Below are 57,671 nucleotides of genomic sequence, written 5' to 3'. Positions count from 1 at the left end.
ATTGGCCGGGAATGCCCAGGATCCGCAGGCTCTCCATGCCGAAGCCCGCGCCGTCTTCGGTGGCTACGCGGCTGAGGCGGGAGCCGACGAAGTCCGCGTCCACAAGCAGGACCGAAGCCCCTTCGTTCATGTAGAGCTGGGCGAGGTTGGCAGCGATCGTGGTCTTGCCTTCGCCGGGACCGACCGAGGTCACGCCGATGACCGCAGTCGCATTGGCGGGGAAGGCGGGATCGACGGAGGTCTTCACCCCGCGCAAGGCCTCGGAGAACCGCGAATAGGGCATGTCCAAAACCGATCGCAGCGGCAGCATTGTGGAGGCGATCGGGGGCTGATGCGGACGTGGGCTGCTTCTGAACATCGGTACGTGGCCGAGCGATGTAATGCCGAGCTCGGCGCGGAGGCGCTCGCTGGAGCTGACGCGTCGGTCGAGGCCATCACGCAGCACCGATAGCATAAGGCCGGTCGCCAGTCCGAACATCAAGGAAAACGGCATGATCGTCGAAGGCTTGGGCCAGGTCTTGCCCAACGGTGCAGTCGCCGCCGTCACGATACGGGCCTTGCCGAGGGGAAAAGACTGTTTTTGCATCGCGCCGATGAGCTGCTGAAGAATACCCTCGTACATATTACGATAGGTCGTGGCGCGGCTTTCCATCTCGGAGAGTTCGACTCGGGCGACGTTCTTGCCGGCACCCGCTGCGGTCAGATTGGCAAGCTCGCTTTCCAGCAGCTTTTCCCGGGTCTTGGCGATCTCGACATTCGACTTGTAGAACTGTTCGATGCGCAGGAATTCGTTGCGAAGTGCGGCGTCCAGCCGCGCGATATCCGCCTCGGCGGCGACAATGGCGGGGTTTCCGCTATCGTATCGGGTCTTGAGATTATCGAGCTTGGCTGTCGCCAGGCGCATTTCTTCGTTGAGCTTCTGGATCTGCGGGTTGTCGAGGCTGTCGTTGACGCTGGCGACCATCGTGTCTCTCGACATGAGTTGTTGCAGCGTCATCAGCTTGGCGGACTCAGCCGCAGTCGCGGCGCGCGCAGCCAGCATCTGGCTGCTGATTTCGGAAAGCTGCTGCTGATCGAGTGTCGACGTGGTGCCGACCGTGGTGATGTCGTTCTTGGCCCGGAACTCTTCCACGGTCATTGCGGCTGCGCGCGCCTGCGCGCCGACTTCGATCAGGCGGCTTTCCAGCCACTTGGCGCCGCTCCTTGCAGCATCGGATCGCTCGTTCATGCCTGTCCGGATATAGGCGCCGGCAATGGCATTGGCTGTCTTTGCCGCCTTTTGCGGACTGGTGGAGGAATAACCGATCTCGAGGACGTAGGACTGACCGACGCGCCGGACGGTGACGCGCGAGAGGAAGGCGGCCATGGTGCGCCGCATCAGGTATTCGTCGTCAGCCGCATTGTCTTCGGTATTTTTGGCACCTGACGAGAAAAGCGCGCCGATCATGCCTCGGATCGAGACGCCACCGCCGACGATTTCCGGATCGTTGGTCAGATCTAGCTGCTCGATGACGGCGCGGGCAATCGCCTCGGATTTGACAATTTCGACTTCGCTGGCGATCTCGGCCGCTTCGATGATGATCGTTCCGGTCGAGGCATCCTGGGAGGCGATGCGGCCCTGCTCGGGGTCGATCACCAGACGGACGGTCGCGGTAAAGGTCGGTGCCGTATTGAAAATGTAGAAGGCGCCGAGCGCCAGCCCGATCACGCCACAGATCGCGATGCGAACGAGGTGTCGCCGCAGGAAGTCGGAAACATCGCGGAAGGATATGCTCTCCTGGCCGACCGAACGCTTGGCCTCGAAGTTCTCATCCAGCACGATTTTTGAGATGTCATGCACGACCATTGGTGTTCCCCACGAAATACTCTGTGCCTCAGTCGATCTGCTGCTGTTATTGGGACTGTTCGATGCCCACCGATGTCAGAAGCTTGTTGTCCAGCGCTGCCGTCAGCGCCGAGCGAACGTCGAGCAGGTCGCCCGGATCCAGCAATGTGGCGTCCGTGACTTTGATGGCCGTGCCGTTCCCACCGCCGTGGGTTATCCAGTACTCCAGCGGCTCCAGGTCCATCGCTTTCCTATCGGCGAAACGAGAGAGGGAAGCACCGTTGATCTGCAGCAGTTGCAGCGTCGTGCTGCGCTTGAGCTTTAGATCCTCGATCGCGGCTTCTGTCATCTGCAGATCGCGGCCGGCTTCGGTTCGGCGCTGACCCTGCAAGGTTACTGCGTCGCGCTCCGTCTCGCTGAGTTTCTGTTTGGCGCGCATTGCGGCCACCTGAAGGTCGAGCTTGTCGCTTTGCAGCTCGGCGACGATCCGCTCGAGCGAAGTCTGACGCGATTTCGTCACAGTCTGGTCGTTCACCAGCTTGGATATGCCTTTGAGCTCGTCCTGCGCGATCTCGATCTGGCGCTGTTGGACGGCCGTCTTTTCGTCAAGCACGTCGATTTCGTTCTTCAGCAGAGTGCCAAGCTCGGCAAGGGAATCGAGTTGGCGGCGCATGGCTTCGACCCGGGCGTCGAAGAGCGTGCTCTCGTCGCGCACGATCTGCTGGATGGCGGCGCCATCGGCGACCTTGAGCGCTTGGGGAAACTCGATCTTGGCACCGTCCGTGAACTCTGCCCTCAGCCGGGCCCGACGGGCGGCGAGTTGCATCATCTCGAGTTCCATCCGGTTCAATTCGCCGGTGTAGCGGATCTGCTCCATGTCGGAGTAGCCGCCGGCAGGGTTGGTACGGCGTTCGCGTCCGCCCGCCATCGCCACCGCCTGCATCACCGTCATGCCCGGTCGGAATTCCAGCTCGCTCGGTCGGTCGACCAGACCCGTAACGTAGATCATGGGGTAGCGGACGACTTCGACGGATGTCTCCGGCGCCTTGCTGAGGCCGGTGCGCTCCTTCAGGAGGTCGGCGATCTTGGCTGCCAGTTCCGCGGGTGTTTGATCCCCGGCCTTGACTTCGCCGACCAGCGGAACCGAGATCGTACCGGCAGGGGAGACGACATACTCGCCGTTGAGCGCGGTCCATTCCTTGTACTCGCCCGTCGAGGCGACCCATTCGACGATTGCGACCTTGATCCTCGTCTGCGGCTGCAGACGGAACACCGGCTCGGCCTGAGCCTGATGGAGGGGAGCAAGAGTGCTCAGGCTGATTGCCAGGCACAGGGTCGAGACACGGCCAAGGGACGACAGGCGATGTAAGATACGGTGATCGGCATGGGGCATGGGGCCTCGCAGATGTTCCTGCGCGCAACGGTGCCGGACAGGTCAGCTTGGCGTGGCGCGTCGGATTGATTGTCGGCCCAAAACGTTCGAGGTAAATTCCCTGCGGTCTAATCGCGGCTAATCCCTTTAGGGGAGCGACTCTAAACCGGCGGCACCATCGGATAGGATAGCCTCGGCCGATGTCTAAACCCCGCACGGCCACCGCTGGTCGCTAAACCTTTCGAGTAGGGCGATCGTTCCTTCGGATGCACCGTCGGACCGATCTTGGCGCTGTGCACGCGAGCCCCGTCTGCCCCATGCTGCGACAGGATCGTTGCAATGGGGGAGCGCCATGCGCGTCGCAATCGTTCATTATTGGCTGGTATCGATGCGGGGCGGGGAGAAGGTGATCGAGTCGCTTTGCGATCTTTATCCCGAGGCTGACATCTTCACTCTGGTCTATGATCAGGGCCGCGTGTCCGACACGATCAAGAAGCACAAGGTCACCTCATCGTTCCTGCAGCGCATTCCCGGCGCCATCGGGCACTATCAATCATTGCTGCCCCTGATGCCCTTCGCGCTGGAGAGCCTCGATCTCAGCGGCTACGACCTGATCATTTCAAGCGAATCCGGGCCGGCGAAGGGGATCATCCCGCCGCCGCATGCGGCCCACATCTGCTATTGCCATTCGCCCATGCGCTACCTCTGGGATCACTATCATGCCTATCGGTCGAGCGCGGGCCTGCTGTCGCGGATGATGATGCCGGTGCTGGCGCCGATGTTGCGGACCTGGGACGTCAATACCAGCATGCGGGTGGACCGCTTCGTCGCCAATTCCCATCACGTGGCGGCGCGCATCAGCAAATACTATCGCCGTCCGGCCACGGTGATTTACCCGCCTGTCAGCACGGAGGACTTCGCGCCCTCGATGCAGATCGAGGACTTTTATCTCTGCGCGGGCCAGATCGTTCCCTACAAGCGGATCGATCTGGCCGTCGAGGCCTTCACGAAGATGGGCAAGAACCTCGTCGTGATCGGCGACGGCAAGGAGCAGGATATAGCCAGGTTGAAGCGCATGGCCGGTCCCACCGTCACCTTCCTGGGGCGCGCGCCCTTTGCCGTGCTGAAGGAAAAGCTCGCACGCTGCCGCGCCCTGGTTTTTCCCGGAGAAGAGGATTTTGGCATCGTGCCGGTGGAGGCTATGGCGAGCGGCCGCCCGGTCATTGCCTTTGGCGCCGGGGGTGCGCTTGAGACCGTCGTGCCCAATCTGACGGGGCTGCTTTTCGAACAGCAGAGCGTCGATGCGCTGATCAAGGCGATCTACGCCTTCGAGGCGCGGGAAGATGCGTTTCGGCCTGATGTCATCAGGGCGCACACGGGACAGTTCAGTGTCCGGAAGTTCAAGGCCGGCATGCAGGCGGTCATCGATGACGAGCTTCGCCAGCGCCGAGCGTTGCCGTTCGGTGACGGAAAGCTGGCGATCGGTGGATTCCAGATGCGCGAGGCCGAAGGCGCGACGCCGTTGCATTGAGCACGCGGCGCAACGGACTGGTTGCGAGCCTGCGAAAACGCGGGTTGTCGTTTTGGAAAAGGGATTTGCCGGCGCGCCGCTTTGGCCTGCTGCCGGCCGGAAGAGGTAGGCATGCGTTTCCTTGTTCGTCGGCTGGAGGCTTTCAATCGGGATGAGTTGCCCGCGTGGCGCGGCGCTCGACCGACGTCGTTGCAGGTTCTCCTGTTCGTGCCGCGCCTCGTCGAATTCCTGGTGATGTATACCGTCGGTTTATGCGCGCTCGCGGCAATCCTCTTGCTGATGGCGATTGGGTGGTTGACGGGACTCGACCGTAAGACAAGCTGACGCGCAGGCGGACGAAGCGGAGAGGCCGCGCGGCCGTTTCTTCTCAGGATCTTTCTCCCCTATGAGGCTTTTGCACCACACGTCTACGTTGGCGCAGCTGCGGTTCGGCAGGTGTCCATCGGCGATTGGTGTTCCCATGATTAGGTGTTCTCTGGGAGCAACAGTCCGCCGCAAACTTGCATGCGGGGCGTCGTGTCCGGCGCGGTGCCTTCGAAATGTCCGATCCGCGTTCAACGGTGGCGTTTCTGTTGCTCGATTCGTTTCCCAGAAGACCGAGTGCTGTTGATCAATAACGACCCGAAAAGGAGCGAACATATGAAACTGAGCCTTGCGATGACGCTTGCCGCCGCCTCCCTGGCCTTTGCCGGTGCGTGGGCTGTCAATGCTGCCGACCTGCCGACCTACAAGGAAACCTACCGGGAGCCGGACGCGCGCGATGGCGTGAAGATCGGTTACCTCGATTGCAACATTGCCGGCGGTGCCGGCTATGTCCTGGGTTCGGCCAAGGAAGTCGAGTGCGTCTTCCGTTCGACTGTTGGCGCCGAGGCTTCCGACCACTATGCCGGCGCGATCCGCAAGCTCGGCGTGGATGTTGGCTTCACCACCCGCAGCCGGTTGATTTGGGCAGTGTTCGCGCCGACTGCCGGCTACCACAAGGGCTCGCTGAGCGGCATCTACCAGGGTGCGACAGCCGAGGCGACGCTTGGTGCTGGCGTTGGAGCGAACATTCTTGTCGGCGGTACGGCCGGCGCCATTCATCTGCAGACGGTCAGCGTGACGGGTCAGCTCGGTCTCAATGTCGCCGCCACCGGCACATCGATGACGCTCACCTCGGTGAACTGATTTTTGATCGGCGCGCGGCTCTGCTGCGCGCCGATGCTTCTCCTGTCTTCTTCGACGTCTTAACTTTCCGGATCGCCACGCTGCCGCAGTCGAAGGTGACGGCTGGGCAATCCTGTCGCGCGACCACGCTTAAGCGTCATTCCCGCAAGGCTGAATTCATCTCCTGCACGTTCCGTCTAGCGCCGGTCTTCCAGCGCTTGCAGCGAGCTGCCTTCAACGGAATTTCAGGGGCCAAACTCCGAGCGGGTTTTTCTCTCAACCCGCCATGAAATAGAAATGCATTTCTTATAATGCATATTGTCTATGTGTTTTATAGATTAATGGCGACCGACAGTGGCGCCGAGACAATCTGGAACACTTGGCATGTCCTATCTTCTCAGCCTTCTCGACAAGAGCCCGATCGATCCCGGGAGTCCCGCGACTGACGCGCTGCAGGCGACGGCCAGGCTGGCGGCGAAAGCAGAGGAGTGGGGCTATCACCGCTTCTGGCTGGCCGAGCATCACAACATGGCGGGCCTCGCAAGCTCGGCGCCCGAAACGCTGATTGCCTATCTGCTGGCAAGGACGTCCAAGATCCGCGTCGGCTCTGGTGGCGTCATGTTGCAGCATTACAGCGCTTACAAGGTCGCCGAAACGTTCAATCTGCTGGCGTCGCTTGCGCCGGGACGGGTCGATCTCGGCGTCGGCAAGGCGCCGGGTGGCTTCCCCCTCGCGACACGGGCGCTGCAGATCGGAACCGATCCCGAGCGCAAGCCGGGTTTCGCCGAGCAACTGAGCGATCTCAACCGCTATCTCGCGCCTGGCAAGACGGAAGAGGGGGCGCTGTTGGCAACGCCTTTGCCGGCGCATGCGCCGGAGCGGTTCCTGCTCGGCGCCAGCGTCGAGAGCGCCGAACTCGCTGCAGCGAAAGGCTGGCAACTTGTCTTTGCCGCGCATCTCAACGGCGACCCGGAAAACCTTGAGCGAACGGTTGCGGCATATGAGCGCGCAACGGGCGGCGGTCGGCCCATTTTGGCGGTCGCGGCGCTGGCGGCGGAAAGCGAAGAGCATGCCCGCGAGCGCGTCGCCGGCCTTCGCATCTTCAAGGTTTTTCTTGGCAACGGCCAGAGCGTCAATGTCGGCAGCGAGGAGCAGGCGGCCGAATTCGCGCGCCAGGCCGGCGTCAGCGACTACCGGGTCGAGGAAAAGAGCCCCAGCGTGCTGCACGGAACACCGCGTCAGGTCCGCCAGGAACTGGATGCGCTCCATCGGCGCTACGGCGTCAAGGAATTCGTGATCGACACACCGGCCCTTCCTGCGGCCGAACGCTTCGCATCGATCGAACTCATCGCAAGAGAGCGGCTTTCGCTCGTCGCCTGAACATCCGCAAGAGGATCTCGTCCATGACCAGGAAGCCCATCACCAGAAAGAACATCACCTTCGGTATCATGCTGCAGGGCCCCGGCGGCCACATGAATGCCTGGAAGCATCCGAGCGGCCCCGCAGACGCCAGCGTCAATTTCGACTTCTTCGTCGACACAGCGCGCAAGGCTGAGGCCGCCGGCATCGCCTTTGCCTTCGTTGCCGATGGTCTCTACATCAACGAACAGTCGATCCCGCATTTCCTCAATCGCTTCGAGCCGCTGACCATTCTGTCGGCGCTTGCCGCGTCGACCTCGAAGATTGGGCTGGTCGGCACGGTTTCGACCTCCTACAGCGACCCTTTCACCATCGCCCGCCAATTCGCCTCGCTCGACCTCATCAGCGGCGGACGTGCGGGCTGGAACGCGGTGACGTCGCCGCTGGAGGGCTCCGGCCGCAACTACGGTCGCGAGCATCCGGAACATGAACTGCGCTACGAGATCGCCGACGAATATCTGGATGCGGCCAAAGGCCTCTGGGATTCATGGGATGACGATGCCTTTGTCCGTGACCGCCAGGCCGGCGTCTATGTCGACAAGGCCAAGATGCGCCGGTTGAACCACAAGGGCCGTTTCTTCCGCATCGAAGGACCGCTCAACATCAGCCGCTCGCGCCAGGGGCAGCCGGTGGTCTTCCAGGCAGGAGCCTCCGATTCAGGCATTCGTCTCGCCGGCAAACACGCCGATGCCGTCTTCACCAATGGCGGCCCGGTCGAAGACGCTCAAACCTTCTACAAGCAGATCAAGCAGAGCGCGATCGCGCAGGGGCGAAGGGCGGCCGATGTCGGCCTCTTCCCCGGCATCGCCCCGATCGTCGGCGCGACCGCCGAGGAGGCCGAAGCCAAGTACCAGGCGATCCGGGCGCTGGTCACGGTCGAGGAGGCGCTGCTTTACCTCGGCCGGTTCTTCGATCACCACGATTTCAGCGTCTATCCTCTCGACGAGCCTTTCCCCGATATCGGCGATATCGGCAAGAACAGCTTTCGCGCGACCACAGACCGGATCAAGAAGACGGCGCGCGAGACCGGCCAGACATTGCGCGAGATCGCGCTTGATGTCGCAACGCCGCGAACCGCCTTCATCGGCACCGCCGAGCACATCGCCGACGAGATCATCCGTTGGGTCGATGGCGACGCTGCAGACGGTTTCATCCTCGGCTTCCCCGTCATTGCCGAAGGCCTGCAGGATTTTGTCGCCCACGTGCTGCCGCTCCTCGAGCAGCGCGGCTATTTCGACCCGCATCTGAAGGGCGAGACGCTGCGCGACCATCTCGGGCTGTCTTACCGCGAGAGCCGCTATGCGGCGCCGGCAGCCGAGATCGAGCAGGGAAGGGCCGTTGGCGCTTGAGGCGTCGGGGAACCGCCCATGAACATGATCGTCAAGGACACACCGGCGGGGGACGCGGTCGAGCGAGGCATTGGCGCCTATCTCGATGAGATCGTTGCGCTGCGCCACGATCTCCACCGGCATCCCGAGCTTGCGTTTCACGAACGCCGCACCAGCGAAATCGTCGCCTCCCGGCTTTCCGCCTGGGGCTACGAGGTGGCGACCGGAATTGCCGGGACGGGCGTCGTCGCCACCTTGAGCCGGGGCAGAGGCGCGCGCAGCATCGGCATTCGCGCCGACATGGATGCCTTGCCGATCGAGGAGGCGACGGGCCTTGCCCATGCCAGCGTCAATCCCGGCGTCATGCATGCCTGCGGCCACGATGGCCACACGGCTATCCTGCTGGCCGCCGCCCGCTATCTGGCGGAAGCCGGTCGTTTCGACGGCACCTTGCGGCTGATCTTCCAGCCTGCCGAAGAGATCGGTGCCGGCGCACGCAAGATGCTGTCCGAAGGGCTGTTTAAGCGCTTTCCCGTCGACGCCGTGTTCGGCCTGCACAATTGGCCGGGCGTGCCGGCCGGGCAATTAGGCTTCGTCGCCGGCCCGGCCATGGCTTCGGTCGACCAGTGCAATATCAAGATCGTCGGCAAGGGCGGCCATGGGGCGGAACCGCAGCTCACCGTCGATCCGGTGCTGGCAACCGCGTCGCTGATCACGGCCCTGCAAAGCGTGGTTTCGCGCAATGTCGATCCGCAGGAAATGGCGGTCGTCACCGTCGGCTCGATCCATGGCGGTTCGGCTTCCAACGTCATCCCTGAAAGCGTGTCCCTGAAACTGACCCTGCGGGCCTTCAACGAGACCACCCGCGGGCTGCTGGGCGAGCGCGTTCCGGCACTGGCGCGTGCACAGGCCGAAAGCTTCGGCGCGGTTGCGGAGGTGGATTACCGCCGCGGGTTCCCGGCACTGATCAATCACCGTGCCGAGACGGAGCTTGCCCACGATGTGGCCGTTGAGACCTTCGGCCCTGGCCAGGTCGTCAGCGACTTCAAACCGCGCACGGCAAGCGAGGACTTCGCCTTCATGCTCGAGGAGAAGGCCGGCAGCTATCTCTTCGTCGGTAATGGCGACAGCGCGCCGCTCCATAGCGCCAACTACGACTTCAACGACGCAATCATCGCGCCTGCCGCCCGCTACTGGGTGCGGCTGGTCGAAACCTTCCTCGCATGATGACGACAACGGGATTGGCGAAACCCATGAGCGATACGTTTCTCTACACCACCCCCCTCGACCCGCGTGCCAAGCCGCTGATCGACGAACTGATCATCGAATATGACAGCCGCTACGGCACCTATTTCAGTGACGAAGGTGCCGCGGCAGAGCTCCACCGCTATCCGCCGGAGGCTTTCGCGCCGCCGCATGGCAATTTCGTGCTGCTGATCCGCAACGGTGAGACGATCGGCGGCGGTGCCTTCAAGCACCATGACGACCGCACCGCCGAGTTCAAACGCATCTGGACGCGCTCCGACCTGCGCCGCCAGGGACTGGCGCGCAAGGTGCTGCTTGAACTCGAAGCGCAGGCTGCGCGCCAAGGCTATTCGCGGATCTATCTGACGACCGGTTTCCGGCAGCCGGAGGCCGTCGGCCTCTATCTCGTCAACGGCTACACCGCGCTGTTCGACGTCGAAGCCGATCCGGAGATCTACAAGACGCTGCCGTTCGAGAAGGACATCACCCATCTCGTCGCGTCGCTCGCCCTTCTCGGAGAGCCGCATCCATCGCATCTGCAGCCGGCCAGCCACTCCTAACGCCATCGTCCGACGGGCGCACCAACCACTCCAGAGAGGATGCATCATGGCCATTCTGACCGATTATGCCGGCGTTGCCGATGCGGGACGAACGAGCGAACCCAATCCGGGCTATGCGCATTACCGCATTGTCCCGGCCCGCCACCCGGCGCGCGCACTGGGCACATTGTTCGCCGCGCTCGTCATTGCCGGCGTGCTTTATTCGGTGCTGACCAATCCACGCTGGGGGTGGCCGGTCTTTGCCGAGTGGTTCTTTGCCGAGCCGGTGCTCGCAGGCCTCGGGCGGACATTGCTGCTGACGGCGCTCGCCACGGTTTCCGGCTCGCTCTTGGGAACGGCGCTGGCGCTCGCCCGGGTTTCGAAGTCGCCGCTGCTCGGCGGCTTGTCCTTCGGCTACATCTGGCTGCTGCGGTCCATTCCGCTGATCGTGCTGCTGCTCGTTCTCAACAATCTCGGCTATCTCTACGAGACGATCTCGGTCGGCATTCCCTTCACCGGCACCACATTCTTCAACTACCCGACCACCCAGCTACTGACACCGTTTGCGGCAGCCTTCCTGGGGCTCACGCTCAATCAGTCAGCCTTCTTTGCCGAGATCGTGCGCGGCGGCATTCTCTCCGTCGACCACGGGCAACACGAGGCCGCTGCCGCACTTGGCCTTCCGCGGCACCGCCAGGCATTCCGGATCGTGCTGCCGCAGGCGATGCGCTCGATCCTGCCGACCGGCTTCAACGAGATCATCGGTCTCGCCAAGAGCACGTCCATGGTCTACGTGCTGGCGCTGCCCGAACTGTTCTACACCGTTCAGGTCATCTATCGCCGCAATCTCGAAGTCATTCCGCTCCTGATGGTTGCGACCGTCTGGTATCTGGTGATCATGACGGGGCTGTCGATCGCCCAGCATTATATCGAGCGGCATTTTTCCAAGGGTGCCGTCCGCAATCCGGTGCCGCTGCCGTTCCAGGCGTTCTTCTCGCGGTTTCGACGTCCACTGGCCGAGGTTGCTAGCAACGGCGCGATCGCCCGCAAGGCCGGCTTTCATGACGCAACGGCGTTCCGCGCCGGCGGTGCCGTCCGCATCCACGGCATCTCCAAAAGTTTCGGTCCGCTGAAAGTGCTGGATGATGTCGAGCTGAGCTTGCCCGCCGGCAGCGTCACGGCGATCCTCGGGCCGTCCGGCTCTGGCAAGTCGACCCTGCTGCGCGCCATCAATCATCTGGAGCGGGTCGATGACGGCTTCATCTCGATCGACGGCGATCTCGTCGGCTACAGCCAGAAGGGCAACACGCTCTATGAACTGAAGGAGAAGGATATCTTGAAGCGCCGCGCCGACATCGGCATGGTGTTCCAGAATTTCAATCTCTTCCCGCACCTGACGGTCCTGGAAAATCTTGTCGAAGCGCCGATACAGGTTCGCGGTCTGAAGCGCGACGATGCCGTCCGGCTGGCGCAGGATCTGCTGGCGCGGGTGGGCTTGAGCGACAAGATCAACGCCTATCCCCGACAGCTTTCGGGTGGCCAGCAACAGCGTGTGGCGATTGCGCGGGCTCTCGCCCTCAGGCCGAAGGTCCTACTCTTCGACGAGCCGACCTCGGCACTTGATCCGGAACTGGTTGGCGAAGTGCTCGATGTCATCAAGGAACTGGCGCGCACCGGCACGACGCTGGTGATCGTCACCCACGAGGTCGGTTTTGCCCGCGAGGTCGCCGACACCGTCGTCTTCATGGAAGCCGGACGCATCCTGGAGGCTGGACCACCGTCACGCATCTTCACCGCCGCGGAACATCCGCGCACCCGCGAATTCCTCGCCAAGGTTCTCTGAAAATTCCAGGCGTGCATGGGCACGCTGGATCAGGCCGACGCAATCTGCAACCTAAAGGTGAAATGGAGACCAAGTACATGGCATTCTTCGACAGAGCAAAGCTGCTTTTGGCAGGGGCGGTCGCCGTCGCGACGCTCGGTACAGCCTCGGTTCAGGCGCAGGAGAAGTTCGATCTCAGCCCCGATAGGTCCAACCGTGTGCACGCCGAGCGAAACGAAGCAGCCATCAAGGCCATTGCGCCCGACTTCAAGTTCGTAAACCCCGGCAAGTTCACCGTTGCCGTCAACCCGTGGGATCCACCGATCGCGACCTACGCCTCGGACTCGAAGACCGTTGTTGGCGCCGATCCCGATCTTGCCTCGTTGGTGGCCGATTCCCTCGGTCTTGAACTGGATCTCGTGGCCGTCGCCTGGGCGGATTGGCCGCTCGGCGTCGCTTCGGGCAAATATGACGCGGTGATCAGCAATGTGAGCGTGACCGAGGAGCGCAAGGAGAAGTTCGATTTCTCGACCTACCGGCGCGACGTGCTCGGCTTCTTCGTCAAGTCCGATAGCCCGATCACCTCGATCAAGGAACCGAAGGACGTGGCGGGCCTGAAGGTGATCACCGGCGCCGGCACCAACCAGGAAAAGATCATTCTGGAATGGGACAGGCAGAATGTCGCCGCCGGGCTGAAGCCGATCGAGGTGCAGTATTATGACGATCGCGCGGCGAGCGATCTGGCGCTGCAATCCGGGCGTGCCGATGTGGAATTCAATCCCAATGCGACGCGCGCCTATGCCGCTTCGATCCGCAATGACACCAAGGTCGTCGGTATCGCCAGCGGCGGCTGGCCGCTGACGGCCGAGATCGCGGTGACGACGCGCAAGGGCGGTGGGCTTGCCGACGCAATTACCCTTGCCGTCAACGACCTGATCAAGAACGGCAAATACGGTGAAGTGCTGAAGCGCTGGAGCCTGACCGACGAGGCCGTGGACGCATCGCAGACCAATCCTCCGGGCCTGCCGAAGAGCGGTTCCTGACCATAACCGGTTGCGGGCCGGAATGTGCAAGTGCCGCCGGCCCGCTCCCTCAACATCCCCTCCGGAGACGACAAATATGTTCGGTTTGGCCGCACTACGCCCCTCGTTCATCGCCGCATTTGCGACGGCACTCTTCCATCTCGGCCCGTCTGCGGCCGCCGACGGCTTCGACTTCAGCCCGGAACAACCGGGGCGCATTCGTGCCGAACGAAACGATGCGGCCATCGCGGCAATTTCGCCGGGCTTCAAGTTCGTAACGCCGGGCAAATTCACCGTTGCCGTCAGCCCCGGCGGGCCGCCGCTTGCGACCTATGCGACCGACGCAAGAACGGTGATCGGCGCGGATCCGGATTACGCACTGGCGGTCGCCGACAGTTTCGGGCTGACCCTGGAGCTTGTACCGATCGCCTGGATCGATTGGCCGCTCGGCCTGACGTCGGGCAAATACGACGCGGTGATTTCGAATGTCGGCGTCACCGAGCAACGCAAGGAGAAGTTCGATTTTTCGAGCTACCGTCAGGGATTGCACGGCTTCTTCGTGAGGGCTGACAGCGCGGTCACCTCGATCAAGGAGCCGAAGGACGCCGCCGGCCTCAGGATCATCGTTGGTGCAGGCACCAGCCAGGAGCGCATTCTTCTCAAATGGAACGACGAGAATGTCGTAGCCGGACTGAAGCCACTCGAGCTGCAATACTATGACGATGAGGCGACGAGCCTTGTAGCACTGGCTTCGGGTCGCGCCGACGTGATCGTCCAGCCACACGCGCAGCTTGTTTTCATCGCGGCCCGAGACAAGAACATCAAGCGCGTGGGAACTCTGAGCGCCGGCTGGCCGGAGCGTTCCGACGTGGCGATCACCACGCGCAAGGGCAGCGGCCTTGCCGATGCGCTAACCGCTGCCACCAATGGCCTCATCGAAAATGGCGCCTATGCCAAAATTCTCGACCGCTGGCACCTGGCGGAAGAGGCGCTGCCGAAGTCGGAAACCAATCCTCCCGGTCTGCCGAAATCCTGAGGGTGCGCAACGATGACGAAGCACAAGATCTCGATCGATCACATCGGCTTTCTGACGCCGGGAAACTATGCGAGCGACGATCCATTGGCGGGCCTGGAGCAGACGCTCCGCCTGCTCGAATATGGTGAGACACTCGGTTTCGCCAGCGCCTGGGTGAGACAGCGCCATCTGGAACCCGGCATCTCGTCGGCAGCCGCCTTTCTGGCGGCGGCCACCCAGAGAACGGATCGCATTCAGCTCGGCACGGCGGTGATCCCGATCGGTTATGAGAATCCCTATCGGCTGGCCGAAGACCTTTCGACCGTTGACGTCCTGTCGCGTGGCCGCCTGAACGTTGGCTTGAGTGCGGGACGCCCGCCGCATGTGGATCTCATCGGACCACTCGCCTTCGATGGGGACTGGTCTGCCTACGATTTCTCGCATCAGCGGGTTCTGCGTTTTGCGCAAAATCTGCGCGGGGAATTTCTCGGCGACGACTACACCGTCATCAAGACACCGTTCGGCCCGCAGCGCCCGCGGTTGCAACCCCATGCCAAGGGACTGGCCGACAGGCTCTGGTACGGCGGGGGCTCACTGCGTTCGGCCCGTTGGGCTGGCGAGAACGGCTTCAATCTGCTGATCGGAAACGTCACGACAGGCGAGGAGACGGACGACTTCTTCGAGGCACAGGCACGTCAACTCGAAACCTATCGACAGGCTGGCGGAGCAGAAAGGCGCGTCGCGCTCGGCCGCGTCATCGTTCCGCTCGACGGCGCGGACGCCAGCACCCGCCGCCGGTATCTCGACTATGCCGCCGGCCGCCACGAGCGCACGCTGACGCCGCAAGGCGAGCGGCGAACGCTGTTTGCCCGCGATCTCGTCGGCACGTCCGAGCAGATCCTTGAACGATTGCTTGCTGACCCGATCCTCCCACATGTCCGCGAACTCAGGCTCGAATTGCCCTACGAGTTCGAGCACGACGAGTACCGTCAGATCCTCGATGATGTCGTAGCTCGCATCACACCGGAGCTTGAATGGTCTCGGACGCCACCCGGCGCCCGGGCAAACGAGGGCGCTGCCCGAGCACAGTCTTCGGACCCCGCTGCCGCCTAGGACGCGGCCCACAAGCTCAGACAACAACGATACAAGGACATGTCTCACGTGACCAAAAGCGTCGACTTCTTCTTCTCGATCGGCTCGCCCTGGTCTTTCATCGGGCTTGAAGCCTTTGCCGTGCTCGCGCGCCAGAACGGCGTTGAGATAAAGCCTTACCTGGCGACCGTGGTTGAGGAGAATGGCGGCATCTTCTCGCGCAACCGGCCAGAGGCGCGACGCGCGTACGGCACGCGCGACCTGAAACGCTGGAGCCGTGCCCGGGGCAAGAACCTTCTTCTCGACGGCCGCCCCTGCGTCGCGGTTGGTGATTGCCGCCTATCTCGACGGCAAGGACTGGCTCGCCTTGACGGAGGCTCTGCAGGAGGCCTTCTGGGTCCGTGCCGAGGACATCGGCCAGCCAAACGTGCGCGAGGCCGTGGCGGTCCGCGCCGGTTTTGATGGCGGTGCCTTGCTTGCACGGGAAGATGCCGGAGATGTTGCCGGGAAATGGGCCTCCGATCGGGATCATGCGGTCAAGAACGGCGTCTTCGGGTTCCCGACGTTTGTTTATGACGGCGAGATCTATTGGGGCCAGGACAACCTGCCGTTTCTGGAACAGCACCTGAAAGGCGAGAGGCCGTAGGCTTGGCGGGGGCGGAGATCGAGCGCTCGCGCGACGCCGCCGGATCACTTTTCCAACCCTCGCCCGATCTTTGGGCCTGGGTTCCTTTAATCTACTGTTTAAGTCGATAATTTTCAGGGTGCTTGAAGCCGAGCAGTCGAACGAAACCTTTCCGTGGTTCGCGCATTTCTAAACAGCTTTTGACGAGGTGTGCCATGAGTGTCCTGCGGCAATATGAACGCCTGAGCGCGATCCGAGATGTCCTGCAAGGCAAGCTTGAGCTTTACGAAGCGAGGGATTGTTTCGGCATCGATGATTTCGAAGACGGAACGACGAACGAACTTCGAGACCGCATCGCAGAGCTTTCGGACGAAATCACCAATCTCAAGCGTCGACGTGAACGCTACGAAAGCTGGTGAAAACGACTCTGCGGCTGAAGGCGACAGACAACAACGCCACTACACGGGAAAACCATGACCATCGAAATCAATTCGCGTATCGCCGGCCACCCGATCAACCCGCTGTTCCTCGAGCGCTGGTCGCCACGCGCCTATGCTGGAGCAGATATCTCCGAAGCCGAACTGTTCGGCATTCTGGAGGCGGCGCGCTGGGCGCCCTCGGCCTATAACGCGCAACCCTGGCATTTCATCTATGCCCGCAGAGGCACCGAGCATTGGGACAAGCTGTTCGGCATCCTCAACGCGTTCAACCAGAGCTGGGCCAAGGACGCTTCGGCGCTGATCTTCGTGCTGTCGAAAACATCGCTGCTGCCACCGGGCGCCAGCGAGGAAGTGCCCTCTTACACGCATTCATTCGACACCGGCGCCGCCTGGGGTGCGCTCGCGCTGCAGGCCGCCTATTCAGGCTGGCAGGCACACGGAATGGCCGGCCTCGACTATGACAGGGCGCGGACCGACCTTGGCGTCCCGTCCGATTACCGCGTTGAAGCCGCCGTCGCCATCGGCAGGATCGGCGACAAGGCGCAACTGCCCGAAGGGCTGCGGGAGCGCGAAGTGCCGAGCCCACGGAAATCCCTTTCGGAGATCTCGTCCGAAGGCCACTTCGAGCGGTCTTAACACGCGGACACCAGTGACCACGCCGAGGGCTAACCTTGCCCTCGGCGAATGCATTCGGCAGGTCGCGAGTGCCGTCTTAATCTCAAAGCGGCTCCTCGACAGCGGTATCATGACTGGGGGCATCGCGCAGGTTCACGCCGGAAAACAGCTCCGAACCAAAGGCCCGTTGTGCGACGATCGACGGAAACGTCACGTCCCGCACGTCGAAGGACGGCATCAGGTTCATCATCGGCAGGATGCGCTCGAACACCGCACCGCCGAGCGGGGCCGCATTCCAGCCGGAGGTACGAAAGCCATAGGTTTCCGGCAGCCCCTTGGGTTCGTCCAGAATGGTCAGGAGCAGATAACGCGGATTGTCGGCCGGCACGACGCCCATGAAGGACGTGAGATTGAGATCCTTGGCATAGCGCCCGCCGACCACCTTTTCTGCCGTGCCGGTTTTGCCGCCGATGAAATAGCCTTTGACCTCGGCCTTTCGTGCCGACCCGCTCCTGGCATTGAGGCGGAGCAGAAAGCGCATGGCTTCGCCGGTTTCGGGCTTGATGAGGTCGGTGGCAAGCAGCCGGTCCTCGACGGCTGAGCCCTTGATCAAGGTAGGCCTGATCAGGCGCCCGCCGTTGACGAGCGCGGCAACCGCAATGCTTGCCTGCAGCGGCGTCACCGCAATGCCGTGGCCGTAGGACGCGGTTGCCGTGTCGATCTGCCCCCAGGAGCGCGGTAGTTGCGGGTGGGCGCTTTCCGGCAGCTCGGTCGTCAGTCGCGACATCTGGCCGAAACGGGAGAGAAAGGCGCGGAAGTTTTCAGGACCCAGCGCGATTGCCATCTTCGCCATCGAGATGTTGGAGGAATAGATGAAGGCTTCCGGCAGGCTGAGCGGCCGGTATTTGCCGAGATAATCGCGGATGCGAAACCGGCCGAAGGCCAGCGGCTTGCTGGCATCGATGACCGAGCGGATGGTGAACTGCCCGGAATCGAGCGCCATCGCGGTCGTAAGCGCCTTGAAGGTGGAGCCCATCTCGAAGGTGGCGGCGGCAATACGGTTGATACGGTCCGGCTTCAGCGCATCGGCGGGGTTATTGGGGTCGAAATCCGGGGCGGAGGCAAGTGCCAGCACTTCTCCATTGGTGATATCGAGCACCAGCCCGGCGCCGGCCTTTGCCCCGAACTTCTCGATCGCCTTGGCAAGCTCGATCTGCAGCGCGTGCTGGATCCGGATATCGAGCGTCAGCGTGACAGGCTGCAGGTTCTGGTGGGAGAGATCCATGCCCGTCTGTCGCAGGACGTCCAACCCCTGGCTTTCGATCCATTTTTCGATGCCGGCGATACCAATATTGTCGATATCGACGGTGCCGAGGACGTGGGCCGCGAGCGAGCCGTTGGGGTAGACGCGCCGCTTTTCCCGCTGGAAGCCGACCGCAGGAATGCCGGCATCCCAGAGTGCCTGCTCCTGCGCTGGCGTCACCTGGCGCTTGATCCAGGCGAAGGGCGTCTTGCTGTTCAGGCGCTGGTGCAGTTCGCGGGCATCGAGATCGGGGAAGATGGCTGTCAGCTTCTCCACCGCCTCGTCGACGTCGCCGATGAAGCGGGGCTCGGCATAGACGCCGGAACTCGGCACGTCGATCGCCAGCAGATTGCCGTTCCGATCCAGGATCGAAGGGCGGCCGACCGAGGGGCGCTTCGGGACATAGCCGGTGGTCTCGATTTCGGCCGTGCCCAGCTGGATCAATCGCGCGAGCATCGTCAGGAACACGACGACAAAGACGGCGATCAGAAAGAGGATGCGCTTGCGGCGATCCGCGCGCGATGAAACGCGTTGAACCATTTCAGTAGAGCCCGCCGGTATTGCTGAGCAGCTTCTGCCGCAGTTGAGGTGTCAGGCCCTTGTCCGCCTCGCCGGCCGGCAACTCGGCCATCTCGTTATCGTCGATGACGGTACAATTGCCCTCGCAGGGACCGGTCCCCGGCTTGAAGGCCTCGACGATGGCGCCTGGTGCGCCGTCCTCAGCCACCCGGCCCGTCTTTTTATCGACCGTCTGGAAAACCATGCCGGGCGGCGGGTGAAACTCGGCCGCGGGCTTTCCCTGAAGCGCGACCTTCATGAAGTCGATGAAGATCGGTGCCGCCAACCCGCCGCCGGTTTCGCCGTAACCCATCGGTTTTGGCGTGTCGTAACCGAGAAAAACGCCCGTGACGATGTTGGGGGTGAAGCCCACGAACCAGACGTCCTTCTCATCGTTGGTCGTTCCGGTCTTGCCGGCGATCGGGACGCCGAGTGTTGCGACATTTCTGGCGGTGCCTCGTTCCACCACGCCGCGCATCATCGCGGTGATCTGGAATGCGGTCATCGGGTCGAGCACATAATCCCGGTTGTCGGCAAGCACCGGCTCTTCCTGGTTTTCCCAGGCGAGCGCGTTGCAGTCCGCACACTGGCGGCTGTCCTGTCGGTAGATCGTCCGGCCGTATCGATCCTGGACGCGGTCGATCATCGACGGGGTGATGGCCTTGCCGCCGTTGGCGATGACGGCATAGGCGGAAACGAGCCGGAGCAGGGTCGTTTCACCGGCGCCGAGCGCCATCGGCAGGTAAGTGCGAAGCTCGTCGTAGATGCCGAAGCGCTTGCCGTAGTCGGCAACAAGATCCATGCCCAGATGGCGGGCAAGGCGGACCGTCATCAGATTGCGGCTGTTTTCAAGCCCCGTGCGCAGGGTCGAGGGGCCGCTGAAGCGTCCGTCGTAGTTCTTCGGCCGCCATGTCTTGCCGGTACCATCAGGAATGGCGATCGGCGCGTCCATGACAAGCGTGGTCGGCGCATATCCGGTATCGAGGGCTGCGGCGTAGACGAACGGCTTGAACGACGAGCCGGGCTGCCGGTAGGCTTGGGTCGCGCGGTTGAACTCGGATTGCGCGTAGGAAAAGCCGCCGGCGACCGCAAGCACCCGTCCGGTGTTCGGGTCCATCGAGACCAGCGCTCCCTGCACCTGGGGCGGCTGGCGCAGGACATGGCCGGCCTCCAACTTCTCAACATAGACGACATCGCCCGGTGACAGCATGCCGTCGAGGGAAGAGCCGCAACGGCGCTTGCCTTCGGTGAGCCGGCACAAAGCCCAGGCTGTGTCGTTGCGGTCGATCGTGACCGTGGGTGCGTCGGCTGTCGAGGCACCGGTCACGACCGGCCTGAGACCGAGTTCGGCTGTATCCTTGGCTGCAGAGAGGACGACGGCGAGCTGCCATTCCGGCACGTCCGCGAGCGGCTGGCGCTTGGCGAGCGCTTGGCGCCATCCACCAAGGGAGGGCAGGCGGGTGAGCGGGCCTCTATATCCCTTCGCCTGATCGTAGGCGACGAGGCCCTTTCGCAACGCCTGCATGGCCGCCTGTTGCAGCCGCGGATCGAGCGTCGTGCGCACCGAAAGCCCGGCGGTATAGAGCGCTAACTCGCCATAGCGGGTGCCGAGCTGGCGGCGCACATCCTCGGTGAAATAGTCCGTCTTGTCGGCGGATGTCTCCTGTCGTTTCGGCTTGGTGCCGAGCGGCGAGGCGGTCGCTGCCGCCGCAACGTCGGTATCGATGACGCCGTTGCGGCGCATCTGTTCGATGACCCAGTCGCGCCGGGCGACGGCCCGGTCCGGATGCCGGTACGGGTCATAATTGTTCGGAGCCTTCGGCAGAGCGGCGAGGTAGGCGGCTTCGGCCACCGTCAACTGACCGACCGGCTTGTCGAAATAGGTGAGGGCCGCCTGTGCGACGCCATAGGCGCCGAGACCCAGATAGATGTCGTTGAGATAGAGTTCGAGAATCCGGTCCTTAGAATAGGTCTGATCGATGCGGATCGACAGGATCGCTTCGCGCAGCTTGCGCTCCACCGTGCGGTCTGACGACAAAAGGAAGTTCTTGGCGATCTGCTGCGTGATCGTCGAGCCGCCGATCATCCGTCGACCCGAGCCGTAATTGGCAAGGTTCGACCAGAGCGCAGTGGCAAGGCTCGTCAGGTCGATGCCGGGATGAAGGTAGAAGTTCTTGTCCTCGGCCGAAAGGAATGCCTGCTTGAGCCGGGCAGGCATGGCGCCGATCGGCAGGAACAGCCGGCGTTCCCGCGCATATTGCGCGATCATGGCGCCGTCACCGGCGTAAAGCCGGGTGGTGACCGCCGGCTCCCAGTTTGCCAACGCCCGATGATCCGGCAGGTCTCGTGTCAGGGCCGCAGCACAGAATGCCAGTGCGACGCCGAGAAGCGTGGCGAGGTTGATCAGGGTCGCGAGCAGGTTTGCGATGAGCTTCATAATGGATGTCGGGGACTTTCGAGGTTCGAACGACACGGCTTCGCCATCCGATCCCGATGGGAGCGGCTGACATGCATGGTCTGTTGCGTGAAGGCGATGCGCGGTAGCGGAGCAGGCTCAGGCGCCTGATGTTTCGTCTATGCAGCCAGGGGCAATCTGTCGCCTCCGTTTCGCCACCAAAGGCTGTGACCACCGCAGCCGCGGCTCGCGGCTGCGGTGGTCACAGATATGGCGGTGCGAAATTTGTGGGGCACGTGCCTATGGGCGTTCAGTCGAGACGACACATGGTTGGATCCTCCACGGAGACGTATGTTTGAGGAGCCAGATCCTCTATGCGTTGGCGGACACGCCCCGACGAAACGGGGTGCCGACGTGAGTTCACCGTAAAGCGGTTGTACTGCCGCGGCAAACCACGTTTATTTGCAGGACCCATTAGCTGAATTAGGGCATCCATGGTCAGACCATATCTCCCTCTCAATGCGCTTCGTGCCTTCGAGGCATCCGCACGACATCTGAGCTTTACCCGCGCGGCGATCGAACTGTGCGTGACGCAGGCTGCTGTCAGCCACCAGGTCAAGTTGCTGGAGAGCCGGCTGACCGTGACGCTGTTCAAGCGCCTGCCGCGCGGCCTGATGATCACCGCCGAGGGCGAGGCGTTGCTGCCGGTGCTGCAGGATTCCTTTGATCGCATGGCCGATATGCTCGAGCGGTTCGAGGGCGGCCATCTCAGGGAGGTCTTGATGATCGGTGCCGTCGGCACCTTTGCTGTCGGCTGGCTGTTGCCCCGCCTTGCGGATTTTCAGGAAAAATACCCCTTCATCGATGTCCGGCTGTCGACGAACAACAACCGTGTCGACATGGCTGCTGAAGGGCTCGACTACGCCGTTCGCTTCGGCAGCGGCTCCTGGCACAACATCGAGGCGACGCGGCTGTTCGAGGCGCCGCTTTCGGTCCTGTGCGTTCCTGAGATTGCCGATACGCTGCGCCGTCCCGCCGATCTTCTGAGCCAGACGCTGCTCAGGTCCTACCGGGCGGATGAATGGGTCAACTGGTTCGCCGCCGCCGGCATCACCTATCCGGCGCCGCTTCTCAAGGGCGTCGTCTTCGATTCGTCGCTCGCCATGATGGAGGCGGCCGCCCAGGGCATCGGCGTTGCTCTGGCCCCTCCGTTGATGTTTTCCCGGCTACTGTCAAACGGCACGGTACGCCAGCCGTTCGACGTCTATACCTCGATGGGGAGCTACTGGCTGACGCGGTTGAAGTCGCGCGCGCCGACGCTGGCGATGTCTGCCTTCCACGATTGGCTGATGGCGGCGAAGGAAGACAGCTCTGCTCAATTGCATGAGCCGGAGGCGAGCAACTCGGCATAGGCTGCACTGCGTCGGCGAGGGACAGTGTCGCCAGCGGTCGGCGCACGACTATTCTCCGTAGCTGACGATCCATTCCGGCGGCTCTCTTTCCAGGCTGCCGTCGATACGCACGCTCCTGTCCTTCGCCCAGCGATAGCCCCACATCGGGCCGTATTTCGTCGTATAGGAGAGCGGCCGTCGATAGGCGGCATCGGCCTGCGCCTTTTCGAGCGTAATGAAGCCGGGGCCGCTTTCTTCGAACAGCGACAGGATCCCCTTGATGGCGTCCGCATTCAGCCGGTTGACATGCAGCAACATGATGGCCGGCGGTTCGTAGCCAAGCACCTGCTCGTTGAGATCGGCGTAGTAGGCGATCTGTTGCTGGGTGTGCATCAGATAGGCCGTCCTGATGCGGTGGGCGGCTTCCGTGTCATTCTCGGCAAGGGCGCGCTCATAGGCGCGATCGAAGACATCGTTCGAGGTGTCGATGGTGGAGGCGGCAATCGTATAACCAAGCTTCGCCGCAAGGGCCGCAATCGCCTTCTGTTTTTCCGGCGTATCGACGGTGTGGTTATAGGGGAAGCGCAGGAAACGCAGATCCTTGCCTGCGGCCTTGAGTGTTCGCCTCGTCGTCTTCTCGCCATCAACGATCTCGCGCTTGATGCCGGCGATGTCGAGCGTATTGGTGTCCGCGTGCGAAAAGGTATGATTGCCGAGCGTCAGTCGCGGTCCGGTCCAATCCTTCAGGATGTCCTTTGCAACCGGTCCGACGGCGCGCGCCTTGCTTTCCACGACAAAGCCGATTGCCGGTGCCTTGTGATCCCCAAGGGCGGCAAGAATGCGGGCGTTCGCATCCTGGATGCTTTGGGCTGAAGGCTGATCCGCTCCGTCGTCGCCGGCATTGGCGTGGGGCAGGTCGTCGAATGTGATGGCGACGGATTTCTCCCGGGTGACGCCGCCGGTTTCAGCATGAGCGTCGATCAGGAAGAAAACGAGCGCAATCCAAGGCGTGAAAGCAAGCGGTATGCAGCGCCTGATTGTGCCGGCCGTTCGTGCGCATATCCCTGCCAAGTTCTGCCGCGTGCTGCAGGCGCAGTGAAGTCCGGTTTCCTTCACCATCGTCCCTCTTCTGCGAATGGAAATGAGAACGACCCTCGTACGCAAGGGTTGCTGGAGCATTGCATGGGCGAGATTTTCTCGCCGCTGTCATGTCGCGCGGAAGACCGTGGTCTCCGTTGATGCCGGGTAGATTGCCTGCCGCTCGAAATGCAAATTATTCTAATGACTGCTGCAAATTATCGTCGTTTGCCGACGGTGTCACAGCTGCTTAGGCAAGACGCATCCGAGGTTCGTGAAGCGTCAATTCGAGATGCGGAGGCTGGTATGAGAAAGTTGATACGGTGCGCCCTGGCGACGGCGATCACGACGGTATGCCTGGCGAGTGCGGCGATAGCCGACAATGCCGATTGGTCGCAGCCGACGAAGCCATTTCGCGTCGTCGGTAATATCTATTACGTCGGCACCAAGGGGCTGGCGGCCTATCTCATCACATCAGGCAAACAGGCCATTCTGCTCGACGGAACGCTGAAGAGCACCGCATTCCTAGTCGAGAGCAATATCACGGCGCTCGGCTTCAAGCTCTCCGATATCAAGATCATCGTCACCAGCCATGCGCATTTCGATCATGTCGCCGGCGTTGCGCAAATCAAGCGCGACAGCGGCGCCAAGCTCTATGCGATCGCCGCGGATCGTTGGGCGCTGGAAAACGGCCTGCACGACGGCGAGACCACCTATAAGCGCGGGACGTTTCCGGCGGTCAAGGTCGACCATGTGCTTGCCGACGGCGAAGTCGTGGCACTTGGAGACGTCAGCCTGAAGGCGACGCTGACGCCCGGCCACACGCCCGGCTGCACCACCTGGTCAACATCGGTGACCGAGGCCGGACGCGCGCTCAAGGTGGTCTTTCCCTGCAGCGTCACCGTCGCCGGCAACAAGCTCTTCGGCAACAGGCGCTATCCCGGCATCGTTGCCGACTTCGAGACGAGTTTCGATCGGCTGGCGGCTATGAAGGCGGATGTGGTGCTGCCGGCTCATCCGGAATTTGCCGATGTTCTCGGCCGGGCCGCGCGGCGGGACGCAGGCGAGAAAGTTGCTTTCATCGATCCGGATCTGCTCAGCCAGATCGTCGAAAAATCCCGCGCCGCCTTCAAGAAGGAGCTTGCAAGGCAGAAGGCGAGACAATGAGAGAGACGGGCCGCACTTTGCGTGGCCCGTTGCCTTTGGCGGCTCAGTCCGAAACGAGGCCGTCAAACACTTCGAGCATGGCCTCGCTGATGGCTTTGCCGAGGGTTGCGGCTGCGGCACTTAAGGCAGTGTCGTCCATGTCGCGCGCCGCCATGGCGAAAGACGCGCCTTCGGTCACGACGATTTCCTGCGCGCGCTGGATTGCCCAAAGGGCAAATTCGCTGCGGTCTGCGATTTCGACGGTTTCCATGGCAGGCTCCTGATCTGTTCGAGTGAAGCCTTATAACCATATCGACCGCACAGGGGACCGTCCGCGTGATCCTTTGATGTGGAATCCCAGAAATAATCGCGCCGCGGCGCGATTTTTCACGTCAGGACCGCTTGGTGGCGCCTTTTCCGAAAGCAACGGCGGGGGACTTCCGTTGCGGTTTAAAGATGAGTATTGAAGGAAGGAATAAAGTCCGGAAGACAGGCCGTCCCGAAGACGGACAAAGCGATAATGACGTTTCAGCCGCGGATGCAGAACAAGATTGCCGGTTTCAAGATCCTGGGCGAGTTGCACCGCCGGGAGTGGAACGGGATCATTGCCGATGTGTGGGATGTCGAGTGCGACCCGCGTGCCGGCGGCTACTACGTCTCGAATGATCCGCGGATGTTCATCGTTCTCGATGCGCAGGGCGGAAGCAGCTGCAACGTCAAGCTCTCTTCACAGGGAAACGGCACGGTCCAGAATTACCGGGAACAGGCGATCTCCTACATCCCGGCCGGCATGGAGATCTGGGCGGATGTGGTCGATGTCAAATATATCCGTCATCTCGATCTGCACTTCAACATCGACATCCTCAGCCGCCGGCTGATGGAGGATCTCGACGCTGACCGGTGCGACGTGCCACGGCTGATGTTCCACGACGAGCGGTTTCTCCAGCTCGCCCGGCTGATCGCCTCGGAATGCCTCAATCCTGAGCCTCTCCACGATCTCTATGGCGACGGCCTGACGCTTGCGCTGTTCATCGATCTGATGAAGCTCAACCGTGCAAGCACGCGCAAGCGCAGCCAGCTCGCGTCCTGGCAGCTGCGTCGGGCGGTGGAGTACATCGAGGAAAACAGCGTTCGCAACATCCGGCTTGAGGAACTGGCGAGCCTGGCCGGGCTTTCGCAGTCCCATTTCAGCCACGCCTTCAAGGCATCGACGGGCGTGGCGCCGCATCAATGGCAGACGAACGCCCGGATAGAGCGGGCAAAGCATCTGCTATTGAAGAATGAAGCGTCCCTGACCGCGATCGCTGCCGAAACCGGCTTCTCGGACCAGGCACATTTCACCCGCGTCTTCCGCAAGGCGGTCGGAACGACACCGGCGCTTTGGAAAAGAAGCCGTCTCGTCTGAGCAAATGCCTTCGGCTTTGAACAGTTGCCCGCACATATTTGCCCAAGAGTGTTCAACTTTCGGGGATCGAAACAAGCCTCGCCCTAATAGTTGATATAAATGCTCATCTTATCAGCAGTCAGGAAGCCGGGCCGGACGCTGTGGGGATGGCGGGTCCGGCACGCAGGGGCGACGATACGATGCAGCGTCATGGTGAAAGTGTGCGTTTGAGAGAACTGCTTGCGAGCGGCGTCGCCGGTTTCGCGTTGCTGGTGTCGACGGCGGCTGTCGCCCAGGATGGCAGCGCCACGAAACTCGAAAAGATCGAAGTGCAGGCGCAGGGCGCGCGCGACGAGGCCACGGGGCCCGTTGACGGTTACGTCGCCAAGGCCACGACGACGGGCTCCAAGTCAGCCACGCCAATCACTGAAATCCCGCAATCCGTCTCCGTCATCGGTCGCGATGAACTCGACGATCGCGGCGTGGTCAACAAGGTCGACGAGGCCTTGCGCTACACGCCTGGTGTCACCGCCGAACCTTTCGGCACCGACGCGGATACGGACTGGTTTTATATCCGCGGCTTCGATGCGACGCAGACCGGCGTGTTCCTCGACGGTCTGACGCTCTTCAGCTTTGGTTTTGGCGGTTTCCAGATCGATCCCTTCATGCTTGAGCGGGTCGAGGTGCTGAAGGGCCCCGCTTCGGTGCTCTACGGCGGCGCCAACCCCGGCGGCATCATCAACCTGATCAGCAAGCGGCCGCTCGATGAACCGCTCTATTACACGGAGATCGGCATCAACAGCGAAGGCAATGCCTTCACCGGCTTCGACATCAACGACAAGCTGACCGACGATGGCACTATCCGATACCGCGTCACCGGCAAGGTTGCGGGCGGGGACACCTACACCGACTTCTCAAACGATCTGCGCGGCGTCATCATTCCGCAGATCACCTACGCCCCGGACGATGCGACGAGCCTGACGGTTTACGGCGTTCTGCAGGGCCTCGACCAGGTGCATGTCGGCAACGGCTTTCTGCCCTATGTCGGCACGGTCGTCGATGCGCCCTTCGGCAAGATCGATCGCGACGCCTTTTATGGCGAACCGGATCTGGACACGGGCACCTATGTCCAGCAGATGATCGGCTACGAGGCCAGGCATGAGCTTGAAAGCGGCTGGAGCCTGACGCAGAACGCCCGCTACAGCCACCTCTACAAGCACGAGGCTGGCCCCTATACCTTCGGCTGGGTGGGCGGTGCGCCGACCGGACCGGATTATCTGCTCAATCGGATCGGCTTCGAGGCGACGTCCAAGGTCGACACCTTTGCGATCGACAATCGCGCCGAGAACAAATTCGACCTCGGCGGTGCGAACCATTCGTTCCTGGCTGGCCTCGACTACAAGTACTACCGGCTCGATCACATCCAGGCCTGTTGCGGCGCAACGCCGATCAGCGCCACCGATCCGGTTTACGGCGTGCCGCAGAACCCGAACTTCGTCTATCTCGACCAGGTCGTCAGGCAACAGCAGGTCGGCGTCTACGTCCAGGACCAGATCCGCTTCGGCGGCGGCTGGCTCGTCACCCTCAACGGCCGCTACGACTATGTCGATACGGTTTCGAAAGCGGTGGTCGGAACGAGCTTCGATTCGAACGACGGTGCCCTCAGCGGCCGTGCTGGCCTTGCCTATGAGTTCGACAATGGCGTGACGCCCTATGTCAGCGTCGCGACCTTCTTCAACCCTCTCGTCGGAACGCGCACGACCGATCCGAGCGACCCGCTGAACCCCGCCAAGCTTGCAGCCCTGCAGCCGGAGGACGGCCATCAATATGAAGCCGGCGTCAAATACGAACCGACCTTCGTCGACGGCCTGTTCACTGCGTCGGTGTTCCAGATCACCAAGCAGAACGTCTCGGTCCCCGTGCCCGGCTTCTTCGTCAATGCGCAGCTCGGCGAGGTCCAGTCGACCGGCTTCGAGCTTGAGGGCAAGGTCAACATCAACAATGACTGGAAGGTCATCGGCGCGTTTTCCTATACGGATCTTGAGGTTACCGAAGAACTCGACGCCAGCCTGATCGGCAAGTCGCCGGTCATCGTGCCGGAAACGCAGGCGTCGCTATGGCTCGACTACACCGTGCCCTCGGGCGCGCTTGAGGGACTGAGCGTTGGTGCCGGCGTCAGATACCAGGGTGAATCCTGGGCCGACGCAGCCAATACGCGGAAAGTACCCTCCGCCGCATTGGTCGACGCGGCAATCCGTTACGAGAAGAATGATTGGGCGGCATCGCTCAATGTCTCCAACCTCTTCGACAAGGAATATGTGAAGGGGTGCCAGGGGCTATCGGTTTGTGGATATGGCGAAAGCCGGACGCTGACCTTGAAGCTCAGCAAGAAATGGTAATGCTGACTATAACAGTATAGTTTATGTGAACCGTTCGGGACCGGCCGTGACCGGCCCGGATCCGCACTCAGCTCTCAGGAAACGAATCGTTGTCGTCACCGCTGCTTGCCCTTTCCGATGTCCGCCATTCCATCGGTTCGAAGCGCATTCTGGCGGGGATCGATCTCTCGCTTGAAGCCGGCAGGATCTATGGACTGGTCGGTCCGAACGGATCGGGAAAGAGTACGCTGCTCAAGATCCTTGCGCGCCAACTGACGGCGGAGAGTGGCCGCGTCCTACTGGAGGGCAAGGAATTCGGCGAGTGGCCGGGGCGCGCCTTCGCGCGCAAGGTCGCCTACATGCCGCAATTCACGCCCGCAACCGACGGGATGACGGTGCGCGAACTTATCTCGCTTGGCCGCTTTCCCTGGCATGGGGCCCTTGGTCGTTTCACAGCGCATGACCGGTCGCTGGTTGATGCCGCGATTGCGCGCACCGAACTCGGCGATTTTGCCGACCGTCCGGTTGCCAACATGTCCGGTGGCGAAAGGCAACGTGCCTGGATCGCGATGATGCTGGCCCAGGATGCCCGCTGCCTGCTGCTGGACGAACCGACGTCGGCACTCGACCTCGCCCATCAGTCCTCGATGTTGTCGCTTCTGCAATCCCTTGCGAGGGAAAGGCAGCTCGCCATCGTCATCGTGCTTCATGACATCAATCTCGCCGCGCGCCACTGCGACGAACTCTTCGCGCTGAATGCGGGGCGCATCGCCCATCGCGGCGGGCCTGATGCCATCATGCAGACCGATGTGCTGCAGGCGATCTTCGGCGTTCAGATGGGCGTATTTGCCCATCCGGCGACCGGCAACCCCGTCAGTTACCTGCTTTGATGCGCATGAACGGCAGACGACTTGCACGACGAGAGTTTCTCGCGCTCGGTGCCGCGGCCGCCCTGCTACCGCGTAGCCTGCGAGCGGAAGCGGGTGTGCGGGTCGCGACGCTCGATTGGGCGCTTCTGGAAACTCTGCTGGCGATCGGGGCCAATGTCGTCGCCGCGACGGAACTTTTGCAGTTTCGCGAGGTCGCCGTCAAACCTGAGATCCCCGCAGGGGTCGCCGATCTTGGCTTGCGCGGCACGCCCAATTTCGAAGCCTTGCGGCTGGCGGCGCCCGATCTCATCGTCAACTCCAATTTCTATCAGTGGGCGAACGAACGCATGTCGCGGATCGCCCCGGTCGAGACCCACTCGGTCTATGTCTCAGGGCAATCTCCCTATGCGCTGTCGGAAAGCGCCGCCCTCGCGCTCGGCCAACGGTTGAAGCTCGATAACGCTGCGCGCTTCGTCGACGGGGCGCGGGCCGAGCTGGAACGGTTGCGCCAGCGGCTCGGAGGCGGCGATGGCAGAGCCGTCATGCCGATCAATCTCGGTGACGCCCGACACTTCCGCGCCTTCGGCGCCGACAGCATCTTCGGCGATGTGCTGGCGCGGCTCGGCCTCGAAAATGCCTGGAAGGATGCCACCAGCTATTCCGCAAATGCTCCGGTCGGCATCGAGGCACTGGCTGCCGCCCCGGATGCCTGGATCGTTCTCATTCCGCCCCATCCGCTCGATGCGCTTCGAAGGCTTGAACAAAGCGCCTTCTGGAATGCCCTGCCGGCGGTGGCGGGCGGGCGCGTGCTGACGCTCGGTTCGGTCAATCCCTATGGCGCAGTTCCCGCCGCCTTGCGTTTTGCCAATCTGCTGGTCGAAGGGATGCTCAATGCACGGAACGGTTAGGCGTGGCGCCGTCCTTCCGGGTCGGCCCTGGGCAAACTTGGCGCGCGCCGGCGTTGCACTCGTCTCCATCTGCGCGGTTGCCCTGGTTCTTCTGACGCGTCCGCAGGCGCCGGGCAGCGTCGAGCTGACCGCCAGGCTCGACCAGCTCTACCTCTGGCATAGTCTGCTACCGCGCCTCGTCGTGGCGATCGTTGCCGGCGCATCGCTCGGCCTTTCCGGCGTGCTGCTGCAACGTATCCTGCGCAATCCGATCGCCGACGCCTCGACGCTCGGGATCGCGTCCGGCTCCGAGCTTGCGCTGACAGCGGCGGTCGGTCTTGCGCCTGCGGCACTGGACGTCTCGCGGGAGTGGGTGGCTTTCTCAGGCGGGATTGCCGCCGTTGCCATCGTCGTCGGCCTCAACTGGCGGCGTGCGCTCGATCCGGTGGCCGTTGCCCCGTCCGGCATGATGGTTGGCCTTATGGCATCGGCGCTTGCGGTTGCGATCATTCTGGCGCGCGGCGAATACGCCATGTCGATCTTCATCTGGGGAGCGGGATCGCTTGCGCAACAGGACTGGAGCACGGTGCTATCACTTGCACCGCGGTTTGTTGTCGGCCTCGCCATCGCCTCTGTGTTGCTGCGGCCGCTGACGTTGCTTGGCCTCGACGATGCCGGTGCCTCGAGCCTCGGGCTCTCTGTCAACTTCGCCCGTCTCGGCGTGTTGGCCCTGGCCGTCTGGCTGTCGGCGTCCGTCACCGCAGAAGTCGGCGTCATCGGTTTCCTTGGTCTGGCCGCGCCCGCAATCGCCCGGATGCTGGGTGCCCGCACCATGAAGCAGATGATTCTCGCGGCGCCGCTTTCCGGTGCCGCACTTCTGCTTGTTACCGACTGCGCGATGCAGCTTCTGTCTCCGGGCTTTTCCGATCTCGCTCCGGCCGGCGCTACCGTCGCCTTGCTCGGTGGACCCGTTCTGCTTTTCCTGTTGTCGCGCATACGCGGACCCCTTGGAGGGCCTGGGCGCGTTGCTGCTGCGCCTGCTCGCGAACTTCGCCGCCCGTATCTGGCGCTGGCGTTGCTTGCAGTCGGTGTCCTCCTGCTTGTGCTGGGCGCTGTCGTCATCGGCCGGGACGCCGATGGCTGGATGGTCGCGACCGGCCGCCTGTTTGAGGACCTGCTCGTCTTTCGCGGCCCGCGCACGGTCGCAGCGGGTGCAGCGGGCGCCATGCTGGCCGCCGCAGGTTTCCTGATGCAGAAGATGACGGGAAACCCGGTTGCAAGCCCGGAGGTGCTGGGTGTCAGTGCCGGCACCGGTGCGGGACTGACGATCGCGCTGCTCTTTGCACCATTCGCCGCACCGCCGATCATGCTCACGGGCATGGCGCTCGGCGGTCTTGCGGCCTTCCTTGTGATGCTCGTCATCAGTGCGCAGAGCCGCTTCAGCCCGGAGCGCTTGCTGCTGGCGGGTGTGGCGATCGGAGCCTTCTCGATGACGCTGGTGACGGTCGTGCTATCGAGCGGCGGCATGCGCGGCTTCGTCCTTTTGACCTGGCTTTCCGGGTCGACCAATCGTGTCGGCGCCTTCGAAGCCTGGATCGCCGTCGTCTCGGCGATAGCCCTCATCGCGCCGCTGCCGTTCTTTGCGCGCTGGCTCGCCATCCTGCCGCTTGGCGACGACGCTGGTCGTGCGCTCGGTCTGGCGCTTGGCCGCAGCCGTTTGCTGATTGCGCTGTTCGCAGCGCTGCTGACGGCCGTCTCCTGCTTCATCGTCGGACCCCTCAGCCTGATCGGACTGGTGGCGCCGCACGTCGCCCGGCTGCTCGGTTTTCAGCGCGTTCTTCAGCATCTCATCGCGAGCATCCTGCTGGGCGCGGGGCTGCTTGCCGGCGCCGACTGGCTGTCGCGGCTGATTATCTATCCCTACCAGCTGCCCGTCGGGCTCTTTGCCTCGCTGGTCGGCGGGCCATACCTCATCTGGCTGCTCAATCGCACGGAGAAACCCGCATGACCGAAACGCGTCGCGCTTGCCGTGTTGCGCTGAACGGTCGACATTCGGATATCGGCGTTCGCGCTCTCGAACGCCTGCCGAAGCGGCTCTAAGAACGACGGCGGATACGAGGTGACGACCACCAGGTCCTGTTTTTCGGCCGCCTGAGCCGCGGACACGAGCATGGTGACGCAGGCAAGTGCCAGCAGCCGCAATGCCGCAAGAATGACGAACCGGACCTTCAACACTTCACGCCACCACAACCAATGCCTGCTCCCTTTGGGAAGCATGCGCGCGGGGTCCCTCCCTCATTATCGTCATCCCGGCGGGTTGATCCCGCCATCGGCCGACTGTTTACTCTGCTATGAAGACCGTGTCGCCGTAAACCCTGACGCGGCCTGTACACTGTTGCAAACGAGCCGCACCGGTTGTGCTTTGGCGGCATGGCTAGATTTCCTCGCTTGGCGGTTGCGGTCGATTCGCCTATAACCCGACTTCCGGCAACAGATCAGGGAGGTTTCAGATGCCAGCTTATTCTTTCTCCCTACGGGGCGGCGTGCAGTTCTGAAGTAGACGCTTGAGAGCACTCGCGCTCTTTAGCTGTTCAAGTCAGGACCTGTTTCGCTGACTTTGGTCTTCCCTTGATGCGGAAGCTACCAATCCATTGATGCCGATCGGAAAATCGTTTCCCTTTCTCGGCATGTTTCATTGACTAGAATTTTGAGGCCAGTGCTTTTGGCATTGGGCAATCGTTATGGCTTTTACTCGTTTCGCCTTGCGTGGCGGTGCGTTCCGCAGCGTTCTCGGTTTCACCTGGGTCCATTGGAAGCGCCAGCCGCTTCGCCTTTGCTTCATCCTCGGCGCCGTTCTGTTTTCGACGCTCGCGGATGTCTTGACGCCGCTTTACTCCGGTCGGCTGGTCGACGCGGTCGTGACCGGTGCTGCCTCCGACCAGGTGGCCTGGGATGCAGCACTTGCTGCGTTCTGGACGATGACGGCCTTGTCGCTCGGCGCCATCATTTTCCGGCATTTTACCTTCATGGGTGTCGTCGATCTGACGCTCAAGATGATGTCCGACATCGCCTCGGCGGCCTTCTTCCGCATTCAGCGGTTCTCGTCCGATTGGCATGCCAACAGCTTTGCCGGCTCGACGGTGCGTAAGGTGACGCGCGGCATGTGGGCGCTGGATCTGTTGAACGACACGCTGCTGATCGCGCTGTTTCCGTCGGTCATCATGCTGGTCGGCTCGACCGCTCTGATGGCGTGGTACTGGCCGATGATGGGTGTCATCATCGGCGTGGGCTCGCTCATCTTCATCGCTGCAACGGTCACGTTGTCGCTGGGCTACGTCGCGCCGATGGCGCGTCTGGCCAACAGCTGGGACACCAAGCTCGGCGGCTCGCTTGCCGATGCGGTCAGCTGCAACAACGTCGTGAAGGGCTTCGGCGCCGAAAAGCGCGAGGATGCCCGGCTCGTCAAGGTTCTGGCCAAATGGCGGGATCGCACGGGTCGGACCTGGGTGCGCGGAACGGTGAACGGTACGACGCAGGGTGCGCTACTGCTCGTCCTCAGGGCGGCGGTCATCGGCTTTGCGCTGTTTCTCTGGTCGCGCGGGCAAGCGACAGCGGGCGATATCACCTTCGTGCTGACTTCCTTCTTCATCCTGCAGGGTTACCTGCGTGAAGTCGGCATGCACATCCGCAACCTGCAGCGGTCCGTCAACGATATGGAAGAGCTGGTGGACATTCACGCCCAGCCGCTCGGTATCGAAGACAAGGCCGATGCAAAGCCGATCCGGATCACCGATGGTCGCATCGAGTTCAACGATGTGACCTTCCACTACGGCGCTCACCGCAAGCCGCTCTATGATCGGTTCTCGGTGACGATTCCTGCGGGTGAGCGTGTCGGCCTTGTTGGACATTCCGGCTCGGGCAAGACGACTTTCGTCAAGCTGATCCAGCGCCTGCACGACCTGAAGTCCGGCCAGATCCGGATCGACGGTCAGGATATCGCCGGCGTTGCCCAGGCTTCGCTGCGCCAACAGATCGCGATCGTCCAGCAGGAGCCGATCCTGTTCCACCGCTCGCTTGCTGAGAATATCGCCTATGCCAGGCCGACGGCCACGCAAGCGGAGATCGAGAAGGCGGCAAAGCTTGCGAGCGCCCACGATTTCATCACGGCGCTGCCGAAAGGTTACGGCACTCTGGTGGGCGAACGTGGCGTCAAGCTGTCGGGCGGCGAGCGCCAGCGTATCGCCATCGCCCGAGCCTTCCTGGCGGATGCACCGATCCTCATTCTGGACGAGGCGACCTCGAGCCTCGATTCGGAATCGGAAGTGCTGATCCAGCAGGCAATGGAGCGGTTGATGTTGGGGCGCACCACCCTGGTGATCGCCCATCGGCTGTCGACCGTGCGCGCGCTCGACCGATTGCTGGTGTTCAGCCACGGCCGCATCGCCGAGGAGGGCACGCACGAGGCGCTCATTCGCCTCGACGGCGGCATCTACCGGGGCCTGTTCGAGCGGCAGGCGCTGGAACTGACCAAGGGCCTCGTGCTCAACGACAGCTGAGGTCAGGTGCAAGCCGCAAACGGTGAAATGCACGGACGCCGGTACATGAGTGTGCCGGCGTCTTGCGTTTCGCTTTCCTTGGCCGGGGCGTCATCGACGCAATCTTGTGAATGCGACACCTACCGGCGCAGCCATGCGTCGATGCCGCGCGCGGCGGCGCGGCCGGTGGCGAAACAGGCGGTGAGCAGATAGCCGCCGGTCGGCGCTTCCCAGTCGATCATTTCACCGGCGACGAAAATGCCCGGCAGCGCCTTGAGCATGTAGGCGTCATCCATGGCGCTCCAACGCACACCGCCTGCCGATGAAATCGCCTCGGCGATGGGGCGGGGACGAAGAACGGCAATTGGCAGTGACTTGATGCGTTCGGCAAGCGCATTCGGATCGGCGCGTGGCGCCTCGGGGGCAATCTCGCGCAGCAGCGCCGACTTGACCCCCTCCAGCCCAGCGCCTTTGCGCAGGCGATTGGAAAAACTCATCTTGCTGTCCTGGCGCGCAAGGTCTTTGGCCAGCCGGTCGCCGGTTCGTCCAGGCGCAAGATCGATGGTCAAAACTGCCGTCCCCTGCGCCTGCAGGCGATCGCGCAATTGTGCCGTATGGGCATAGATGAGGCTGCCTTCGATGCCGTGACGGGTGATGACGAATTCGCCGGGGATCGTGCCCGCCTCTGAACTTGCCGTCACGGATTTCAGCGCCTCTCCGGCAAAACGCTCACCGAACGTCTCGCTCCAGTCGACGTCGAAACCGCAATTGGCGGGGCGGAAGTCGGCGACATCGACACCTTTGTCTTTCAAAGCCGGGAGCCAGCTGGCATCCGATCCCAGCCGCGGGTAGCTTGCGCCGCCGAGCGCCAAAAGCGTCGCATCGCTGCGAACGACCTGGCGCCCATCCGGCGTGTCGAAGGTCAGCGCCTGACCCTCAAAGCCCGTCCAACGGTGTCGTGTCAGGATCTGCACGCCTTGGGATTCCAGCCTCTTGATCCAGGCGCGCAGCAGCGGCGAAGCCTTCATCACCTTTGGAAAGACCCGGCCGGAAGAGCCGACAAAGGTCTCCGTCCCGAGGTCCTCCGCCCAGGCGCGCACATCCGCGGGTGTGAAGGCGTCGAGCGCTGCGCGCAATCGCTCCGATGAGGCCGCGAAGCGACCGGCAAAGCGCGGGAAATCTTCGGAATGGGTGATGTTGAGGCCCGATTTGCCGGCAAGCAGAAACTTGCGCGCCACGGTCGGCATGCTGTCGTAGACCGTTACCGAATGGTTCTGCAGAGACAGGATTTCTGCCGCCATCAGCCCGCTCGGCCCCCCGCCGATGATCGCGATTTCGTTTCTTTTCATGCGCCCGTCCGGCATCCGATTCCGTAGCAGTCACTCTTGGCCCGTCAGCGCATCTCGCGCAAGGCGGGCGAATGCCGCTTCAATGCCGGGCGGCGGCATTCAGGCGTTTCTCGAGCCAGATGCTGTAGCGCGAGCCGGTAAAGCAGATGACGAAGTAGACCACTGCGGCAAAGACATAGGCCTCGGTATAGAAGCCGAGCCAGGTCGGGTCCGTAGCCGAGGTCTTGGCCGCATTCAAGAGGTCGTAGATGCCGATCACCGCCAGCAGCGACGTGTTGAGAACGATGCCGATCGAAAGATTGACGATCGCCGGGATGACGGCGCGCAGCGCCTGGGGAAGGACGACAAGGCGAACCGTCTGGGTATAGCCAAGACCAAGCGAAAGCGCTGCTTCCCGCTGCCCCCAGGGCACCACCTGCAGCCCGGCGCGAATGACTTCGGCGAGATAGGCGGAGAAGAACAGCGTCACGCCGATCTGCGCGCGCAACAGCTTGTCGATGGCAGCGCCGCTCGGCAGGGCGAGGGGAACGATCAGCATGGCCACGTAGAGCACGGCGATCATCGGCACACCGCGCAGTGTTTCGATGAATGCGATCGCCAAGGTCCGGACGATGCCCATACTCGATTGCCGGGCGAGCGCCAACAGAAGCGCGATCGGAAACGCGAAGGCCAGGCCGGCGATCGAGACGACCAGGGTGATCGGCAGCCCGCCCCAGTTGTTGGTCGATACCTGAGGAGGCGTCAGCGTGCCCGCCATCAGCAGCCAGCTCAAGACGAGCGCCGCGATCCATAGCGGCACCAGCCTGAAACTCCAGAAACGGGGCAGGGCGGACAACAACAGCAAGCTGAGCACGGTTGCAACGACTAGGGCGGGACGCCATTGCAGGTCCGGCGGAAAGAACGCGAAGAGGATGAAACGCAGCTTGGCGCCGATGAACGCCCAGCAGGCGCCGGCGCCATCGACGGCGCAATCCTTTGCCGTTCCCGTCCATACCGCGTCGAAGATTGCCCAGCGGAGGAAAGGTTGCAGAAGCCAGACAAAGATGCCGAAGGCAGCGAGCGTGATGAGGCTGTTGCCCCAGCCGCCGAAGAGGCCGCTTCGCCAGCGGTGCCAGTCCGGCGCGGCGGGTGGCGGCAGTTCGATGTGGCTCATCGCCGTGTCTCCCCGCGAAGGACGATGCGGCTGTTGTAGCGGTTCATAAGTGCGGACACCGAAAGGCTCAGGGTGAGATAGACGGTGGCGATGATGCAGATCGCTTCGAGTGCCTGGCCGGTGGTGTTTGCGGTGGTGTTGGCGACGCTGACGATATCGGGATAGCCGATGGCGACAGCGAGGCTGGAATTCTTCGTCAGATCGAGAAAGCTCGAGATCATCAGCGGCGTGATGACGCGCAACGCCTGTGGCAGGACGATAAGACGCATGATCTGCGCCGGTTTCAAGCCGAGGGCGCGTGCGGCTTCCCATTGGCCTGATTTCACCGACTGGATGCCGCTGCGCACGATTTCGGAAATCGACGCCGACGCGTTGACGACAAGGCCGATCAAAAGCGCGAAGAACTCCGGCGTCAGTGTGAGGCCGCCCTTGATGTTGAAGCCGCCTTTGGTCGGCAGATCGATCGTGGCCGCAAGGCCGAAAGAGGTGAGCGCGAGGTAGCAGACGACTAGCGACCCGAGGACGGTCAAGGTGGCCTTCGGCAGGTAGAACGTGGCGCCGGTCAGGAGGCGCCGGGCAAGCGACAGCGATCCGTACGCCGTCAATAGGATTGCGGGAAGCCAGATCGCCCATGAAAGCCCCTGCAGCGAAACGGACGGGACATAGACGCCGCGATTGCTGAGATAGACGCTTTCCAGGAAGGCATAGGCGCCGCGTGGCGGCGGCAGCGCGTGGATGATCGCGCTCCAGAGGAAGAGCTGCAGCAAGAGCGGTGTGTTGCGCACCAGCTCGACATAGCCATGCACGAAGGTTGCCAGCAGCAGGTTGCCCGACAGCCGGGCGATGCCAAGGGCAACGCCGAGAACCGTGGCGAGCACGCAGCCGACGACGGCGACCTTGACAGTGTTGGCAAGGCCGGCCGCAAGCGCGCGGGCGTAGGTGTCTCCGGCCGAATAGCGAAGCACGCTCTCACCGATTTCGAAATTCGCCTGATGGAAGAGAAAGTCGAAACCCGGAGTGAGGCCCATGCGTTGCATGCTGTCGACGGTGTTGGAGCCGAAGAGTGCAAAGATCGCAAGCACACCGGCAAACAGGAGAACCTGTTGAAGTGGCGAGGGACCGAGCCAGGTGCGCAATCGGGAGGGAAGTCCGGGCCCTTGCGGGCCCGGTCGAAGAGTGAATGTCATCGCAGATACCGGCAACGGCTCAACGAAACGGCGGCGAATAGAGAAGGCCGCCGGCGGTCCAGGGCTGGTTGTAACCGCGGTCGAAGTTGAGCGGCGTGCCCTCGCCGACGTTGCGATCGAAGATCTCGCCGTAGTTTCCGACCGCCTTGACGATGTTGTAGGCGAACTTCGGATCGAGGCCGATGGCTTCGCCGAGTGACGGATCGACGCCGAGGAAGCGCTTGATGCCCGGATCTTCGCTGGTGAGGAAGCTGTCGACGTTCTTCTGGGTGATGCCGAATTCTTCCGCCTGGATCGTGGCGTAAACGGTCCAGTTGACGATCTCCAGCCACTGGTCGTCGCCGGCGCGGATGGCCGGTGCCAGCGGTTCCTTCGACAGGCGCTCGGGCAGAAGGACATAGTCATCCGGCTTGGTAAGCTGCGTGCGCTTGGCGGCAAGGTCGGTGGCGTCCTGGGTGAGGGCATCGACGCGGCCGGAATCGAGCGCCTTCAGGAACTCGCCGGTTTCCTCGATCGTGACAGGTGTGAAGGCCTTGCCGCTCTTGCGGAAGAAGTCGGCGATGTTGAGTTCGCCGGTCGTGCCGCTCTGCACGCCGATGGTTGCGCCGTCGAGCTCCTCGCCCTTGGAAACCCCGAGATCCTTGCGCACCAGCAGACCCTGGCCGTCGTAGAAAACCACCGGACCGAAATGGAAGCCGAGCTTGAACGCTCTGGTCACGGTCTGGGTGACGCCGGAGAGCAGGATGTCGAATTCACCCGACTGCAGGGCGGGCAGTCGCTGCTGCGGCGACGAGTTGGTGAACTCGACCTTCTCGGCGTCATTGAAGACGGTGACTGCAAGTGCGCGGCCGAAATCAACGAAGAAACCCTGCCAGCGGCCATTGCTATCCGGCGTGAAGAAGCCCGGAGTGGTACCGACGCCGACCTTGATGAGGCCACGCGCCTTGATCTTGTCGAGGGTTTCGCCCGCAAGTGCCGAGGAGGCGATCAGGGCTGCGGTGAGGGCCGCTGTTGCTGCAAATGCCTTTGTGAAAAATCTGCTTCCGATAGAATTTCGCTGCATGAAGAGGCTCCTGGCCATGATGTTCGTCCGTCGCGCCGCCCGTGAAATCCTGGGCTGCAACTGAAGTAAGTTTTAAATCTATAGAAATTATAGAATAGGGATAAATGTGCTGAATCTCCGCCGTTGCGGGAAGAAATTTCCGATCTGAACGGAAAATGGCGCGGATGGCAGCTCGGAGACGAAGCGGCCGCCACTTCCCACAAAGTTAGCTAAGGGTGGTGAGACGACGAGGGCTTAGCTCTTCGCATTCTTTTCGAGAGGGGCTTTCCAGGTCCTCTCGTCGCTGCAACGCAGGCGAAGATCCCCGGCACGAGGAGCAAGAGAGCATGGCCTTCGCCGTAGCAATACGTCGCACTGATGATGGCCAATCCAACAATTCCAAGGAGTGGACGCTTGATGACGCAGATCAGCTATAGTGAGCAGAGCATGGCGAGCGCCATCACTGGCACGCCCACAAGCAGAACAAAAAACAGCTGTCCCGTTTCCAACTCGGCCTTCCGTCTGCGCCACAAGCCAACGTGCTGCAGTCCAATGCCCGGGGCGACCATGCAATAATTTCGTCAGATTTTGCGGACACCTAGCTTCCGCCCCTCTGGTCCATTATCTCGTAGGCGATGCAGCTGTTTTCCGAAAAATGGTGGGAGAAGATCAGATGGGGCGCGCCGACCTCGGTGGCCTTGCACCTGCTTGTGATCGTTCTCGTGCTGTTTCACTTGCCGGATGAAGCGCCCAAGCCGCAGGGCGAGCAGAGCATCAACGTCGAAATCGTATCTCCACCGCAGCCCAAGCAGGAAGAAAAGCCCAAGCAGGAAGCTCAGCCGAAGAAGGAACAGCCGAAGCCCCAGCGGGCGCCCGCCCGCCAGCAGCCGCAGGCGTTCGAATCGGCCGCCGCCAAGACCAAGCAGGAGGCCAAAGTCGCTCAGCTTCCGCCCACCGCAAAAGCCGAAAAAAAGGATGTGGTGAACGAGCCGAAGAAAGCGGCTGCGGCCGATGCCACGGAGAAGGCGGAGAAAGTGGAGGCGAAGGCGCAGAAGCAGCCGGAGACGGAAAAACCTGCGCCGCAGCAGCTTGCAGTCCTTTCGAGCACTGCCAATGGCGAGAAAAGCGCTGCCGAGAAGAGGCCAGCTGTCGAGGCGGATGCCGACAACGCGGTGCCTAAAGCCGATCCGGTGCCGGTGCGCAAACCCACCGACGACAAGGAAAAAAGCGACGAAGCCGATGGCAAGGCCGAGGCGAAGGCGAAGTTGCCATCCGATCGTTTCGTCGAGGCCGAGGAGCTTTTTTCTGAGAAGTCGGTGGCCGATCCGCGCGTCAAGCAGGCGATGGGTCAGCTGCCAGTCAAGAAGCGCATACTCCAGCTCTGCAGCATTGAAGCCCTGGAGCAGATCCGCCGACAGCGGCCAAAGGATTTTCCGGATATGCTCGTGCCCTTCGGGCCATCCGGCGGGTTTATCGGCAAGGACCAGATCGATGCGAGCGGCGGAGCCTATCGCAGCAAGGGCAATTGGTACGACGTCGACTTCAAGTGCAAGGTCGACCTCGAGACGGTCGAGGTTATCTCGTTCAGCTATGCGATCGGCGGCATCGTGCCGGAAATGGCCTGGAAGAGCCGCAAGCTGCCGACGAACTAGACCTGCTTTGTCGGGGCGTCGGAGGTCTGCGGCCACGATGAGCAAAGACGTATCCCATCGTCTTGCGGACTTCTCATAGAACTATTCCATTTTTGCGATGCCGTTTTGTCGCGGGGGAGAGTAGCTTCCAGCCAAATAAGGCGACGGTCGTTTGCGGCGGATCGCCATCTGGCAGAACGGGGAAAAGGCTACATGTCGGCAAACACGCGTCAAAGGCTTCGCGATCTCGGATTCTGCCCCGGCGTCTATGAGACCGGTTCGTTGAACGCGATCACCGACGTCGCCGTTGGCCATGCGACTATCGTCGAGGGCGACAGGATCCGCACCGGCGCGACCGCCATTTTTCCCCACCCGGGCAATCTGTTCCAGGACAAGGTGCCGGCGGCGCTGGCGGTGCTCAACGGTTTCGGCAAGTTTGTCGGCTCCACCCAGATCGCCGAACTGGGCGAGATCGAAACGCCCATCGTGCTGACCAATACGCTGGCGACCGGGCGGGCGATTGAGGCGATCAACCGCTTTACACTGGCCCAGCAGGGCAACGAAAAGGTCGTGTCGCTCAATGCCGTCGTCGGCGAGACCAATGACTCCCGGCTGAACGATATCCGCGCCGGTCGCCCGACGATCGATGAGATCGGCAAGGCGCTTGCCGCCGCAACACCCGGCCCGGTCGAAGAGGGCGCCGTCGGCGCTGGCACCGGAACGGTCGCCTTCGGTCTCAAGGGCGGGATCGGCACCAGTTCGCGCCGCGTCAAGACCGCGGGCGAAATCTTTACTGTCGGCGTGCTGGTGCAGTCCAATTACGGCGGCCGCCTGCTCATCTGCGGCCAGCCCTACGATGCGCCGTCCAGCCATGATCGCGACGGTTCTATCGTCATCGTCGTCGCCACCGACGCGCCGTTGTCGGCGCGCAACCTCAAGCGTCTGGCCGAACGCGCCTTTGGCGGCCTGGCCCGCACCGGTGCCGCCCTCAGCAATGGCTCCGGCGACTATGCGTTGGCGTTCTCGGCCGCTGAAGCTGTCCGTCGCACGCGGGAACGGCGCGCAGCGATCGCCAGCTATCCCGACATGCCGAACGACCTGATGTCGCCGCTGTTCGAAGCGACGATCGAAGCGACCGAAGAGGCAATCCTCAATTCGCTGGTTGCGGCGCAATCCATGAGCGGCTTCAACGCCGCCGCCGGCAAGGCCAGTTCGGTGGAGGCGATCTCGCTCGACCGGCTCGCGGCCCTCAAGGCCTCCTGAATTCTTTTCCCTCAGACGGAGTTACCATGCCCAACCCGACCAGCCGTATCGTTTATCTGAACGGCGAGTTCGTTTCCGAGAACACGGCGCATCTCTCGATCTTCGACCGCGGCTTCCTGTTCGGTGACGGGATCTACGAAGTGACCGCAGTGCTCGAAGGCAAGCTCATTGATAGCGCGCTGCATATGGCGCGGCTCGAACGCTCCGCCCGCGAGATCGACGTGCCGCTTCCGGTGTCCGTTTCCGAAATCGTCGAGATCGAGCGCCGGCTGGTGCGGGAAAACAAACTCGTCGAGGGGGTGGTCTATCTGCAGTTGACGCGTGGTGCCGAGGATCGCAACTTCCTGTTTTCAGGAGAGATCAAGCCGACGCTGCTTCTCTTCACCCAGGCAAAGACGCTCGAGCACGTGGCGGCGGTCGACAGGGGTGTTTCCGTCAAGTCGGTGGACGACCAGCGCTGGGCGCGACGCGATATCAAGAGCGTGTGTCTTTTGCCGCAGGTGATGGCGAAGCGTATCGCCAAGGCCGAAGGCTGCGACGAAGCCTGGATGATCGAGGACGGCTTTGTGACGGAAGGCGCGTCCTCCACCGCCTATATCGTCACGGACGATGGCAGGATTGTCACCCGCGGCAACAGCCATGCGACACTGCCCGGCTGCACGCGACTTGCCGCACTGGAATTGGCCCGCGAGCAGGGACTGACGATCGAGGAGCGGCCGTTTTCGCTAGACGAAGCGCTGCGTGCCCGCGAGGCCTGCCTGACAAGTGCGTCGAACTTCGTCGTTCCGGTCACGCGCATCGACGGGAAGCCTGTCGGCGATGGCACGCCTGGGCCGATGGTCAAGCGGCTACGTGAACTCTATATGGAAAACGCCCGCCGCACGGCGATCTAGGCTTGCGTTCCGGACTTGGCGGCCCCGTCTCTCGCGCGATCAGGCCGCCACAACCTCCTGCGATTGCCAGATGCGTCCAACGACCGGGCGCCGGTTGTCCTTGGCGCGGTAGAGCCGGATTTCGACACTGATATCCCAGCGGGGATCGGCGGCGCGGACCAGTGCGCCGGAGGCAAGCTCGGTCACCATCAGGCTTTCCGGCACCCAAGCGATGCCCCAACCGGCCTGCGCCATCGCCTTCAGGCCGACAGACATGCTGCCTTCATGTACCCGTTGAAACGGTGGGAGGTCTGCGCCGACCAATTCGCCCAGCAACTGCCCGAAGAACGACGACTTCTCGTAGCTGATATGGGGGAAGGGCTTTGCGCCGCCTTCGAGCACGTGCGCGGCTGACCCGGTTTCATCAGGTGCCGAAACCGGAATGATCTTTTCGTGGCCGAGCGAACGGTGTTCGAACGCCTGCGGATCAAGGAGCAGCGGCACCTGGGTATGGGCATAGGTCAGGAGGAAGTCGCAGGAGCCGTCGACCAGCGAGTTGAGGTTCTCCTCCATGCTGCCGGAATCCGGGCGAAGGCGCGAGAACACCGGGCCGGCCTTCCTGTTAATCCGGTTCATCCAGTCGGGAAAGAAGGTGAAGGAGAGCGTGTGGAGCGCCGTCACCTTGATCGTCTTGGCGTCCGAGCCCTCTTCCTTCTGCAGGTTGCGCCGGGATTGGTAGAGGTGCTTGAGGGTCTCCTGCGCCACCGGTACGAATTTCTGGCCCGCCTCGGTCAGCCGCGAGGGGTAGGTGGCGCGGTCGACAAGGCTCGCGCCGACCCAGGCTTCAAGCTGTTTGATCCGGCGGCTGAAGGCGGATTGGGTGACGTGCCGTTCGTCGGCTGCCTTTGAAAAATTGAGCGTGCTCGCCAGCGCCAGAAAGTCTTCGAGCCACTTGATTTCCAAAGCATGCACTCCTGAAAAGCGTCAATTTCCGCCTTGCGGCGGTAACCTGACCTCTTTTAGGCACAGTTGGGCATGCTTCAAGAAAAATCAGCCGCGACGGCGGTATTCCATCATCCGCGCGCGGCTGAGCACAAGTTCCACCCTGCTATCGTCGAGGATATGCAGGCAGACACGCTTCGTCCACGGACCGTCATGGAGGGTGAACAGGAAACGGCTGTTGCCGAGCGCGGTGAGAGGCATCGTGTGACGCACCGGGCCGACGCCCATCAGCACCGCCCCGTCGCGAATCTCGAACTCGGTCCCTTCCGGGGATTGCCACGTTCCAGAAAGAGATGTCGGCACCGCTTGTTCCCCGGTGACGGGCAGGAAGCGTCGCGCCGCATGGCCCGCCTCGCCGACAAGCGCCGATCCCTCCATCAGCAACCGCATCGGCGAGGAGGCCGAGCGCGACGATACCCAGCCGTCGCCGTCGTCGTAAAGCGTGTCGTCGGCATCGAGATAGGTGCAGACACTGCCCTTGATCTCGAGCCACCACGGACCCTGTTCCGTCACATAGAGACCGTCGGGAATGCCGGTTGCCTGTGTCGGCAGCGGCAGGCCGGTGAGCGCGGCCATGCTTTCGAGGGCGATCTTGTGGCCGTTCGTGTCTTCGCGGTTGGAGACGACGACCAAGCCCGACCGGCTTTCTGCGTCGAGCAGGAAGTAGGTCTTGTAGCCCGGATGCGAGCCGCCGTGGCCGACGAAGCTGCGGTCGCCGAGCGTCGACAGGCGCAGGCCGAGGCTGTAGCCGCTCGGCCGTCCGTCCGCCAGGAAGCGTGTGGCCTTCAACTTCTCCAGCACCCCTTCGAAATGGCCCTGCCCACGCGTCAATGCCTGCAGCCAGGCAACGAGCGCATTGGCGCTACCCGTCAGGCTGCCGGAAGCGGAGATATGCAGGCCGGCCGCGGAGAGCTGCCAGCGCTCGCCGTTATGCCAATAGCCCGGCACCAGGCCTTTTACCGGATCGTTCCAGACGTCCGGCGCCTTGAACGCCACGCCGAGCGGCCCAGAAACATCGCTCTGGATGAAGTCGTCGAAGGCAAAGCCTTTACGCTCCAGCGCCGCCTCGACGAGACGATAGCCGGTGTTGGAGTAGGAGACTTCGCTGCCGGCGTCGAAATTCAGCCGCCGCAACCGCGCCAGAAATGCAAGAAGCGGTGCGGCCTGGGTTTCCGTGTAGACGGAGAGGCCAAGCAGCGACAGGCATTCGCGCGTGTCCGGCAGGCCGCCGCTCATGTCGAGCGCCTGGCCGACCGTCACGTCGGCAAGCGGCGAGGCGAGTTCTGGCAGATGCTGCCCAAGCCGGTCGTCGAGCTTGATGATGTCGTCATGGCCAAGAACCATGGCACAGAAGAAATGCTTGGTGACCGAGGCATAGCGTACGACGCTTTCGGCCGAAAACGGCGCGAGCGTCGCCAGGCTCTCGACGCCGCGCGCATGCGAAAAGCGGATGCCGCTGTCATCGAAGCCGACGATCGCGCCGCCCGGTTCGTTCTCCGCCCACTGCCTGGCGAAACCTTCGGCGGTAGCAGATGCGGCGTGCCAATCGAGATGTGCCGGCATGTTGTCTTCCATTGCGTTTGTTGTCACCAAGGGGGCGAAGTCAGGCGGGCTCTTCCAACCCGACGCTCAGCATGCGCAGTTCGGTCGTATGGGCATGGCTTGTCTTGCCCGCTCGAAGGTCCTGCGCACTCAGTTGCTCCACCATTTCGCCGTTCAGCATGACCCCAACCTGACCACAGAGATGGGCGATGACGGCCAGGTTGTGGCTGACGAGAATGTAGGTGAGGTTTCGCGCTTCGCGAAGGTCGGACAAAAGGTTGAGGATTTCCGCCTGCACCGAAACGTCGAGCGCGCTCGTCGGCTCGTCGAGCAGCAGCACCTGCGGGTCGGCAATCAGCGCCCGGGCGATCGCCACGCGCTGGCGCTGGCCGCCGGAAAGCTGGTGTGGAAACCGGAAGCGGGCCGCCTGCGGCAGCGCCACGTCGGAAAGCGCCTGGACGATGCGCTTGTCGATGTTGTCCATGCCGTGCACCAGCGGCAACTCGCTGAGAATACGATCGATCGTCTGGCGCGGATGCAGCGAGCCATAGGGGTCCTGGAACACCATCTGCACCCGGCGAAAGAAGCCCGGCGGGCGCTTCAGCGCAGCCGGCTCTCCGCCAAAGGCGATGCGGCCCTCCCAGCTTTCGTTGAGCCCGGCCATCGCCCTGAGGATCGTGGATTTGCCCGAGCCGCTTTCGCCGACAATGCCGAAGCTGTCGCCCTTCTTTACCGAAAACGAGACACCTTTGACGACCTCGCGGTCGCCAAACCTTATGCGGAGATTTTCAACGTCGATCATGCGGTGAGCCACGATGCATCGCGGTTGAGAACAGGCAGCCGGTCCCTGGGATGCGTAAGGGAGGGCATGCAGTTGAGGAGCCCCTTGGTATAGGGGTGGCGCGCATTCAGCAGTTCCGAGGCTTTCAGTTCTTCCATGACCCGCCCGGAATACATCACCGCGACGCGATCGCAGAAATGCGAAACGAGCGGCAGGTCGTGGCTGATGAGAATGAGGCCCATGTTGCGCTCGGATACCAGCTCTTCGATCAGCCGCAGGATCTCTGCCTGCACGGTCGCGTCGAGCGCGCTCGTCGGTTCGTCGGCGATCAGCAGTTCCGGATCGGGCGCCAGCATCATCGCGATCATAACTCGCTGCCCCATGCCGCCCGAGACCTCGTGTGGATAAGAGGCGGCGACTTCGCGCGGGTTGCGGATCTTGACCTGGTCGAGAAGATGGATCGCCGCCTCGAGCGCTTGCCTCTTGCTGCCGCCCTTGTGGGCGCGCCAGGCTTCTGCGACCTGCCGGCCGATATTCATCACCGGGTTCAGCGAGTATTTCGGGTCCTGCAGGATGAAGCCGGCCCGCTTGCCGCGGATCTGGCGCATCTGTTTTTCCGAAGCGGCCAACAAGTCTATCCCGTCGAAGGAAAGGCGGTCGGCGGTGATGGCGGCATTGGCGGGCAGCAGCTTCCTCAGCGCCCGCCCCGTCAGGCCCTTTCCCGGGCCCCTTTCCCCCACGATGCCGGGTTTCTCCGCGCCGAGCGAAAGCGAGACGCCGCGCCCCGCCCCGAACCAGGAAGAGCGGTTCTCGAAGGCGATGCGAAGGTTCTGGATGTCAACCAGCATGGTTCAGTCTCCCTTCGGATCGAGCACGTCGCGCAATCCGTCGCCGAGAAAGTTGAAGGCGAGCGACACGAGGAAGATCGCGATGCCGGGTACGGTGGCGACCCACCACTGCTCGAAGATGAAGCGCTTGGCGGTGGCGATCATCGCGCCCCATTCCGGCGACGGCGGCTGCGCGCCCATGCCGAGGAAGCCGAGGCTTGCGGCGGTGATGATGATCGAGCTCATGTCGAGGGTGATGCGCACGATCAGGCTCGGCACGCAGAGCGGTGCCGCATGGCGCATGATGATCCGCGAGGGCGAGGCGCCGGTCAGCCGGCAGGCGGCGATGAAATCGCTGCGGCGCACGGTCATGGTTTCGGCACGGGCGAGGCGCGCATAGGGCGGCCAGGCGGTGAGCGCAATGGCGAGAACGGCACTCTCGACCCCCGGCTTCAATGCGGCGACGAAGGCAAGTGCCAGAATGAGGCGCGGGAAGGCGAGAAACACGTCGGTAACGCGCATCAGCACCGTATCGACGATGCCGCCGAAATAGCCGGCGATGCAACCGACGGCAAGGCCGATCGGCGCAACCAGGACAACCACCGCGACGACCATGCCGAGCGTCACGCGGCCGCCGAAAAGGATGCGCGAGAAGATGTCACGGCCAAGCTCGTCGGTGCCGAGCCAATGGGCCGCACTCGGGGCGGCAAGCCGGTTCGCCAGATTCTGGATCGCCGGGTCGTGCGGCGCCAGCACCGGCGCAAGCACGGCGAGCAGGGAGAAGACGAGGATGATCGTCAGCCCGATCATCGCCAGCGGGTTGGACCTGAGCTTCAGCCAGATGCGGTAGCGATGGCCCCAGGAGGCCTGGGTGCGGGAGGCGGGCGTTTCATCCAGTGCCCAGTTTCGAAAGGTCGTAAGCATCATCGGACGCGAGGATCCAGTACACGATAGAGAAGGTCGGCGATGAGGTTGAGGCCGACATAGATGAGGCCGATCAGCAGCGTTGCTGCGACCACCGGGTTCATGTCGGCGTTCATCAGCGACACCGTCAGGTATTGGCCGAGGCCCGGCCAACTGAACACCGTCTCGGTGACGACGGCTCCTTCGAGAAGCCCCGCATAGGTCAGCGCCAGCACCGTCACCAACTGCACGGCAACTGTCGGGAACGCGTGGCTCCAGATGACGGTCGAGGCCGAGAGACCCTTGGCGCGCGCGGTGATGACGAACTCGCCCTTGAGCGCATCGACCATGAAGGCCCGGGTCATGCGGGTGATATAGGCCATGCTGAAATAGGCAAGGATGCAGACCGGCTGCGCCATGTGCGCCACGGCATCACGGAAGGCATCCCAGTCGCCGGCGATCAGCGTATCGATCGTCAAAAGGCCGGTGACCGGATCGATCATGCCGTCGAAGATCACGTCCTGGCGGCCGGGTCCCGGTGCCAGGCCAAGCGTCGCGTAGAAGATCAAGAGCGAGATCAGTGACAGCATGAACACCGGAACGGAGTGGCCGGCGAGGCAGACGACGCGGATCGCCTGGTCGACGAGCTTGCCCTGCCGGACGGCAGCCCAGACGCCGAGCGGAATGCCGATTGCCGCCGACAAAAGCAGTGCCGCCGTTGCCAGCTCCAGCGTTGCCGGGAAGAACCGGGCGATATCGGTGGAAACAGGGTTGCGGGTCAGGATCGACATGCCGAGATCGCCGTGCAGCAGCTGCCAGAGATAGCGGAAGAACTGCGCGATCAGCGGTTGGTCGAGGCCCATTTCGATGCGGGCGCGGGTGATCACCGCCTCGGAGGCGTTGTCGCCGACTGCGGCAATCACCGGGTCGACCGGCATGACGCGCCCGATCATGAACGTGACGATCGTCAGGCCGAGCAGCGTCAGGAAGACGCTGCTCAACGTGGCGGAAAAGCTTCGGATACGCTTGTTCAAGCCTTGGACGCCTCTGCATAGGAGTGGGCGTCCGACAACGTGCCGAGCCGGATGCCGGCAACCGACTTGCGGCAAGCCGCCGTGGTCGTTGTCTGCAGCATGAAGATGAAGGGGCTGTGCTCCATGTGGGCGCGCTGCAATTCCTCATAAAGCGCGATGCGCTTTGCCGGATCCTTCTCGTCGCGGGCGGCCTCGGCCTTCTTTGCCATTTCGGCATTCTGCCAGGACGAGCGCCACAGGAAGGGCCGCGACTTGGCATCATCCGAGTTGTCGAGATTGATGTTGAACACGTCGGCATTGGCGTGCGGGTCGAAATAGTCGGATCCCCAGGCCGAAAGCGCCATCTGATGCTCGCGTGCGCGCATCTTGGTCAGAACCTGGCGGTTTTCGGCCGCCTGCAGCTGCACGCGGATGCCGATTTCGGCAAGGTTTGCCTGGATCGCCTGCGCGAGATCCGGATAGGGCTGTGCGGAATAATGATCCATGACGATGTCGAAGCCGGCTTCCAGGCCGGCCTCGGCCATCAGCGCCTTGGCCTTGGCCACGTCTTTCACGAACGGCGTATCGTTGACGACCCCCGGATAGCCCTCGGGCAGGAAGCTCTGGTGGATCTTGTGGGTGAGCGGGACGATATTTTCCTGCATGCCCTTGTAGTCGAGCGCGTGCTTGATGGCCTGCCAGACCTGAGGTTTTGCGAGGTTCGCCTGCTTCTGGTTGAGCGAGATCAGCACGAGCGAGGCGACACCCTTGCGCACGAGCGTGTAGTTCTCGTCGCCCTGCAGCGTGCGCAACTGTTCTGAGCTGAGGTTGCGGGCAATATCGGCGTCGCCCTTCTGCAGCATCAGGAGCTGCGAGGAAGGGTCAGCGACATGGCGCAGGATGATGCGCTTGATATTGCCCTTGTAGGGGCCGTTCGGATTAACCGTCAGCGCGACGCTCTCGCTCGGCTTCCAGGACTGCAGCGCGAATTCGCCCGAGCCGGCGGTGTTCTTCTGCAGCCAGGCATTGCCCAGGTCGCCGTCGACTTCGTTTTCGAGCGCGACCTTCTTTTCGACGATGCTGCCGACGTTGGCCGAGAGGCAGTAGAGCAGGAAGGCGAGCGATGCCGGCTGCTCGAGCGTGAGGCGGAGGGTCGAGCCGTCGACGGCGACGATGCGCTCTTCGACATTCTCCGGCGTGAAACCGAACTGGGCGATGATGAAGGCCGGGCCCTTGTTCATCTTGATGGCGCGCTGCAGCGAGAAGGCCGCATCTTCCGCCGTCACCGGCGCGCCGCTTGCAAAAGTGGCGCCTGCGCGAAGCTTGAAGGTGAAGACCTTGCTGTCGGCATCCGCTTCCCAGGATTCGGCCAGGATCGGGTCGACCTTGTTGGCGTCGTCCAGGTTGGGGTGAACCAGCTTCTGGTAGATATTGCCGCAGATTTCGCTGCCGACCGCCTCGAAGCTCTCATGCGGATCGAGGCTCGTCATGTTGTCGAGCTGTTGAGCGACAACCAGTATGTCCTTCGGCGTTTCGGCGAAGGCCGGCACCAGGCTGACATAGGACAAAAACGGCACGGCAGCGCCGCCGATCAACAGGTTGCGTCTGGAAATCATCGGAAATATCCCCTTCTCGGACTTAACGTCATGCGAACGGCCGTCGTGAGGTTTTGCGAGTTTGCCCCACGCTCAGCCGTGTTCCCTTGTTAGGGCCGGGATTAAGCACAACATGGCCGGGCGCGACCAATTCCGATTTCGGCAAGGCCTATGCATGGTTTGCATTTGCGCCGATGGACGGCTTTCCCCTAGGGCTATCGGATGATTATGGTCGCGCGCGACGGCGCGATGAGTCGCGCGCAGCCGGCCGCCGTGGCCGGTAAACAGGTTGAAAGGCGGTCCCCAATTGGCAACACAGGCGAAAATTCCGGTCTTCGATGGACATAACGATGTGCTGTCGCGCTTGTGGCATTCGCAGCAGCCAGACGCTGAAGCCCTTTTCGTTGATGGCGCCAGCTCCGGTCATATCGACCTCGTCAGGGCCGAGAAAGGCGGGCTCGCCGGCGGCCTTTGCGCTGTCTACGTCGCCTCTCCCAGCATGCAGAAGGATGCCAATGGCGATTTCGCAACGCCGGATCAACAGGATGCGCTGACGAGCACGCTCGGCATGGCGAGCCTGCTTATGCGCCTCGAGCGCCAGGCCGGTGGCCGTTTGAAGATCTGCCGGTCGGCAGCCGATATCCGCCAGGCGATCGCAGACGGCGTGTTCGCGTCCGTGCTCCACATCGAAGGTGTGGAAGCATTCGCCGCCGATCTCGACGCGCTTTACGTGCTCCACTCAGCCGGCCTGCGCACGCTTGGCCCGGTCTGGAGCCGGCCGAACATCTTTGCCTATGGCGTGCCGTTCCGTTTCCCGTCGTCGCCGGATATCGGCCCGGGTCTGACCGAAAGCGGCAAGGATCTGATCCGGGCCTGCAACGAGCTCAAGATCATGGTCGACCTGTCGCACATGAACGAACAGGGCTTCTGGGACATCGCGGCTCTTTCCAATGCGCCGCTGGTCGCCTCGCATTCCAACGTGCATGCGCTCTGCCCGCACAGCCGCAACCTCACGGATCGCCAGCTCGACGCCATCAAGGACACGGGCGGCCTTGCCGGCATCAATTTCGGCGTCTTGTTCCTGCGGTCTGATGGCATCAAGAACCCGGACACCAGCCTCGACCTTTTGGCTGACCACATCGACTACATCGCCAATCGCATCGGCCTCGATCATGTCGCGCTCGGCTCGGATTTCGACGGCACCACGATCCCCGCGGCGATGCGGGACGCGGCCGACCTGCAGCTCTTGGTCGACCTGCTGCGCAAGCGCGGTTATGACGAGGCAGCGCTGGCAAAAATCTGCCACGGCAACTGGATCCGAGTGCTGGAAACGACCTGGGGCGCGTGAGATCGGTCGCGCAGTGAGCCTTATCGGTTCGCTGCGATCGCTGCACCTGCGTCGTCGAACAGGGATGATCTCGCTACATCGATATTGATGCCGACGGTCTCGCCGATGCGGTAGGGCGTGTCGGCGGGTGCACTGACATTGATCAGCCCGAGTTTGCCGGCGCGCACGAAGACGCTGGTGTTGCCGCCGAGATATTCGCTGACCTCGATGGTGCCCCGGCAATGGCCGCTGTCGGGCGGGACCAGCGAGAGATGCTCTGGCCGGGCGCCCAGGTGCGCCGGTGCCGCCGGGCCGGACAGAGGCAATTGAATGCTGCCTTCGCCGGAAAGATCCAGCCCGTCTGCGCCCGGTCGGCAGGGCAGCAGGTTCATCTTCGGGCTGCCGATGAACTGGGCGACGAACAGGTTTGCCGGCGTCTGGTAGAGCGCCTGTGGACTGCCCTGCTGCATGATGCGGCCGTCCTTCATCACGACGATGCGGTCGGCAAGCGTCATTGCCTCCACCTGGTCATGGGTGACGTAGATCATCGTCGCGCCGAGCGTGCGATGCAGCTTGGCGATTTCGAGCCGCATGTCTACGCGCAGCGCCGCGTCGAGGTTGGAGAGCGGCTCGTCGAAGAGAAAGCCGACCGGTTCGCGAACGATCGCCCGCCCGATCGCCACGCGCTGGCGCTGGCCGCCGGAAAGCTCCTTGGGGTAGCGTTCGAGCAGGTGCGTGAGCTTCAATGTCTCGGCCGCAGCCTCGACCTTGGCCTTGATCCGCTCTGTGGGCAGCTTCGCAAGCTTGAGGCCGAAACCCATGTTGCGGCGAACTGTCATGTGCGGGTAGAGCGCGTAGGATTGGAACACCATGGCGAGCTTGCGCTCGACCGGGGAGGCCGACGTTACGTCGCGGCCGTCGATGAAGATCTGGCCGGAGGTGGTTTCCTCCAGCCCGGCGATCATCCGAAGCAGCGTGGATTTCCCGCAGCCCGACGGACCGACGATGACGACGAACTCGCCGTCGGCGATGTCGAGATCGAGCTCCCGGATGATCTCCAGGTTGCCGTATTGCTTGCCGGCCTTTTTGAGCGAAATCGTAGCCATGGTTGTCTCCGAAGTAAGGGTCAGCCCTTGACCGCGCCTGCTGTCATCGAGCCGCTGATCTGGCGATACATGATGAGGCCGAGCAGGACCGGCGGAAGCGCGCCGACGATCATGACGGCGGAAGCCACGCCCCATTGCACGCCGCCGCCGCTGGCGGCGAAGAAGAACGAGGCGCCGACGGTGATAGGCACGGCCTTGGAGGTCGTCAGCATCAGGCCGAACAGAAACTCGTTCCAGGCGGTGATGAAGCCGAAGATCAGGCTGGTGACGATGGCCGGCCGGCAGACGGGGGCAATCACCCTGAAAAGGATCTGTGTCCGGCTGGCGCCATCCATGAGCGCTGCCTCGTCGAGTTCGGACGGTAGATCGCGGATGGCGTTGACGAGAATGACAAGCGCCAGCGGCAGATTGACGATCGTCAGGATCAACCCGAGACCAAGACGGGTGTCGAGCAGCGCCAGCCACTGGAACATCATGTAGAGCGGGATCGCGAAGATGATGAGCGGAACGGCGCGCAGATTGACGATGAGCGGCAGCAGCGTCCGCTCGCCGAGCCGGCCACGGGCAATCGCATAGGCCGCGGGAAGGGCGAGCGCCACCGCGAGCACGGTGCCGATCAGAGCGACCGAGAGGCTGTTGAACAGATAGAGGAAGATGTTCAAGCGATCCGACACCTGGAACACCGCGAGATAATTGTCGAGCGTCGGCGATTGCACCCAAAGCCCCGGATTGGTCGACAGCTCGCGAGCGCTCTTGAACGAGGTCGAAAGCGTCACCAGGATCGGGAAGTTCATCGCGAATGCGGCGATCGCAAACACCAACCAACGAAGAGCGGTGATCATCGGATTGCTCCCTTCCGCCGGCTGGCAATGAAATTAAGGCCGTAGAGCACGGCAAAGGAAACGACGAACAGGATCACCGAGGCGGCGACCGCCTTGCCGATGGCACCTTGTTTGAAGAACGCTTCGTAGATGTAGATCGACAGCGACGCGGTTGAGCCGCCCGGGCCGCTCCCGGTCAGGACATAGACGTTGTCGAAGACGCGGAAGCCGTCGATGAAACGGATCAGCAAGGCGACGACGATCGTCGGCAGCATCAACGGCAGCTCGATGTACCAGAGCCGATGGTGGCTCTTGGCGCCGTCCATGGCCGAGGCTTCGGCGATCTCGGATGGGATCGCTTGATAGGCCATGTAGAACAGCAGCAGGGCAAACGGCGTCCATTGCAGCGTCTCGACGACGACGAGCGTCCAGAAGGAGGAGCCGGGGCCGAGGAACGACAGGCTGGCGCCGAAATAGGTCCAGAGATAATAGGGCACCGGTCCGACGAATTCGTGCAGAACGAGCCGGTACATGAGGCCGACCAGCGCCGGCGCCACCATCAGCGGCAGCATCAGGATTGCCATCAGCCAGCTGCGCCGCTCGATCAGCGGCGACAGGAATATGGCGAGGAAAAGCCCGAGCCCGCATTCGAGCACGGCGGTCAGAAGGCCGAAGCGGAACGAGAACCAGCTTGCCTGCCAGAAGGCGCTATCGCTCCATACGGCGACGAAGTTTTTGAAGCCGGACAATTCGGGTTGGCGCAATGTCTCGAACGAGACGTCGGAGACCGAATAGATCAGGTTGACGATCGCAGGAAAGCCGAGAAAAACCAGGAGGAACAACACGACCGGCGTCGCGAGAAGCCTGAATTCCTGGACAAGAGGGCGTTGCTGGGCTTTCGTCATCGGACCGATCTGTGTCTGGCTTTCTTGGGAACATCGACGGTCCGGCGAGGGACGGGCACCCGTTGGGTGCCTGCATCGCGTGGCTATCGCGCTTGCCGAAGAACACCGGCGGCGTGCGTGCCGCCGCCGGTGCTTTCGCTTATTTCAGCAGTTCAGCCATGCCCTTTTCGGTGTTGGCGAGCGCATCGTCGATCGACTGCTGGCCGGACCAGTATCCGGTGAATTCCTTCGCCTGCAGTTCGTAGACCGAGAGCGCCTTGGCCGAGGTGCCGCCGTTCATGACGTAACCGTACTTGCCGGCGAACTCACCGAGCTTGACGAGATCCGGACGAGCGTCGGCGACTTCCGCGACGACCTCAGGCGTCAACGCCGGTGCGCCGTTGTTCCTGGCGTAGATCAGTGCCGCTTCCTTGGAAGACAGCCATTTCAGGAACAGTGCTGCCCCTTCCTTGTTCTCGGCGTTCTTATTGAGACCGAAGCCGAGGCCGTGGATATGGGTGAAGCGACCTTCCGGACCGGCCGGAGGCGCGACGGTGTCAGTGACCTCGGCAACAGCCGGGGACTTTTCCTTGCTGGTCAGGTCGCCGGCGGCAGCGTTCCATTGCAGCATGGCGGCCACCTGGCCGGAAGCAAAGGCGGCGTTAGCTTCCGCAAACTCGTAGGAGAGGGAATCGCGCGGCGTCGCCCCGTTGTCGTAGAGCAGCTTGTAGATTTCGAGACCCTTGCGATAGGCCTCGGAATTGACGGTGATCTTGCCACTGTCGTCCATCCAGTTGGCGCCGTAGGCACGCGGCACCGACTGCCAGATCATGATGTTGAACAGCAGGTTCTTGAGCTGCAGCACGGTGCCGTAGCGGGTCGGACTATCAGGATTGACGGCTTGTGTGAAGTAGAGCGCCGTTGCGGCGTAATCGTCCCAGGTCCATTCGTCCGGAGCCTTCGGCTCGAGCTTTTTGCCCAGGTGCTTCTCCGAGATCTCCGCATATCTAGCCTTCGCCGTATCGTCCTTCATCAGGGCGTCGACCAGGTCCTTGCGGAAATACATGAAATGCAGCGACAGGTCGGTCGGCACGCCATACTGCTTGCCTTCATACTGCATCGTCGAAAGCACGGAGTCGCCATAGACAACCTTGGCTTCATCAGACAGTTCGACCGGCTCCATGAACGGGGCGTAGCGGCCGATCGAATAGGTGGCGAGCAGGTTGAGGTCGAACGCCTTGGAGCCTGCGGCAAGATCGGCCTGCAGCTTGTCCCAGAAACCGTCACGGTTGAAGAACAGGAGTTCGACCTTGTCCTTGTCGGCAACGTCGGACTTGGCGTTGTAGGCATCGGCGGCGGCGCGCAGCGCCACTTCCTCCGGGCCGCCCGGCCAGCCGAGCACGGTGACTTCCGCCAACGCCGGGCTTGCCAGAAGGCTGGCGATGCTGGCTACGAGCAGCGCTCCTCGTTTCATGGTCGCAAGTGTCATCTTTGGTTCTCCCTCAAAGTTGTTGTTGACGCTCTGCAAGATCTGCGATGCCGACCACGCCGGCGTTCTCCCCGAGTTCGGCGGCGTGGATCGATGGCTTGAGCCGCGGCGGAAAGTCGCTCAGTGCGCGCTCGATGGATGTCAGGTAGCCCGGCGCCAGCCCGATACTGCCGCCGATGACGATGCGCTTCGGATCGAGCGCGAGTTGCACGTTGCGGCAAAGAAGCGCCGTCCGGCGCGCCGAGGTCTCGACGATCCGTCGCGCCCAATCCTGTCCGGCGTTCGCCGCCGCAAAGACCTCGCGGGCGGTGGCATTTTTTTGATGGACGCTTGCTTCCTTGGCGATCCAATGGCCGGAAACCTGATCTTCGAGCGTATGGCGCGATGCTTCGTCGAGGCGAAATTGGCCGAAATGGCCGGCAAGGCCGCCGAGAAGGCGGCCGTTGACGACAATGCCGCCGCCAATCCCGGTCGAGACCGTGAGGAAGACCATGTCCTCGTGTCGACCGGCGCCGAAGCTGAACTCGCCCCAGGCCGCGGCCTGCGCGTCGTTTGCTGCGAAAGCAGGTGAACCGGACAGCCGGGTGATCGTGTCGGTCAGTGGGAAACGCTCGGGGATGTCGAGCGTGTTGCGGTTGAGCGCCGACCAATGGCCATCGTCGACGATGCCGGTGACGGCGGCGCCGACCTTGTCATAGCGTCCCGTCCACGCGGCGATGGCGTCGAACAAGGCCTGCAGCCATTCGGCCGGATCGCCGTCCCGGGGTGTCGCCATCCTGTGTGTGTCCAGCACGGTCCGGTCGCGCACCAGCGCCGCCAGCGTCTTCGTGCCGCCAAGGTCGATGGAAAGGGTGGCCTGCGCCTGCGCCATCACGTTCACGCTCCGCTCGATGCCAGGGTTTCGTCGAGCGCTGCGCGGAACCAT

The 57,671-nt window shown here is 62.7% G+C and carries 48 protein-coding genes and 1 pseudogene (2 of these 49 running past the window's edge); 26 read left to right on the top strand and 23 right to left on the bottom strand.

All coding sequences use genetic code 11. The features are described 5' to 3' along the window. Together AC244_RS20155 and AC244_RS20150 are read right to left on the bottom strand one after the other, a co-directional pair. On the bottom strand, positions 1-1,846 hold the 5' portion of the coding sequence (locus tag AC244_RS20155) for a GumC family protein (protein ID WP_053250597.1). 428 nt of this gene lie to the left of the window's left edge; the window shows 1,846 of its 2,274 coding nt (coding positions 1-1,846); the start codon lies at positions 1,844-1,846; its stop codon lies beyond the left edge, outside the window. Between the two features lie 46 nt (positions 1,847-1,892). Beyond that, positions 1,893-3,218 (bottom strand): polysaccharide biosynthesis/export family protein, encoded by a 1,326-nt coding sequence (locus AC244_RS20150; protein WP_082366968.1) that lies wholly within the window; start codon positions 3,216-3,218, stop codon positions 1,893-1,895. Positions 3,219-3,549: 331 nt separating this feature from the next. On the opposite strand from AC244_RS20150, the gene AC244_RS20145 reads away from it, so the two are divergent. From AC244_RS20145 to AC244_RS20075, 14 genes and pseudogenes are all read left to right on the top strand, one after another. Beyond that, on the top strand, positions 3,550-4,728 hold the full coding sequence (locus AC244_RS20145) for a glycosyltransferase (protein ID WP_082366965.1): 1,179 nt from the start codon (positions 3,550-3,552) through the stop codon (positions 4,726-4,728). A 111-nt stretch (positions 4,729-4,839) separates the two neighbouring features. Beyond that, complete coding sequence (locus tag AC244_RS20140) at positions 4,840-5,052, top strand: hypothetical protein (protein WP_053250595.1); 213 nt, start codon at positions 4,840-4,842, stop codon at positions 5,050-5,052. Positions 5,053-5,367: 315 nt separating this feature from the next. Then, on the top strand, positions 5,368-5,895 hold the full coding sequence (locus tag AC244_RS20135; protein WP_053250594.1) for a DUF992 domain-containing protein: 528 nt from the start codon (positions 5,368-5,370) through the stop codon (positions 5,893-5,895). Between the two features lie 363 nt (positions 5,896-6,258). Next, positions 6,259-7,254 (top strand): LLM class flavin-dependent oxidoreductase, encoded by a 996-nt coding sequence (locus AC244_RS20130; protein WP_053250593.1) that lies wholly within the window; start codon positions 6,259-6,261, stop codon positions 7,252-7,254. Between the two features lie 23 nt (positions 7,255-7,277). Then, positions 7,278-8,642, top strand: a complete 1,365-nt coding sequence (locus tag AC244_RS20125; protein ID WP_414735939.1) for an LLM class flavin-dependent oxidoreductase — start codon at positions 7,278-7,280, stop codon at positions 8,640-8,642. 18 nt (positions 8,643-8,660) lie between these two features. Continuing rightward, positions 8,661-9,848, top strand: coding sequence for a M20 aminoacylase family protein (locus AC244_RS20120; protein WP_053250592.1), 1,188 nt, complete (start codon positions 8,661-8,663; stop codon positions 9,846-9,848). A gap of 26 nt (positions 9,849-9,874) precedes the next feature. After that, positions 9,875-10,426, top strand: coding sequence for a GNAT family N-acetyltransferase (locus AC244_RS20115; protein ID WP_053250591.1), 552 nt, complete (start codon positions 9,875-9,877; stop codon positions 10,424-10,426). A 46-nt stretch (positions 10,427-10,472) separates the two neighbouring features. Then, positions 10,473-12,248 carry an amino acid ABC transporter permease/ATP-binding protein gene (locus AC244_RS38770; protein ID WP_082366962.1) on the top strand — a complete coding sequence of 592 codons (1,776 nt, stop codon included), beginning with the start codon at positions 10,473-10,475 and terminating at the stop codon, positions 12,246-12,248. A 77-nt stretch (positions 12,249-12,325) separates the two neighbouring features. Beyond that, entirely contained in the window at positions 12,326-13,270 is a 945-nt protein-coding gene (locus AC244_RS20100) for an ABC transporter substrate-binding protein (protein WP_053250590.1), read from the top strand. A gap of 76 nt (positions 13,271-13,346) precedes the next feature. Further along, complete coding sequence (locus AC244_RS20095) at positions 13,347-14,285, top strand: ABC transporter substrate-binding protein (RefSeq protein WP_053250589.1); 939 nt, start codon at positions 13,347-13,349, stop codon at positions 14,283-14,285. A gap of 12 nt (positions 14,286-14,297) precedes the next feature. Beyond that, positions 14,298-15,377: an LLM class flavin-dependent oxidoreductase gene (locus AC244_RS20090; protein ID WP_082366960.1), complete on the top strand. Its 1,080-nt coding sequence runs from the start codon at positions 14,298-14,300 to the stop codon at positions 15,375-15,377. Between the two features lie 48 nt (positions 15,378-15,425). After that, positions 15,426-16,002: pseudogene (locus tag AC244_RS20085) on the top strand (2-hydroxychromene-2-carboxylate isomerase). Between the two features lie 194 nt (positions 16,003-16,196). Next, positions 16,197-16,400 carry a hypothetical protein gene (locus AC244_RS20080; RefSeq protein WP_053250588.1) on the top strand — a complete coding sequence of 68 codons (204 nt, stop codon included), beginning with the start codon at positions 16,197-16,199 and terminating at the stop codon, positions 16,398-16,400. A gap of 54 nt (positions 16,401-16,454) precedes the next feature. After that, positions 16,455-17,057 carry a nitroreductase family protein gene (locus AC244_RS20075; protein WP_053250587.1) on the top strand — a complete coding sequence of 201 codons (603 nt, stop codon included), beginning with the start codon at positions 16,455-16,457 and terminating at the stop codon, positions 17,055-17,057. A gap of 82 nt (positions 17,058-17,139) precedes the next feature. Here AC244_RS20075 and AC244_RS20070 read toward each other — a convergent pair whose 3' ends face one another. Both AC244_RS20070 and AC244_RS20065 read right to left on the bottom strand, forming a co-directional pair. Continuing rightward, on the bottom strand, positions 17,140-18,879 hold the full coding sequence (locus tag AC244_RS20070; protein WP_053250586.1) for a peptidoglycan D,D-transpeptidase FtsI family protein: 1,740 nt from the start codon (positions 18,877-18,879) through the stop codon (positions 17,140-17,142). Between the two features lies 1 nt (position 18,880). Further along, positions 18,881-21,334, bottom strand: a complete 2,454-nt coding sequence (locus AC244_RS20065) for a penicillin-binding protein 1A (protein ID WP_082366958.1) — start codon at positions 21,332-21,334, stop codon at positions 18,881-18,883. 452 nt (positions 21,335-21,786) lie between these two features. Between AC244_RS20065 and AC244_RS20060 the strand changes: the two genes are divergently transcribed. Next, positions 21,787-22,704 carry a LysR family transcriptional regulator gene (locus AC244_RS20060; protein WP_053250585.1) on the top strand — a complete coding sequence of 306 codons (918 nt, stop codon included), beginning with the start codon at positions 21,787-21,789 and terminating at the stop codon, positions 22,702-22,704. 48 nt (positions 22,705-22,752) lie between these two features. On the opposite strand, the gene AC244_RS20055 is transcribed toward AC244_RS20060, so the two are convergent. After that, on the bottom strand, positions 22,753-23,802 hold the full coding sequence (locus tag AC244_RS20055) for a polysaccharide deacetylase family protein (protein ID WP_053250584.1): 1,050 nt from the start codon (positions 23,800-23,802) through the stop codon (positions 22,753-22,755). Positions 23,803-24,066: 264 nt separating this feature from the next. On the opposite strand from AC244_RS20055, the gene bla reads away from it, so the two are divergent. Continuing rightward, on the top strand, positions 24,067-24,927 hold the full coding sequence (bla, locus tag AC244_RS20050; protein ID WP_053250583.1) for a subclass B3 metallo-beta-lactamase: 861 nt from the start codon (positions 24,067-24,069) through the stop codon (positions 24,925-24,927). Between the two features lie 43 nt (positions 24,928-24,970). Here the strand turns inward: bla and AC244_RS20045 are convergent, their stop codons facing one another. Continuing rightward, entirely contained in the window at positions 24,971-25,177 is a 207-nt protein-coding gene (locus AC244_RS20045; protein WP_053250582.1) for a hypothetical protein, read from the bottom strand. 249 nt (positions 25,178-25,426) lie between these two features. Here AC244_RS20045 and AC244_RS20040 point away from each other — a divergent pair, with 249 nt between their 5' ends. From AC244_RS20040 to AC244_RS20015, 6 genes are all read left to right on the top strand, one after another. Next, on the top strand, positions 25,427-26,311 hold the full coding sequence (locus AC244_RS20040) for a helix-turn-helix domain-containing protein (RefSeq protein ID WP_053250581.1): 885 nt from the start codon (positions 25,427-25,429) through the stop codon (positions 26,309-26,311). Between the two features lie 179 nt (positions 26,312-26,490). Beyond that, positions 26,491-28,689, top strand: coding sequence for a TonB-dependent siderophore receptor (locus tag AC244_RS20035; protein WP_053250631.1), 2,199 nt, complete (start codon positions 26,491-26,493; stop codon positions 28,687-28,689). 89 nt (positions 28,690-28,778) lie between these two features. Continuing rightward, on the top strand, positions 28,779-29,558 hold the full coding sequence (locus tag AC244_RS20030; RefSeq protein WP_053250580.1) for an ABC transporter ATP-binding protein: 780 nt from the start codon (positions 28,779-28,781) through the stop codon (positions 29,556-29,558). 5 nt (positions 29,559-29,563) lie between these two features. Beyond that, positions 29,564-30,445, top strand: a complete 882-nt coding sequence (locus AC244_RS20025; RefSeq protein ID WP_053250630.1) for an ABC transporter substrate-binding protein — start codon at positions 29,564-29,566, stop codon at positions 30,443-30,445. Beyond that, positions 30,429-32,432 (top strand): Fe(3+)-hydroxamate ABC transporter permease FhuB, encoded by a 2,004-nt coding sequence (gene fhuB / locus AC244_RS20020; RefSeq protein ID WP_082366953.1) that lies wholly within the window; start codon positions 30,429-30,431, stop codon positions 32,430-32,432. The genes AC244_RS20025 and fhuB overlap by 17 nt, the downstream gene beginning before the upstream one ends. Before the next feature lie 733 nt (positions 32,433-33,165). Beyond that, the gene (locus tag AC244_RS20015) at positions 33,166-34,980 is read left to right on the top strand and encodes an ABC transporter ATP-binding protein (RefSeq protein WP_053250578.1); all 1,815 of its coding nucleotides are present in this window, start codon (positions 33,166-33,168) and stop codon (positions 34,978-34,980) included. Between the two features lie 119 nt (positions 34,981-35,099). Here AC244_RS20015 and AC244_RS20010 read toward each other — a convergent pair whose 3' ends face one another. The 4 genes from AC244_RS20010 to AC244_RS19995 form a co-directional block, all read right to left on the bottom strand. Next, positions 35,100-36,308, bottom strand: a complete 1,209-nt coding sequence (locus AC244_RS20010; RefSeq protein ID WP_053250629.1) for a TIGR03862 family flavoprotein — start codon at positions 36,306-36,308, stop codon at positions 35,100-35,102. Between the two features lie 79 nt (positions 36,309-36,387). Next, positions 36,388-37,461: an amino acid ABC transporter permease gene (locus AC244_RS20005; protein WP_053250577.1), complete on the bottom strand. Its 1,074-nt coding sequence runs from the start codon at positions 37,459-37,461 to the stop codon at positions 36,388-36,390. Then, positions 37,458-38,648 (bottom strand): amino acid ABC transporter permease, encoded by a 1,191-nt coding sequence (locus AC244_RS20000; protein WP_053250576.1) that lies wholly within the window; start codon positions 38,646-38,648, stop codon positions 37,458-37,460. The genes AC244_RS20005 and AC244_RS20000 overlap by 4 nt, the downstream gene beginning before the upstream one ends. Before the next feature lie 19 nt (positions 38,649-38,667). Further along, a complete protein-coding gene (locus tag AC244_RS19995) occupies positions 38,668-39,711 on the bottom strand; it encodes an amino acid ABC transporter substrate-binding protein (protein WP_053250628.1) in 1,044 nt (347 codons plus the stop codon). Positions 39,712-40,325: 614 nt separating this feature from the next. Here AC244_RS19995 and AC244_RS19990 point away from each other — a divergent pair. The 3 genes from AC244_RS19990 (at position 40,326) to AC244_RS19980 (ending at position 43,477) form a co-directional block, all read left to right on the top strand. Next, positions 40,326-41,342: a DUF930 domain-containing protein gene (locus AC244_RS19990; RefSeq protein WP_063934119.1), complete on the top strand. Its 1,017-nt coding sequence runs from the start codon at positions 40,326-40,328 to the stop codon at positions 41,340-41,342. A 192-nt stretch (positions 41,343-41,534) separates the two neighbouring features. Then, the gene (locus AC244_RS19985; protein WP_053250574.1) at positions 41,535-42,584 is read left to right on the top strand and encodes a P1 family peptidase; all 1,050 of its coding nucleotides are present in this window, start codon (positions 41,535-41,537) and stop codon (positions 42,582-42,584) included. 26 nt (positions 42,585-42,610) lie between these two features. Beyond that, complete coding sequence (locus AC244_RS19980; protein WP_053250573.1) at positions 42,611-43,477, top strand: D-amino-acid transaminase; 867 nt, start codon at positions 42,611-42,613, stop codon at positions 43,475-43,477. 39 nt (positions 43,478-43,516) lie between these two features. On the opposite strand, the gene AC244_RS19975 is transcribed toward AC244_RS19980, so the two are convergent. The 7 genes from AC244_RS19975 to AC244_RS19945 form a co-directional block, all read right to left on the bottom strand. Then, positions 43,517-44,419 carry a LysR substrate-binding domain-containing protein gene (locus AC244_RS19975; RefSeq protein WP_053250572.1) on the bottom strand — a complete coding sequence of 301 codons (903 nt, stop codon included), beginning with the start codon at positions 44,417-44,419 and terminating at the stop codon, positions 43,517-43,519. Between the two features lie 87 nt (positions 44,420-44,506). Beyond that, positions 44,507-46,021, bottom strand: coding sequence for a serine hydrolase domain-containing protein (locus tag AC244_RS19970; RefSeq protein WP_053250627.1), 1,515 nt, complete (start codon positions 46,019-46,021; stop codon positions 44,507-44,509). Positions 46,022-46,061: 40 nt separating this feature from the next. Beyond that, positions 46,062-46,802 carry an ABC transporter ATP-binding protein gene (locus tag AC244_RS19965; protein ID WP_053250571.1) on the bottom strand — a complete coding sequence of 247 codons (741 nt, stop codon included), beginning with the start codon at positions 46,800-46,802 and terminating at the stop codon, positions 46,062-46,064. Next, positions 46,799-47,629: an ABC transporter ATP-binding protein gene (locus AC244_RS19960; protein ID WP_053250570.1), complete on the bottom strand. Its 831-nt coding sequence runs from the start codon at positions 47,627-47,629 to the stop codon at positions 46,799-46,801. The genes AC244_RS19965 and AC244_RS19960 overlap by 4 nt, the downstream gene beginning before the upstream one ends. 3 nt (positions 47,630-47,632) lie before the next feature. After that, complete coding sequence (gene nikC, locus AC244_RS19955) at positions 47,633-48,535, bottom strand: nickel transporter permease (RefSeq protein ID WP_053250569.1); 903 nt, start codon at positions 48,533-48,535, stop codon at positions 47,633-47,635. After that, complete coding sequence (locus tag AC244_RS19950; protein ID WP_053250568.1) at positions 48,532-49,545, bottom strand: ABC transporter permease; 1,014 nt, start codon at positions 49,543-49,545, stop codon at positions 48,532-48,534. The genes nikC and AC244_RS19950 overlap by 4 nt, the downstream gene beginning before the upstream one ends. Further along, entirely contained in the window at positions 49,542-51,140 is a 1,599-nt protein-coding gene (locus AC244_RS19945; RefSeq protein ID WP_053250567.1) for an ABC transporter substrate-binding protein, read from the bottom strand. Before AC244_RS19945 ends, AC244_RS19950 begins: the two co-directional genes overlap by 4 nt. Before the next feature lie 286 nt (positions 51,141-51,426). Here AC244_RS19945 and AC244_RS19940 point away from each other — a divergent pair, with 286 nt between their 5' ends. After that, on the top strand, positions 51,427-52,467 hold the full coding sequence (locus AC244_RS19940) for a dipeptidase (RefSeq protein WP_053250566.1): 1,041 nt from the start codon (positions 51,427-51,429) through the stop codon (positions 52,465-52,467). A 20-nt stretch (positions 52,468-52,487) separates the two neighbouring features. Here AC244_RS19940 and AC244_RS19935 read toward each other — a convergent pair whose 3' ends face one another. The 6 genes from AC244_RS19935 to AC244_RS19910 all read right to left on the bottom strand — a co-directional run. After that, positions 52,488-53,552: an ABC transporter ATP-binding protein gene (locus AC244_RS19935; RefSeq protein WP_053250565.1), complete on the bottom strand. Its 1,065-nt coding sequence runs from the start codon at positions 53,550-53,552 to the stop codon at positions 52,488-52,490. A 20-nt stretch (positions 53,553-53,572) separates the two neighbouring features. Beyond that, positions 53,573-54,394, bottom strand: coding sequence for a carbohydrate ABC transporter permease (locus tag AC244_RS19930; protein ID WP_053250564.1), 822 nt, complete (start codon positions 54,392-54,394; stop codon positions 53,573-53,575). After that, a complete protein-coding gene (locus tag AC244_RS19925; RefSeq protein ID WP_053250563.1) occupies positions 54,391-55,278 on the bottom strand; it encodes a carbohydrate ABC transporter permease in 888 nt (295 codons plus the stop codon). The genes AC244_RS19930 and AC244_RS19925 overlap by 4 nt, the downstream gene beginning before the upstream one ends. 139 nt (positions 55,279-55,417) lie before the next feature. Next, entirely contained in the window at positions 55,418-56,746 is a 1,329-nt protein-coding gene (locus AC244_RS19920; RefSeq protein WP_053250562.1) for an extracellular solute-binding protein, read from the bottom strand. A 13-nt stretch (positions 56,747-56,759) separates the two neighbouring features. Further along, positions 56,760-57,617 carry an ROK family protein gene (locus tag AC244_RS19915; RefSeq protein ID WP_053250561.1) on the bottom strand — a complete coding sequence of 286 codons (858 nt, stop codon included), beginning with the start codon at positions 57,615-57,617 and terminating at the stop codon, positions 56,760-56,762. Between the two features lie 5 nt (positions 57,618-57,622). After that, positions 57,623-57,671 carry the end of an N-acetylmannosamine-6-phosphate 2-epimerase gene (locus AC244_RS19910; RefSeq protein WP_053250560.1) on the bottom strand. It continues 638 nt past the right edge of the window, so the window shows 49 of its 687 coding nt (coding positions 639-687); its start codon lies beyond the right edge, outside the window — the gene reads right to left on this strand; it ends in the stop codon at positions 57,623-57,625.

The sequence above is a fragment of the Ensifer adhaerens genome (assembly GCF_001270265.1).
GTDB classification, from domain to species: Bacteria; Pseudomonadota; Alphaproteobacteria; order Rhizobiales; family Rhizobiaceae; genus Ensifer; species Ensifer adhaerens_B.
The sequence above is the reverse complement of the archived record's forward strand: the minus strand, read 5'-3'. Positions and strand labels throughout refer to the sequence as shown.

What these genes read in the sequence shown, in the direction of transcription:
- AC244_RS38770 (WP_082366962.1), top strand. Translation starts at nt 10,473, where the DNA reads ATGGCCATTCTGACCGATTATGCCGGCGTTGCCGATGCGGGACGAACG.
- AC244_RS19980 (WP_053250573.1), top strand. Translation starts at nt 42,611, where the DNA reads ATGCCCAACCCGACCAGCCGTATCGTTTATCTGAACGGCGAGTTCGTT.
- AC244_RS20145 (WP_082366965.1), top strand. Translation starts at nt 3,550, where the DNA reads ATGCGCGTCGCAATCGTTCATTATTGGCTGGTATCGATGCGGGGCGGG.
- AC244_RS19945 (WP_053250567.1), bottom strand. Translation starts at nt 51,140, where the DNA reads ATGATTTCCAGACGCAACCTGTTGATCGGCGGCGCTGCCGTGCCGTTT.
- AC244_RS20060 (WP_053250585.1), top strand. Translation starts at nt 21,787, where the DNA reads ATGGTCAGACCATATCTCCCTCTCAATGCGCTTCGTGCCTTCGAGGCA.
- AC244_RS20055 (WP_053250584.1), bottom strand. Translation starts at nt 23,802, where the DNA reads ATGGTGAAGGAAACCGGACTTCACTGCGCCTGCAGCACGCGGCAGAAC.
- AC244_RS20005 (WP_053250577.1), bottom strand. Translation starts at nt 37,461, where the DNA reads ATGAGCCACATCGAACTGCCGCCACCCGCCGCGCCGGACTGGCACCGC.
- AC244_RS20035 (WP_053250631.1), top strand. Translation starts at nt 26,491, where the DNA reads ATGCAGCGTCATGGTGAAAGTGTGCGTTTGAGAGAACTGCTTGCGAGC.
- fhuB (WP_082366953.1), top strand. Translation starts at nt 30,429, where the DNA reads ATGCACGGAACGGTTAGGCGTGGCGCCGTCCTTCCGGGTCGGCCCTGG.
- AC244_RS20045 (WP_053250582.1), bottom strand. Translation starts at nt 25,177, where the DNA reads ATGGAAACCGTCGAAATCGCAGACCGCAGCGAATTTGCCCTTTGGGCA.
- bla (WP_053250583.1), top strand. Translation starts at nt 24,067, where the DNA reads ATGAGAAAGTTGATACGGTGCGCCCTGGCGACGGCGATCACGACGGTA.
- AC244_RS19935 (WP_053250565.1), bottom strand. Translation starts at nt 53,552, where the DNA reads ATGGCTACGATTTCGCTCAAAAAGGCCGGCAAGCAATACGGCAACCTG.
- AC244_RS19960 (WP_053250570.1), bottom strand. Translation starts at nt 47,629, where the DNA reads ATGCTGGTTGACATCCAGAACCTTCGCATCGCCTTCGAGAACCGCTCT.
- AC244_RS19970 (WP_053250627.1), bottom strand. Translation starts at nt 46,021, where the DNA reads ATGCCGGCACATCTCGATTGGCACGCCGCATCTGCTACCGCCGAAGGT.
- AC244_RS20010 (WP_053250629.1), bottom strand. Translation starts at nt 36,308, where the DNA reads ATGAAAAGAAACGAAATCGCGATCATCGGCGGGGGGCCGAGCGGGCTG.
- AC244_RS20115 (WP_053250591.1), top strand. Translation starts at nt 9,875, where the DNA reads ATGAGCGATACGTTTCTCTACACCACCCCCCTCGACCCGCGTGCCAAG.
- AC244_RS20065 (WP_082366958.1), bottom strand. Translation starts at nt 21,334, where the DNA reads ATGAAGCTCATCGCAAACCTGCTCGCGACCCTGATCAACCTCGCCACG.
- AC244_RS20015 (WP_053250578.1), top strand. Translation starts at nt 33,166, where the DNA reads ATGGCTTTTACTCGTTTCGCCTTGCGTGGCGGTGCGTTCCGCAGCGTT.
- AC244_RS20070 (WP_053250586.1), bottom strand. Translation starts at nt 18,879, where the DNA reads ATGGTTCAACGCGTTTCATCGCGCGCGGATCGCCGCAAGCGCATCCTC.
- AC244_RS20075 (WP_053250587.1), top strand. Translation starts at nt 16,455, where the DNA reads ATGACCATCGAAATCAATTCGCGTATCGCCGGCCACCCGATCAACCCG.
- AC244_RS20135 (WP_053250594.1), top strand. Translation starts at nt 5,368, where the DNA reads ATGAAACTGAGCCTTGCGATGACGCTTGCCGCCGCCTCCCTGGCCTTT.
- AC244_RS20000 (WP_053250576.1), bottom strand. Translation starts at nt 38,648, where the DNA reads ATGACATTCACTCTTCGACCGGGCCCGCAAGGGCCCGGACTTCCCTCC.
- AC244_RS19920 (WP_053250562.1), bottom strand. Translation starts at nt 56,746, where the DNA reads ATGACACTTGCGACCATGAAACGAGGAGCGCTGCTCGTAGCCAGCATC.
- AC244_RS20090 (WP_082366960.1), top strand. Translation starts at nt 14,298, where the DNA reads ATGACGAAGCACAAGATCTCGATCGATCACATCGGCTTTCTGACGCCG.
- AC244_RS20125 (WP_414735939.1), top strand. Translation starts at nt 7,278, where the DNA reads ATGACCAGGAAGCCCATCACCAGAAAGAACATCACCTTCGGTATCATG.
- AC244_RS20040 (WP_053250581.1), top strand. Translation starts at nt 25,427, where the DNA reads ATGACGTTTCAGCCGCGGATGCAGAACAAGATTGCCGGTTTCAAGATC.
- AC244_RS19995 (WP_053250628.1), bottom strand. Translation starts at nt 39,711, where the DNA reads ATGCAGCGAAATTCTATCGGAAGCAGATTTTTCACAAAGGCATTTGCA.
- AC244_RS20100 (WP_053250590.1), top strand. Translation starts at nt 12,326, where the DNA reads ATGGCATTCTTCGACAGAGCAAAGCTGCTTTTGGCAGGGGCGGTCGCC.
- AC244_RS20130 (WP_053250593.1), top strand. Translation starts at nt 6,259, where the DNA reads ATGTCCTATCTTCTCAGCCTTCTCGACAAGAGCCCGATCGATCCCGGG.
- AC244_RS19925 (WP_053250563.1), bottom strand. Translation starts at nt 55,278, where the DNA reads ATGACGAAAGCCCAGCAACGCCCTCTTGTCCAGGAATTCAGGCTTCTC.
- nikC (WP_053250569.1), bottom strand. Translation starts at nt 48,535, where the DNA reads ATGATGCTTACGACCTTTCGAAACTGGGCACTGGATGAAACGCCCGCC.
- AC244_RS20150 (WP_082366968.1), bottom strand. Translation starts at nt 3,218, where the DNA reads ATGCCCCATGCCGATCACCGTATCTTACATCGCCTGTCGTCCCTTGGC.
- AC244_RS20140 (WP_053250595.1), top strand. Translation starts at nt 4,840, where the DNA reads ATGCGTTTCCTTGTTCGTCGGCTGGAGGCTTTCAATCGGGATGAGTTG.
- AC244_RS20025 (WP_053250630.1), top strand. Translation starts at nt 29,564, where the DNA reads ATGAACGGCAGACGACTTGCACGACGAGAGTTTCTCGCGCTCGGTGCC.
- AC244_RS19965 (WP_053250571.1), bottom strand. Translation starts at nt 46,802, where the DNA reads ATGATCGACGTTGAAAATCTCCGCATAAGGTTTGGCGACCGCGAGGTC.
- AC244_RS19915 (WP_053250561.1), bottom strand. Translation starts at nt 57,617, where the DNA reads ATGGCGCAGGCGCAGGCCACCCTTTCCATCGACCTTGGCGGCACGAAG.
- AC244_RS19990 (WP_063934119.1), top strand. Translation starts at nt 40,326, where the DNA reads ATGCAGCTGTTTTCCGAAAAATGGTGGGAGAAGATCAGATGGGGCGCG.
- AC244_RS19985 (WP_053250574.1), top strand. Translation starts at nt 41,535, where the DNA reads ATGTCGGCAAACACGCGTCAAAGGCTTCGCGATCTCGGATTCTGCCCC.
- AC244_RS19930 (WP_053250564.1), bottom strand. Translation starts at nt 54,394, where the DNA reads ATGATCACCGCTCTTCGTTGGTTGGTGTTTGCGATCGCCGCATTCGCG.
- AC244_RS20080 (WP_053250588.1), top strand. Translation starts at nt 16,197, where the DNA reads ATGAGTGTCCTGCGGCAATATGAACGCCTGAGCGCGATCCGAGATGTC.
- AC244_RS20120 (WP_053250592.1), top strand. Translation starts at nt 8,661, where the DNA reads ATGAACATGATCGTCAAGGACACACCGGCGGGGGACGCGGTCGAGCGA.
- AC244_RS20095 (WP_053250589.1), top strand. Translation starts at nt 13,347, where the DNA reads ATGTTCGGTTTGGCCGCACTACGCCCCTCGTTCATCGCCGCATTTGCG.